General features: G+C 68.8%; 63 protein-coding genes, 1 pseudogene and 1 riboswitch (2 of these 65 only partly in view). Of the genes and pseudogenes, 26 read left to right on the top strand and 38 right to left on the bottom strand.

Translation table 11 applies throughout. The features are described from left to right. On the bottom strand, positions 1 to 6 hold the beginning of the coding sequence (locus tag O7597_RS31195; protein ID WP_281581588.1) for a hypothetical protein. 381 nt of this gene lie to the left of the window's left edge; only the first 6 of its 387 coding nucleotides appear in the window; the start codon lies at positions 4 to 6; its stop codon lies off the left edge, out of view. An 85-nt stretch (positions 7 to 91) separates the two neighbouring features. Beyond that, complete coding sequence (locus tag O7597_RS31190) at positions 92 to 802, bottom strand: hypothetical protein (RefSeq protein ID WP_281581587.1); 711 nt, start codon at positions 800 to 802, stop codon at positions 92 to 94. A 154-nt stretch (positions 803 to 956) separates the two neighbouring features. On the opposite strand from O7597_RS31190, the gene O7597_RS31185 reads away from it, so the two are divergent. Continuing rightward, the gene (locus O7597_RS31185) at positions 957 to 1631 is read left to right on the top strand and encodes a TetR/AcrR family transcriptional regulator (RefSeq protein ID WP_332317193.1); all 675 of its coding nucleotides are present in this window, start codon (positions 957 to 959) and stop codon (positions 1629 to 1631) included. Positions 1632 to 1827: 196 nt separating this feature from the next. Continuing rightward, complete coding sequence (locus O7597_RS31180; protein ID WP_269742271.1) at positions 1828 to 2271, top strand: SMI1/KNR4 family protein; 444 nt, start codon at positions 1828 to 1830, stop codon at positions 2269 to 2271. Positions 2272 to 2427: 156 nt separating this feature from the next. Here the strand turns inward: O7597_RS31180 and O7597_RS31175 are convergent. The 3 genes and pseudogenes from O7597_RS31175 to O7597_RS31165 all read right to left on the bottom strand — a co-directional run bounded on the left by O7597_RS31175 (position 2428) and on the right by O7597_RS31165 (position 6649). After that, positions 2428 to 3483: pseudogene (locus O7597_RS31175) on the bottom strand (hypothetical protein). A gap of 148 nt (positions 3484 to 3631) precedes the next feature. Beyond that, positions 3632 to 6271, bottom strand: a complete 2640-nt coding sequence (locus O7597_RS31170; protein ID WP_269742269.1) for an Hsp70 family protein — start codon at positions 6269 to 6271, stop codon at positions 3632 to 3634. After that, a complete protein-coding gene (locus O7597_RS31165) occupies positions 6272 to 6649 on the bottom strand; it encodes a hypothetical protein (protein ID WP_269742268.1) in 378 nt (125 codons plus the stop codon). 400 nt (positions 6650 to 7049) lie between these two features. On the opposite strand from O7597_RS31165, the gene O7597_RS31160 reads away from it, so the two are divergent. From O7597_RS31160 to O7597_RS31150, 3 genes are all read left to right on the top strand, one after another. Continuing rightward, complete coding sequence (locus O7597_RS31160; protein WP_269742267.1) at positions 7050 to 7487, top strand: VOC family protein; 438 nt, start codon at positions 7050 to 7052, stop codon at positions 7485 to 7487. A 145-nt stretch (positions 7488 to 7632) separates the two neighbouring features. Next, positions 7633 to 8121 (top strand): DUF1877 family protein, encoded by a 489-nt coding sequence (locus O7597_RS31155; protein ID WP_269742266.1) that lies wholly within the window; start codon positions 7633 to 7635, stop codon positions 8119 to 8121. Between the two features lie 216 nt (positions 8122 to 8337). Further along, positions 8338 to 9351 (top strand): hypothetical protein, encoded by a 1014-nt coding sequence (locus tag O7597_RS31150; protein WP_269742265.1) that lies wholly within the window; start codon positions 8338 to 8340, stop codon positions 9349 to 9351. A gap of 74 nt (positions 9352 to 9425) precedes the next feature. Here O7597_RS31150 and O7597_RS31145 read toward each other — a convergent pair whose 3' ends face one another. Further along, complete coding sequence (locus tag O7597_RS31145) at positions 9426 to 9935, bottom strand: hypothetical protein (protein WP_269742264.1); 510 nt, start codon at positions 9933 to 9935, stop codon at positions 9426 to 9428. A 160-nt stretch (positions 9936 to 10095) separates the two neighbouring features. On the opposite strand from O7597_RS31145, the gene O7597_RS31140 reads away from it, so the two are divergent. From O7597_RS31140 to O7597_RS31125, 4 genes are all read left to right on the top strand, one after another. Beyond that, complete coding sequence (locus tag O7597_RS31140) at positions 10096 to 10596, top strand: hypothetical protein (protein WP_281581585.1); 501 nt, start codon at positions 10096 to 10098, stop codon at positions 10594 to 10596. Positions 10597 to 10905: 309 nt separating this feature from the next. Further along, the gene (locus O7597_RS31135; RefSeq protein WP_269742262.1) at positions 10906 to 11541 is read left to right on the top strand and encodes a class I SAM-dependent methyltransferase; all 636 of its coding nucleotides are present in this window, start codon (positions 10906 to 10908) and stop codon (positions 11539 to 11541) included. Positions 11542 to 11665: 124 nt separating this feature from the next. Beyond that, positions 11666 to 13111, top strand: a complete 1446-nt coding sequence (locus O7597_RS31130; RefSeq protein ID WP_281581584.1) for an FAD-dependent oxidoreductase — start codon at positions 11666 to 11668, stop codon at positions 13109 to 13111. Next, positions 13108 to 13887: a 1-acyl-sn-glycerol-3-phosphate acyltransferase gene (locus O7597_RS31125; protein WP_281581583.1), complete on the top strand. Its 780-nt coding sequence runs from the start codon at positions 13108 to 13110 to the stop codon at positions 13885 to 13887. The genes O7597_RS31130 and O7597_RS31125 overlap by 4 nt, the downstream gene beginning before the upstream one ends. 126 nt (positions 13888 to 14013) lie before the next feature. On the opposite strand, the gene O7597_RS31120 is transcribed toward O7597_RS31125, so the two are convergent. Both O7597_RS31120 and O7597_RS31115 read right to left on the bottom strand, forming a co-directional pair. Beyond that, on the bottom strand, positions 14014 to 14925 hold the full coding sequence (locus tag O7597_RS31120; protein ID WP_269742259.1) for a cytochrome c biogenesis protein CcdA: 912 nt from the start codon (positions 14923 to 14925) through the stop codon (positions 14014 to 14016). A gap of 2 nt (positions 14926 to 14927) precedes the next feature. After that, a complete protein-coding gene (locus O7597_RS31115) occupies positions 14928 to 15518 on the bottom strand; it encodes a redoxin domain-containing protein (RefSeq protein WP_269742258.1) in 591 nt (196 codons plus the stop codon). Positions 15519 to 15795: 277 nt separating this feature from the next. On the opposite strand from O7597_RS31115, the gene O7597_RS31110 reads away from it, so the two are divergent. Both O7597_RS31110 and O7597_RS31105 read left to right on the top strand, forming a co-directional pair. Next, positions 15796 to 17097, top strand: coding sequence for a DUF1800 domain-containing protein (locus tag O7597_RS31110; RefSeq protein WP_269742257.1), 1302 nt, complete (start codon positions 15796 to 15798; stop codon positions 17095 to 17097). Between the two features lie 11 nt (positions 17098 to 17108). After that, complete coding sequence (locus O7597_RS31105) at positions 17109 to 18350, top strand: DUF1501 domain-containing protein (RefSeq protein ID WP_269742256.1); 1242 nt, start codon at positions 17109 to 17111, stop codon at positions 18348 to 18350. A gap of 65 nt (positions 18351 to 18415) precedes the next feature. On the opposite strand, the gene O7597_RS31100 is transcribed toward O7597_RS31105, so the two are convergent. The 3 genes from O7597_RS31100 to O7597_RS31090 all read right to left on the bottom strand — a co-directional run bounded on the left by O7597_RS31100 (position 18416) and on the right by O7597_RS31090 (position 21187). Then, positions 18416 to 19351 carry a phosphotransferase gene (locus O7597_RS31100; protein WP_281581582.1) on the bottom strand — a complete coding sequence of 312 codons (936 nt, stop codon included), beginning with the start codon at positions 19349 to 19351 and terminating at the stop codon, positions 18416 to 18418. 272 nt (positions 19352 to 19623) lie between these two features. Continuing rightward, positions 19624 to 20496, bottom strand: coding sequence for an oxygenase MpaB family protein (locus O7597_RS31095; RefSeq protein ID WP_281581581.1), 873 nt, complete (start codon positions 20494 to 20496; stop codon positions 19624 to 19626). Between the two features lie 52 nt (positions 20497 to 20548). After that, positions 20549 to 21187: a TetR/AcrR family transcriptional regulator gene (locus tag O7597_RS31090; RefSeq protein ID WP_281581580.1), complete on the bottom strand. Its 639-nt coding sequence runs from the start codon at positions 21185 to 21187 to the stop codon at positions 20549 to 20551. Between the two features lie 127 nt (positions 21188 to 21314). On the opposite strand from O7597_RS31090, the gene O7597_RS31085 reads away from it, so the two are divergent. After that, a complete protein-coding gene (locus tag O7597_RS31085) occupies positions 21315 to 22094 on the top strand; it encodes a glucose 1-dehydrogenase (protein WP_281581579.1) in 780 nt (259 codons plus the stop codon). Positions 22095 to 22231: 137 nt separating this feature from the next. Here the strand turns inward: O7597_RS31085 and O7597_RS31080 are convergent, their stop codons facing one another. Further along, positions 22232 to 22990, bottom strand: a complete 759-nt coding sequence (locus O7597_RS31080; protein ID WP_281581578.1) for an alpha/beta hydrolase — start codon at positions 22988 to 22990, stop codon at positions 22232 to 22234. 218 nt (positions 22991 to 23208) lie between these two features. Between O7597_RS31080 and O7597_RS31075 the strand changes: the two genes are divergently transcribed. The 5 genes from O7597_RS31075 to O7597_RS31055 are packed head-to-tail and all read left to right on the top strand — an operon-like array spanning position 23209 to position 27281. Beyond that, a complete protein-coding gene (locus tag O7597_RS31075) occupies positions 23209 to 23748 on the top strand; it encodes a sigma-70 family RNA polymerase sigma factor (RefSeq protein WP_269742249.1) in 540 nt (179 codons plus the stop codon). Then, positions 23745 to 24551, top strand: coding sequence for a zf-HC2 domain-containing protein (locus tag O7597_RS31070; protein ID WP_269742248.1), 807 nt, complete (start codon positions 23745 to 23747; stop codon positions 24549 to 24551). Before O7597_RS31075 ends, O7597_RS31070 begins: the two co-directional genes overlap by 4 nt. Positions 24552 to 24565: 14 nt before the next feature. Next, the gene (locus O7597_RS31065) at positions 24566 to 25372 is read left to right on the top strand and encodes an ABC transporter ATP-binding protein (RefSeq protein ID WP_281581577.1); all 807 of its coding nucleotides are present in this window, start codon (positions 24566 to 24568) and stop codon (positions 25370 to 25372) included. Next, positions 25369 to 26709 (top strand): hypothetical protein, encoded by a 1341-nt coding sequence (locus O7597_RS31060; protein WP_281581576.1) that lies wholly within the window; start codon positions 25369 to 25371, stop codon positions 26707 to 26709. Before O7597_RS31065 ends, O7597_RS31060 begins: the two co-directional genes overlap by 4 nt. Beyond that, positions 26706 to 27281: a hypothetical protein gene (locus tag O7597_RS31055; protein ID WP_269742245.1), complete on the top strand. Its 576-nt coding sequence runs from the start codon at positions 26706 to 26708 to the stop codon at positions 27279 to 27281. The genes O7597_RS31060 and O7597_RS31055 overlap by 4 nt, the downstream gene beginning before the upstream one ends. Positions 27282 to 27298: 17 nt before the next feature. On the opposite strand, the gene O7597_RS31050 is transcribed toward O7597_RS31055, so the two are convergent. Beyond that, positions 27299 to 27832 (bottom strand): GNAT family N-acetyltransferase, encoded by a 534-nt coding sequence (locus O7597_RS31050; RefSeq protein ID WP_281581575.1) that lies wholly within the window; start codon positions 27830 to 27832, stop codon positions 27299 to 27301. A gap of 163 nt (positions 27833 to 27995) precedes the next feature. On the opposite strand from O7597_RS31050, the gene lepB reads away from it, so the two are divergent. Then, positions 27996 to 28517 (top strand): signal peptidase I, encoded by a 522-nt coding sequence (gene lepB / locus O7597_RS31045; protein ID WP_281581574.1) that lies wholly within the window; start codon positions 27996 to 27998, stop codon positions 28515 to 28517. A gap of 174 nt (positions 28518 to 28691) precedes the next feature. Here lepB and O7597_RS31040 read toward each other — a convergent pair whose 3' ends face one another. After that, entirely contained in the window at positions 28692 to 29204 is a 513-nt protein-coding gene (locus O7597_RS31040) for an SRPBCC domain-containing protein (protein WP_281581573.1), read from the bottom strand. 142 nt (positions 29205 to 29346) lie between these two features. Between O7597_RS31040 and O7597_RS31035 the strand changes: the two genes are divergently transcribed. Continuing rightward, positions 29347 to 29772 (top strand): helix-turn-helix domain-containing protein, encoded by a 426-nt coding sequence (locus O7597_RS31035; protein WP_281581572.1) that lies wholly within the window; start codon positions 29347 to 29349, stop codon positions 29770 to 29772. 94 nt (positions 29773 to 29866) lie between these two features. Continuing rightward, the gene (locus tag O7597_RS31030; RefSeq protein ID WP_281581571.1) at positions 29867 to 31099 is read left to right on the top strand and encodes a nuclear transport factor 2 family protein; all 1233 of its coding nucleotides are present in this window, start codon (positions 29867 to 29869) and stop codon (positions 31097 to 31099) included. 97 nt (positions 31100 to 31196) lie between these two features. On the opposite strand, the gene O7597_RS31025 is transcribed toward O7597_RS31030, so the two are convergent. Then, entirely contained in the window at positions 31197 to 31931 is a 735-nt protein-coding gene (locus O7597_RS31025; protein WP_269742239.1) for a MerR family transcriptional regulator, read from the bottom strand. A 54-nt stretch (positions 31932 to 31985) separates the two neighbouring features. Between O7597_RS31025 and O7597_RS31020 the strand changes: the two genes are divergently transcribed. Next, positions 31986 to 33575 (top strand): DUF6194 family protein, encoded by a 1590-nt coding sequence (locus O7597_RS31020; RefSeq protein ID WP_269742238.1) that lies wholly within the window; start codon positions 31986 to 31988, stop codon positions 33573 to 33575. A 121-nt stretch (positions 33576 to 33696) separates the two neighbouring features. Here the strand turns inward: O7597_RS31020 and O7597_RS31015 are convergent, their stop codons facing one another. The 6 genes from O7597_RS31015 to O7597_RS30990 form a co-directional block, all read right to left on the bottom strand. Next, positions 33697 to 34200: a GNAT family N-acetyltransferase gene (locus O7597_RS31015; protein WP_281581570.1), complete on the bottom strand. Its 504-nt coding sequence runs from the start codon at positions 34198 to 34200 to the stop codon at positions 33697 to 33699. A gap of 97 nt (positions 34201 to 34297) precedes the next feature. Next, a complete protein-coding gene (locus O7597_RS31010; protein WP_281581569.1) occupies positions 34298 to 34978 on the bottom strand; it encodes an AEC family transporter in 681 nt (226 codons plus the stop codon). A 13-nt stretch (positions 34979 to 34991) separates the two neighbouring features. Beyond that, on the bottom strand, positions 34992 to 35828 hold the full coding sequence (locus O7597_RS31005) for a hypothetical protein (protein ID WP_269742235.1): 837 nt from the start codon (positions 35826 to 35828) through the stop codon (positions 34992 to 34994). A 419-nt stretch (positions 35829 to 36247) separates the two neighbouring features. Next, positions 36248 to 36988, bottom strand: a complete 741-nt coding sequence (locus tag O7597_RS31000) for a glyoxalase (RefSeq protein ID WP_269742234.1) — start codon at positions 36986 to 36988, stop codon at positions 36248 to 36250. A 208-nt stretch (positions 36989 to 37196) separates the two neighbouring features. Beyond that, positions 37197 to 37706, bottom strand: a complete 510-nt coding sequence (locus tag O7597_RS30995) for a hypothetical protein (RefSeq protein ID WP_281581568.1) — start codon at positions 37704 to 37706, stop codon at positions 37197 to 37199. A 108-nt stretch (positions 37707 to 37814) separates the two neighbouring features. Then, positions 37815 to 38174, bottom strand: a complete 360-nt coding sequence (locus O7597_RS30990; RefSeq protein WP_269742232.1) for a hypothetical protein — start codon at positions 38172 to 38174, stop codon at positions 37815 to 37817. A gap of 167 nt (positions 38175 to 38341) precedes the next feature. Here O7597_RS30990 and O7597_RS30985 point away from each other — a divergent pair, with 167 nt between their 5' ends. Beyond that, positions 38342 to 38869 carry an SRPBCC family protein gene (locus O7597_RS30985; RefSeq protein ID WP_269742231.1) on the top strand — a complete coding sequence of 176 codons (528 nt, stop codon included), beginning with the start codon at positions 38342 to 38344 and terminating at the stop codon, positions 38867 to 38869. A gap of 121 nt (positions 38870 to 38990) precedes the next feature. Here the strand turns inward: O7597_RS30985 and O7597_RS30980 are convergent, their stop codons facing one another. Further along, positions 38991 to 39941, bottom strand: a complete 951-nt coding sequence (locus O7597_RS30980) for a phosphotransferase (protein ID WP_281581567.1) — start codon at positions 39939 to 39941, stop codon at positions 38991 to 38993. A 354-nt stretch (positions 39942 to 40295) separates the two neighbouring features. On the opposite strand from O7597_RS30980, the gene O7597_RS30975 reads away from it, so the two are divergent. Next, positions 40296 to 41624 (top strand): IS4 family transposase, encoded by a 1329-nt coding sequence (locus O7597_RS30975; protein ID WP_269738909.1) that lies wholly within the window; start codon positions 40296 to 40298, stop codon positions 41622 to 41624. A 90-nt stretch (positions 41625 to 41714) separates the two neighbouring features. Here the strand turns inward: O7597_RS30975 and O7597_RS30970 are convergent, their stop codons facing one another. The 10 genes from O7597_RS30970 to O7597_RS30925 form a co-directional block, all read right to left on the bottom strand. Further along, complete coding sequence (locus O7597_RS30970; RefSeq protein ID WP_269742229.1) at positions 41715 to 42059, bottom strand: hypothetical protein; 345 nt, start codon at positions 42057 to 42059, stop codon at positions 41715 to 41717. Next, positions 42056 to 42913 (bottom strand): phosphotransferase, encoded by an 858-nt coding sequence (locus tag O7597_RS30965; RefSeq protein ID WP_281581566.1) that lies wholly within the window; start codon positions 42911 to 42913, stop codon positions 42056 to 42058. Before O7597_RS30965 ends, O7597_RS30970 begins: the two co-directional genes overlap by 4 nt. 128 nt (positions 42914 to 43041) lie before the next feature. After that, positions 43042 to 43653, bottom strand: a complete 612-nt coding sequence (locus O7597_RS30960) for a DUF6368 family protein (RefSeq protein ID WP_269742227.1) — start codon at positions 43651 to 43653, stop codon at positions 43042 to 43044. Between the two features lie 138 nt (positions 43654 to 43791). Beyond that, positions 43792 to 44475: a GNAT family protein gene (locus O7597_RS30955; RefSeq protein ID WP_269742779.1), complete on the bottom strand. Its 684-nt coding sequence runs from the start codon at positions 44473 to 44475 to the stop codon at positions 43792 to 43794. After that, positions 44434 to 44551, bottom strand: a riboswitch (SAM riboswitch). (Overlaps the previous gene by 42 nt.) A gap of 280 nt (positions 44552 to 44831) precedes the next feature. Then, positions 44832 to 45053 (bottom strand): hypothetical protein, encoded by a 222-nt coding sequence (locus tag O7597_RS30950; RefSeq protein ID WP_269742226.1) that lies wholly within the window; start codon positions 45051 to 45053, stop codon positions 44832 to 44834. Between the two features lie 170 nt (positions 45054 to 45223). Then, positions 45224 to 45865 (bottom strand): hypothetical protein, encoded by a 642-nt coding sequence (locus tag O7597_RS30945; protein ID WP_269742225.1) that lies wholly within the window; start codon positions 45863 to 45865, stop codon positions 45224 to 45226. 99 nt (positions 45866 to 45964) lie between these two features. Next, positions 45965 to 46825, bottom strand: a complete 861-nt coding sequence (locus O7597_RS30940) for a DUF5984 family protein (RefSeq protein WP_281581565.1) — start codon at positions 46823 to 46825, stop codon at positions 45965 to 45967. Then, positions 46825 to 47253 (bottom strand): hypothetical protein, encoded by a 429-nt coding sequence (locus O7597_RS30935; RefSeq protein ID WP_281581564.1) that lies wholly within the window; start codon positions 47251 to 47253, stop codon positions 46825 to 46827. The genes O7597_RS30940 and O7597_RS30935 overlap by 1 nt, the downstream gene beginning before the upstream one ends. Positions 47254 to 47414: 161 nt before the next feature. Further along, positions 47415 to 47978, bottom strand: coding sequence for a sugar O-acetyltransferase (locus tag O7597_RS30930; RefSeq protein WP_281581563.1), 564 nt, complete (start codon positions 47976 to 47978; stop codon positions 47415 to 47417). 197 nt (positions 47979 to 48175) lie between these two features. Next, complete coding sequence (locus O7597_RS30925) at positions 48176 to 48757, bottom strand: hypothetical protein (protein ID WP_269742220.1); 582 nt, start codon at positions 48755 to 48757, stop codon at positions 48176 to 48178. Positions 48758 to 48921: 164 nt separating this feature from the next. On the opposite strand from O7597_RS30925, the gene O7597_RS30920 reads away from it, so the two are divergent. Beyond that, positions 48922 to 49635 (top strand): alpha/beta hydrolase, encoded by a 714-nt coding sequence (locus tag O7597_RS30920; protein ID WP_281581562.1) that lies wholly within the window; start codon positions 48922 to 48924, stop codon positions 49633 to 49635. 114 nt (positions 49636 to 49749) lie between these two features. Continuing rightward, complete coding sequence (locus O7597_RS30915; RefSeq protein ID WP_269742217.1) at positions 49750 to 50325, top strand: DinB family protein; 576 nt, start codon at positions 49750 to 49752, stop codon at positions 50323 to 50325. A gap of 343 nt (positions 50326 to 50668) precedes the next feature. Here O7597_RS30915 and O7597_RS30910 read toward each other — a convergent pair whose 3' ends face one another. From O7597_RS30910 to O7597_RS30900, 3 genes are all read right to left on the bottom strand, one after another. Then, the gene (locus tag O7597_RS30910) at positions 50669 to 51028 is read right to left on the bottom strand and encodes a hypothetical protein (protein ID WP_281581561.1); all 360 of its coding nucleotides are present in this window, start codon (positions 51026 to 51028) and stop codon (positions 50669 to 50671) included. Positions 51029 to 51159: 131 nt separating this feature from the next. Next, positions 51160 to 51804 (bottom strand): alpha/beta hydrolase, encoded by a 645-nt coding sequence (locus tag O7597_RS30905; RefSeq protein ID WP_281581560.1) that lies wholly within the window; start codon positions 51802 to 51804, stop codon positions 51160 to 51162. Between the two features lie 86 nt (positions 51805 to 51890). Further along, the gene (locus tag O7597_RS30900; RefSeq protein ID WP_281581559.1) at positions 51891 to 52544 is read right to left on the bottom strand and encodes a hypothetical protein; all 654 of its coding nucleotides are present in this window, start codon (positions 52542 to 52544) and stop codon (positions 51891 to 51893) included. 147 nt (positions 52545 to 52691) lie between these two features. Here O7597_RS30900 and O7597_RS30895 point away from each other — a divergent pair, with 147 nt between their 5' ends. Continuing rightward, complete coding sequence (locus O7597_RS30895) at positions 52692 to 53327, top strand: hypothetical protein (RefSeq protein ID WP_281581558.1); 636 nt, start codon at positions 52692 to 52694, stop codon at positions 53325 to 53327. A 117-nt stretch (positions 53328 to 53444) separates the two neighbouring features. On the opposite strand, the gene O7597_RS30890 is transcribed toward O7597_RS30895, so the two are convergent. From O7597_RS30890 to O7597_RS30880, 3 genes are all read right to left on the bottom strand, one after another. Next, a complete protein-coding gene (locus O7597_RS30890) occupies positions 53445 to 53792 on the bottom strand; it encodes a hypothetical protein (RefSeq protein WP_269742212.1) in 348 nt (115 codons plus the stop codon). A 98-nt stretch (positions 53793 to 53890) separates the two neighbouring features. Then, positions 53891 to 55219 carry an IS4 family transposase gene (locus O7597_RS30885; RefSeq protein WP_269738909.1) on the bottom strand — a complete coding sequence of 443 codons (1329 nt, stop codon included), beginning with the start codon at positions 55217 to 55219 and terminating at the stop codon, positions 53891 to 53893. A 281-nt stretch (positions 55220 to 55500) separates the two neighbouring features. Further along, positions 55501 to 55600: the 3' portion of a DinB family protein gene (locus O7597_RS30880; RefSeq protein WP_281581557.1), read on the bottom strand. Its footprint extends 632 nt past the window's final position; 100 of the gene's 732 nt are visible here — the last part of the coding sequence; the start codon falls outside the window, past its right edge — the gene reads right to left on this strand; the stop codon is at positions 55501 to 55503.

Here is a 55600-nt window from a genome sequence, read left to right as displayed (position 1 = left end):
AGCCATCAGGTTCCTCCCCGGGTACGGATCCGTCCGCGTCAATTGCACCATCGGTGGTCAACGCGCCCGGCCGGCGCCGCTCTCATCTCGGTCACGAGCGGACGAGGCGCACGCCGGTCGCGAGCAGCCAGACGAGCCAGGCGACGAACCCTAGGAGCCCGACGAAGATCAGCGGCGAGCCGTCGGCGATCGCGAGGTTGCCCAGCCCCGCAGCGAGCAGCAGGCTCCCGCCCACCATGCCCAGCAGGCGCTGCCAAGCCGGAGTCAGCCCGCTCGCGTGCGCGGCGAGGGCCGAGCCGATGCAGGTGGTGCCGAGCATCGGCAGCGCCAGCGCGAACGCCGCTGCGTGAATCTGCCAGACGAGCCCGAACGCGGGCGTCGGCTCGGCGAGCGCGCTGGCGGCGAGCGCGCTGGCGGAGAGCGCGAGCCCGATCTGCAGGACGTTGACGAGCACGAAGATGGCCGACAGCGTTGCGCCAGCGGTCAAGGCGAGGCGCGACCAGTCGGTGCCCGCTCCGCCGCGCCGCTTTACGAGGCCGTGCAGGCCCGTCACGAACACGAGCAGCAGCGGCAGGTACACGGCTACCAGACCGGACACGATCGCGACCGCGTCGCGGTTGGCCGCGTAGTAGGCCAGCACTTCCTCGATCGGAGCGCCGTAGGGCAGCGCGCCCGTCACCGCAAACAACACGTTCTCTGTCACCACCAACACCGCGAACGCGATCGCCGCGGCACCGACGAGCCGGCCTCGAACGAACCAACTGCGGGCTGGTGTGGTGGCGGTGTTCTTCGGTGATCCCATCTCTTACTCCTTCGTTGCGGTCGGATGACCGGCGGGTTGTCGAGCGGGTTCGGGGATTGTTTCGCTGATTCGTACACCGTACTACGGTTTAGTACACCGTACGATGAAAGTACGCTTGACGATTGTCAAGCCGTTCGAGCGAGTGAGGAGACCCGTGTCCGGGAGGAAAAAACGCCAGGTCGCGCCCGACGCGGGGCTGAGCAAGCAACGAGTGGTCATCGAGGCCATCCGGATCGCCGACCGCGAGGGGGTCCACGCGCTGAGCATGCGCCGGCTGGCCGGCGCGCTCGGCGCGGGCGCGATGTCGCTCTACTACTACGTAGCGAACAAGGAGGAACTGCTGGACGCCATGATCGACATCGTGTTCGAGGAGATCGAGCTCCCGCCCGACGAGACCGACTGGCAGTCGGCGATGCGACGGCGGTCGGTGTCCGCCCGACAGGTTCTCGCCCGCCACCCGTGGGCGATCGGCCTGATGGAGTCGCGGACGTCGCCGGGGCCCGCGCACCTGCGCCACCGCGAAGCGGTCACCGCCTGCCTGCGAAGGGCCGGCTTCTCGGTTCTGATGGCGACGCACGCCAACTGGTTGCTCGACGTCTACGTCTACGGTTTCGCCCTACAGGAAAGCAGCCTGCCGTTCGACACCGCCGATGACTTCGCGGACATGGCCGAGGACGTCTACCTGCCCCAGCTTTCTCCTGACGAGTTCCCCTACCTCAACGAGTCCGCCGCAGCGCTCGTCGCTGCCGGCTACGACCCGGCAGAGGAGTTCATCTTCGGCCTCGACCTCATCCTGGCCGCCCTCGAGCCCCTAAGAGCCTCCACATAGCAACCCTCAACGACCGTCGCGGTGATGGCCGACGGCGTCGCGGCCTTGGTCCGTCGTGGCCCTGGGTCCCTGTCATGCAGCCGGTGCCCCCTTTTTGGCCTGCGCGGCGGTGACGGCGAGGTAGGCGTGGGTGCACAGAACGCGACTTCGGCCTCCGCTCATGCCGCCCGATGCTGCGCCGAGGAGATTCGGACTTGTGGGGACCGTACGGCGCGCCGATGATGGCGATGTGATCATCGACGGCTTGCCGGTCCCGTCGGTGCTCCTCAATGCGGTGCGGCAAGGTCGGTGGGTGGCCCCAGACCGCTCGTCCTCGACGTACCGCGACGTCTTCGGCGATGACGCGGTGGTCCCACAGTTCCTCCCCCTGAGTCGGATGACGGCCAACAGACGCTGGCTCGACGACATGCCTGAGGACTATCGCGGGTTCTATCTCGGCCAGCCGGACCGGCAGCGCCCGCCTGGCGACGTGGATCCTGACCAGTCTCTCCTGATCGGTGACCTCGGCCCCGACCAGCCGTTCGCGCTGGACTACAGACCTTCCTTGGCCGCCCCGTCAGTGATCTACCTCAGCACAACGGCGGACTGGATCGAGGTTGCGCCCAACATTGAGACGCTGATCGAACGCCTCGGGATCTAACCGCGCGAGGGGACTTCACGCACTCTTCCGGCCGCCGTCCGTGCGCGCCAGCCAGCGGGGAGACCTTCGCGCTCCTGTTCCGTGCAGAAGCGTCCCGAACTGGCCGATGAGAGTGAACCCGCCGGAAGAAGGGCGCTGTCACGGCGAGCCGGGCGGTCAGAAGACGTAGGACGTGTAGTTGTAGGGTCGGCTTCGTTCATAGATGGCGCGCAACTGTGGTTGCCTGACCTCGGGCAGTCGGGCCAGGACGCTGAGGAAGATGTGGCCGTCGGGCTCGAAGCGGTAGCCCGGGAGCAGTGCCGGCAGGGCCTCCGGCGGGACCGGGGCCGACCGCCCGACCGGCTTCGGGGTGTGGTGGAACGCGAGGTGCCGCCAGCTGTCTCAGGCCAGCGGGACCGGTTTCACCGGCGGGGCCACCGGCCAGGGTTCGCCGGTCTGCGGATGTTCCGGGATGAGGGCGAAGTCGCCGTCGGCGTCCGGAAGGCCGGGCCCGGCCAGGACCAGGATGCGCTCCGGCCTCGTACCTATCGGGCCGACGAGACGGCCGAGAGCGGGCCGGAAGACCTCGGCAACCTGGTGATCCGGGATCAGGATCGGGTCGCCGCCCGAGGCAGCCAGCAAGTGTGCCAGCGCCGAGGCTGCGGCGGCCGCCCACATCGGGTGCCAGCCGCCGCCCGGTTCGGACGGCGGAATACCGGGCCGCTGGTCGATCAGGTCCGCCCAGTCGAGCACCGGGTGCGGGCCGGGACCGTCCTCGATTACGCGGGTGGTCAGCGGGTCCAGCCAGATCGCCTGCCGCAGACCACAGTCGTCGATCCGGGTGGCCACCGGGGTGCCGCAGGTGACGCAGACCATGTTGGGCTCGCCGCCGTCGAGGCCACAGCACGCGGAGTCGCCGACCCGTGCCGGGTCGATGACGGCGTCGCGGACGTCTCCCGGGGTGAGCAACACTCGGTCGACCGGCCCGGCGGAGATGCTGAACCTGGGCGCGTACCAGCCGAGCGCCTCGGCCTCACCGGCTTCGAGTTCGGCCCACCGGCGCCACGGCGAGCCAGAGGGGAGCGGATTCACCGCGAACGTGCCGGGCTCCAGTGCCGGCGCAAGCGACCCCGGCCCGTTCCCGTACTTCTGGTCCGCGTGGACGGGCAGCGCCACCCTCGACAACGGAACTGTCAGAGTGGCGTCGCAGCTCCTGCAGCCGAAGACTGTCATGTATCCCCCGCGTGTCGACGACGCCAATCTAGATCATCGGCCCGGCCCGCCGGTCGCGCTGCGGTCCGTGCCGCGCGGACCTCCCGCGACATTCCTGTGTCGGCAGGCTGCGCCCCCAGGACCTCGACGGGGTACGCGCGGCAGTTCGTCAGACCGGGTCAGGATCCCATGGGGCTGGCATGAGGCGCCGGATGTCGGTCCATCGGCCGGAGCGTCGGAGGCTGCCGACCAGTTCGACGGCGTCGATCGCGGTCTGGCCAGCCTCCCGGCCGGTGTAGAAGTCGGCGGGGACGGGGGTGTTGCGGTATCTCCAGTCGGCTCTGATCCGGCGCAGTTCGCGCGCTTTGCGAGGGAGGTCTCGTAGCGGGCCGCGAAGTTCCTTGGCGGTGACGTGCGCGGTGCCGTTCGCGTCGATGTCGACGATCACTTCGACGAGCGGGGTGCCGGCAGGCGTGGCGGTGAGGCCGGACAGTTCGAGAAGGGCGATACTCGCGTTCTGCTCCGCGTCGGCATGATCGCCTTCGACGATGTGGAAGACCATGTCGGTCTGGCCGGGCCGGGTGGTCGCGACGACGGTCGAGGTGAGCGTGGGAATGGTGCGGTTGCGCTTCACGATCGTCGTGGTCCTGTCGGGCTGGGTCTGCACGCCGATTGTCATCGGGGTGACATCGAGGAGCAGGACGTCTTTGAGATGCCCGGTCAGGACGCCCGCCTCGAGGGCGGCGCCGGTGACGATGCCCTCGGGGATGAGGCCACGGTAGGCCTGCTTGCCGCGGGTGAGCCGGCGCATCAGGCCTGCGATTGCGGGCATCCTGGTGGCTCCGCCGACCAGCACGATGTGGTCGAGGTCCGGCAGGGCAATCCCGGCGTCCCTGACGGCCTGCTCGACCGGGCGGGCACAGCGTTCGAGGACATCCCGGGTGACGGCCTCGAACTCGTCCCTGGTAACCCTCTCGTCCACGTGCAGTGGGCCGTCTGCGCCGGTGGTGAGGTACGGGAGCCGGACGTCGGCCACGACGGCGGACGACAGCTCGACCTTCGCGGCCTCGGCTGCTTCGAGCAGCCGGTGCCGCGCGGTGGGGTCGCCGGAGACATCGACGCCGGATCGTTCGTGGATGCGGTGCGCCAGATGCGCGGCGAGGCGCCGGTCCCAGTCGTCGCCGCCGAGGTGGTTGTCGCCCGATGTGGCCTTGACGTCGCAGACGCCATCGGCGATCTCGACGAGAGACACGTCGAGGGTGCCGCCGCCGAGGTCAAAGATGAGCGCGGTGGCGTCGGCGGCGCGGTTGAGCCCGAAGGTCATCGCAGCGGCGGTCGGCTCGTTGATCATGCGGAGCACCCTGATCCCGGCGGCTTCGGCGGCCCTGACCAGTGCGGCCCGCTGAGGTCGCCGGAAGTACGCCGGAACCGTGAGGATCGCGCCGCGGAAGGGACCGCCGAGGTACGCCTCGGCGTCCTCGCGTAGTTGGGCGAGGATGTGCTGCGCTACCTGTTCCGCGGTGAGCCGGAGGTCGCCGCGAGTGATGCTCCATTCGGTGCCGAGCCTGACCTTCACCGAACGCACCGTGTGGTCCGGGTTGGCCAGTGCCTGTCGCTTGGCGGCCGCGCCGACCAGGATCTGGCCGTCCGCGCCGATGGCGACCAGGCTCGGCGTGGTCAGCGCCCCTTCGGGGTTCGGGATCAGGCGCACGTCGTCGCCCTCGAGAACGGCGATCGACGAGTTGGTGGTGCCGAAGTCGATCCCGACGGGCATGTCACCGGCCGCCCGACGCGGAGGCGTCGGCCGGGCGGTCGGCCGGGCCGTGGGCAGGTCACCGAGGCCTCGCGCGTGCCACAGTTCACGGGCGCGGCGAGCCACCTCGCGGTCCATGTCGACGACGAGACCAAGCAACGCGGTGCGCGCGGCCTCACGGCTCTGCTCCCGGACACTGCCGAGGAGCCGCTCGACCAGATGCAGGCTGCCGATCCGTTTCCACGACTGGGGATCGGTCACGGCACCACGCATCTCCGCGAGCAGGTCGGTGTCGGCGTGGCGTGCACTGCGGGCCAGATAGATGGCGCCTTGGGCGCTGTCCACGCTCAGCGTCGGAGTTTGCCCAGGCACGCGCTGGCGGACCTGCTCGTGGACATATTCGTACAGCTCATCGACGGAGACCAACCCGTCGCCGTCGAGGTCGGCCGAACCATCTCGCAGGCCACGCACGACAGCGGAGGTGAAGACCGACGGCTGCGACCGGGCCCGGCTCGACCGGACGTTCTGCTCGCCCTCATGCGCGTACTGCAGGGAGGTCGACGCCGTGAGCACCATCCGCCCGTTGCCCGCGAACGGTTCGGCGACGTCCACGGCGGGCGTCGACCCGGAGCGGCGCAGCGTATTGATGGTGAACGCACCGCTGTAGCAGCAGTCCAGCATGAGCACGATACGGCGGCTGCGACTCTGCGCCATCCGGTCGGCCACGAATTCGGCCGAGACAGCCGTGGAACCCGGAAAATCCCGCTCGGTATCGCGCACCACGAAGTAGAGCCGGTTCCGCAAATCCTTCCAGCCGTGCAGTGACAGATGCAGTAGGAGCAGGTCGTCGGACCGGGCGGCATCGAAGAACCCCTCCAGAGCGCGCATCACCGCACGCTGCTCAGCGTCCACCAGCTGATCGACAGCGAAATCGCCGATCGAAGGATCGGCCAGCACCTCGGCCAGCGCCGCCGCGTCCGCCGCCGCCGCCGGAAGATCCTCGAAATGCTCATCCTCGTATCGGCTGTTGGCGATGATGAGCGCCCGGTTGGTCATCTAACCGTCCGCGTGCCGGCGCAGGAAATCCTCGAGCGCCCGCTGCCGCATCGCATCCGACGCGCCGGTCAACTCCAGCTCATCCGAGCCGATCTTCAGCCGGATCGTGCCCGAACGCCGGCGTGCCAGCCAGTCCTGCACCAGGCCGATCAACATGGGCAACGTCGCCCCACTGCCACCCACCGCCACCAGTAAGGCACCCAGTTCCACACCACCGGCCGCCCGGGTGCCAGGCGGAGGCGACTCCTCCGACACTCGCTCGATCTGGTCGAGATGGAGATTGCGCAGCTCGGCGATCAGGTACTGGAGGTCCTGCTCGATGTACTCCCGATCGTCATCGTCGCCCTCAAGCACCAGCAGGATCGATGCGCCATCCACGGACACCACAGCCTTCCACACAGGACACATCGATCACACCAGACGGCGGCTCTCGGGAACCGCCAGATTACCGACACACCCAGACGACGCGCCGTGACCTCGACGGTGCTCCGCCCCCAGGGTTCCGGGATCCTGCTGCTGGGAGCCGGGGTCGTCGGCGAATCCGGTGGTACGTGGATCGGGACGAGTTGCACGCCCAGGACCCACTCGCCGTCGACCGCGACGCTGTGCCAGTCCTTGTCACGTCACGTCGGTGATACGCGGCGAGCCGTCAGCCTTCGGTCACGCTGAGTGTGGATACCCGGCGAAGATGTCGCAACGGATGTCGAGAACGACCTGGCGGCTCCGTCTCAGAAGCGAGCGCGGCCACTGCCGCCATACGACACCAGGGAGGTCCGGCATGATCCAGCGGATGGACAACGTCCTCATCGTTGTCGACGATCTTGATGCGGTTATTTCGTTCTTCGTCGAACTTGGCATGGAGCTGGAGGGCAAGGGGCCAATCGAGGGACGTTGGGTGGAGCGTGTCATCGGAGTCGATGGCGTCCGGCAGGATGTCGCGATGCTGCGCACGCCGGACGGCCACGGTCGGATCGAGCTGGCGAGATTCCACACGCCGCAGGCGATCAGCGCCGAGCCGAAGGACGCGCCGGCGAACACGCTGGGCATTCGTCGCATCATGTTCGCCGTGAACGACATCGAGAACGTCGTTACCCGCCTGCGCGTCCACGGCGCCGAACTTGTCGGCGAACTGGCGCAGTACGAGGACAGGTATCGGCTCTGCTACGTCCGAGGGCCCGAGGGCATCCTCGTCGGACTGGCCGAACAGCTCCGCTGAAACGACCGCGGTCCTCATTCTTCAGGTTCGAAGATCACATCCACGCTCATGCCGCAATCGGCGGGTCACCCTTGCTGGTCCTTCGTGCCGTGGTCCGAGGTGAACCTCCGCAACCAACTGGTGAAGATCGGCATAGGATCTCTGCGTGTTGGGAGTGCACTTCGCGATCACGCCGGAGCAGGAGCGGTCGCTGCTCGCGGCCGCCGATGACGGCGACGGCGACGCGGTGGACGAACTCATCGAGGAGATCGAGGAGTCGTGGGCCGAGGACGGCCTGAAGGTCGACACCGACAAGGCATGGGACACCATCCACCGGTGCCTGACCGACGGCACCCTCGAACCCGACGGTGGTGAGTATCCGTTGAGCCATGCGGTGCTCGGTGGGCGCCGGCTGCACGAGGAGTACGTCGTGGTCTACCTCACGGTGGACGAGGCCCGGGACGTGGCCGCCGCTCTGCAGTCCGTCGACCGACGCGAGCTGCGCCAGCGGTTCGACGCCATCGACGACCCCGACTATCGCGGTGCCCTCGACGACGCCGACTTCGACTACACCTGGGATAACCTCGTCGAGGTGCGGGCGTTCTACCAGCGGGCTGCGGCCGCGGGGCGTGCGGTGGTCTTCACCGCCACCTGAACTGGGCACTGATCTGCCGGCAAAGCGGGCGCTGAGGAGACCGACCCCTTGAGAGAGTCTTCCATAGCTGGTCGAGGGGAGAGCCGACTCTCGACGACCGGTCGTGACGATGGCGGTGAGCAACAGCAGGACGGTATGTCGCAGAGGTGGTCGACGCTTCGGGAGATCGAGGCAGCGCTGGTGCGATGTGAGCAGGGTCTGGGTTGGGAGAGGCCGGTGCTGCATGGCGTCGGCTTCATTCCTCGCGTCATCGAGCACGGCTTGGACGCGACGATCGCCTCCGTCGTTCCGCAGCGGGAGATCGGGTTCGTGCGGGTCAACGCGCGCGAGGACCTGCTATCGGCTGCAGTGCTGGCCACGGTCACGGGGTGGCGTGGTGGCAGCGGCTCGGTGCGGCTGGGGCAGGCGCAGCTTGCGGAGGCGATCGGGATGTTGGCGCCGACCGAGGCATGCCGGGAGGTCGAGCATCCGAACCTGCGGATCTGGCGTGAGATCCAGGGCTGGGAGTGGGACGACGATCCGCTGATCGTGGTCTTCGACGTCGACCCGGAAGCACCGAGCGACGATCCCCATGTGATCGCGCTGCGGGAGGTGGTCCTGTCGGGCCGGCAGTCGGTACCGCCCGGCGAGGTCCGAGTGTGGCCCCCACCAGGCGCTGACGGGCATCGTCTGCAGAAGGTCTGGGAGACCCGTTGGCCGCAGGTCGCACCCATCAGTCACCACCTCAAGCGGCTGGATGACCACTGGGTGAGATTTCATGGCCTGCCTGATTCAAAGCGCTACGCCGACAGCGAGTCCGAGTACGCCACCATCCTGCACCGGCACAACACCATTCTCGATGAAATTCGCGGCGATACCGCGGACCTGCTCGTGATCACGCTGGAAGTGGCGTTCACGCCAGTGCCCCGACGTCGAACGCCGATCCTGCATGATCTGCTACCGGACGGTGAATGCTGGTGGGTGCTGTCCTGGCCAGACCTCGATCCCGACCTTGCCTTCGCCCACACCTACGTCAACCGCGTCGCCTGGAAGCCCGGTCGCCTCGATCGACTGCTTCGTGAAGTCGCTGACGACCGGATCGCTTATGTGATCATCGCGCCGCCTGATCTGGCTTGGCTCTACGCGCCCTACGACGGTGGCGCGGACGTACTGCTGGCGAACATCGCGCGACGCGACGTCCTACGTGACCGTCATCGCCAATGGCTGTCAAACCACCCCGCCGGACTCTGATCCCAGCAGCCACTCGACCACCCATCGGACGTCCTGTCATGCCGCCCACACTGCTCGATCCGCCGATCGGTCCGTCACTGATCGGTCGCTATCGGTACGCCGCCGAGTTCGGCGAGCACACGCTGCCTCAAGATCTCGTACTGCTCACGGCATCGTCGAGGGGCGCCCGGTGGCCGCTGCTGCACCTGACCGCCGACGATGACTTCTTCCTGCCGGAACTGGTCCGCCGTCAGATCTACGTCCTGGCCGTCGGGTAGCCGATTCCAGTAGTGGTGACCAATCTTGGCGTCCTGCACGAAGACTTCGCCGAGGATCAGCTCTCCACCGAGCAGTTCCTGGACGACCAGCGCAGTCACTCCGCACTGACCCCGAGCGGGGTTGTCTGGCCGCCAATCCTGCAAGTCGTGCGGGTCGCAGGTGTCCGCTGCCCAGCTCGCCCGAAGTATGGGGCGCAGTACCTCCAGGTCGAGCATCCGAGGACCTCCCAGCTCGTCAAACACAAACGCAGGACGCGTCCCGAAGGGTGGGCCCTCGACCGGATCGAGAGTCAAGGGGAAGATCTCCGCCGGGTCGTTCGACAGCATGAAAGAGCACCCCGAGCGGGATCCTCTAGCCGCAGGGTAAGCGTCGGGCCACACGACGAGAGCACGATTGCGTACGGCGCACGTCGCGCGAAGGACCGCTGACGGTGGTACGGGTGGGCATCGATCGGTACGTTCGCTGGCTGCAGCGGATGGATCCGTAGTGGAGCGGAGCCTGATGATCACGGGATACGACACGGTCCTCATCACGGCCGCGCCGGTCGACGCTGGCATTCGAGTGATGCTGGACGATCTGCGTGGCAGATGGCCGAACATGTTGGTCGCTTTGGGCGGGGACCACGTCGGACCCTTTCTGCCGTGGCGGACGACGCGGGCGCAGGTACCGGCTGGCGCAGGTGAGGTGTACGTCGCGCGCGATGCGGAGATGGAACGGCGCTGGGACGATCTCGGGTACTCGCTCATGGAGCAGGCCGAGGGACCGTTCGCAGTGCTCTACCAGTCCGCCAGCCAGCCGGCGGTCGAGATTCAACTGAATGAAGATCCCTACGAACGAAGAGGATTCGGCTTCGAGCCCTACCCGGCGACGTTGGTCACCGCCGGGTTGTCGCTGGTCACTCTCGTTACGCCGGACGGGGACAGCACCTTCAGCCAAGGTCTGCTCCACGCGCTCAGACAGGCGCTGGTCAGCCAGGCACGCGGCTGATCCTTCCGCTGCTACCTGAGCCGGCAGCGGGTGAGCATGTTCGACAGCCTCGTCGGATCCAACCTGCAGTGACCGGTACGGCAGCGCCTTCAGTCGCAGCGATCGCTGGGGTCGCGTGGCGGCACGACTTCTCCCAATGGGACGCACCGCCGCGACAACTGCTCGCAGACGCGGGTCTCTTGGCAAAATGACCCGCATGACGTCAGGTCTCGCCCACCGTCGCGCGCCTGCCGCTGATGTCGGGAGCGCGCGGCTGGGCACTGGGTCGGCCATCGTCGTCTCCGCACGCCCGGGACCGGTGAGGGCGCGGTGACCGGGCAGCGGCGTCGTTACCGTCACGTGGCCCGCCTGTACGACCTGATCTCGCTGGAGTGGCCTGTCTATCGAGCGGGTCGGGCGGCGGGCGTCGCAGCGGCCGATCTGCGGCCTGGGGGCCGGGTGCTGGACATCGGCTGCGGGACGGGACTGACCATCCCCCTCGCCCGGGCCGCGGTGGGATCCGGCGGTACGGTGGTCGGCGTCGACGCCAGCAGGCAGATGCTGGGACAGGCGCGGTCGCGGGTCGAGCGTGGTGGTTGGCGAAACGTCGACCTTGTTCTCGCGGACGCGGCGCGCCTGCCAGCGGCGCTGCGGTCCGGTGCGGCGTTCGACGCGGTGTTGTTCATGTACGCGCTCAGCGTCATCGGCGACTGGCGACCGGCGTTCCAGCAGGCGGTCGGCCTGCTGCGGCCCGGCGGTCGGATGACAGTGGTCGACCTGGCCCTGCCGGCGGGTCGCTGGCGGATCCTGTCGCCGGCCGCGCGGCTGGCCTGCCGGGTTGGCGGGTCAGACCCCCACCGGCACCCGTGGACGCTGCTGGACAGCGGCTTCACCGACGTCACGCACGAGGTGATGCGCGGTGGGCACGTGCACGTGGTCTCCGGCACGCGAGCCGCCCACCCTTGACCTCGCCGGGCTTACCGGTCGGTGACGAGTTCCCGTACGGGCGTGCTGGCCGGTGCGCCGCCGGGTAGCGTCGCGGCGTGATCGACAATTGGCCGCGACCCACCTGGCCGACGGTGAGGTGCTCATGACCGACCTGGATCTGTTGGTGCTCGGCGGCGGTACCGCCGGCCTGGTCTCCGCCGTGATCGCCGGCGGGCTCGGGGCCCGGGTCGCGCTGATCGAACGGGACCGTACCGGCGGTGAGTGCCTGTGGACCGGGTGTGTGCCGAGCAAGGCGTTGATCGAGGCGGCCGACCTGGCGCACCGGATGCGCCGCGCCGACCGGGTCGGCCTGACCCCGGTGGAACCGGACATCGACCTGACGGGCGTGATGGCGCATGTGCGAGCGGCCCAGGAGGCGATCGCACCGCATGACGCACCGGAACGGGTCCGCGCGGCCGGAGCCGAGGTCATCACGGACGAGGCCGTCTTCGTCGGTCCTCGGCGGGTGCGGCTGGCCTCTGACGGCCGGGAGGTGACGGCGCGGTGTGTGCTGGTGGCGACCGGATCGCAGCCGCAGCTGCCGCCGGTGCCGGGGCTGGCGGCGGCCGGCCCGCTGACCAGTGACACCGTCTGGGACCTGCAGGTTCTGCCGCCGCGGCTGCTGGTGCTCGGCGGCGGGCCGGTCGGCTGCGAACTTGGTCAGGCGTTCGCCCGTCTCGGCAGTGCGGTGACGCTGGTGGAGCGGGCGCCGCGGCTACTGCCCCGCGAAGATCCAGAGGTCGGGCAGCTGATCGCCGACCGGTTACGCGACGAGGGCGTCGACGTGCGCACCGGCACACAGGTGACCGAGGTGGCCGCCGCCGACCCGTGGCGGGTGCGATTGACCGGGGACCGGCCGGGGGCGGTCGGTTTCGACCGGATCCTCGTCGCGGGCGGGCGACGGCCGCGCACCGCCGAGCTGGGCCTGGGAGCTGCCGGCGTGGCGGTCACCGACCAGGGTGCGGTCCGGGTGGACAGCCGGATGCGGACCACCGCCCCGGGTGTGTACGCCGCCGGCGACGTCACGGGCGTGCTGCCCTTCACCCACGTCGCCGCCCACCAGGCGGGCACGGCCACGCTCAACGCGCTGTTCTGGCTGCCGAGCCACGTTCGCTACCTGCCGATGCCGTACGTGATCTTCACGGACCCCGAGGTCGCCCGGGTCGGCCTGCGCGCCGCGCAGGCCCGCCACCGGTGGGGCGACCGCGCCATCATCACCCGCCTCGACCTGACCGAGGTGGACCGGGCGGTGGCCGCCGGACGCACCGACGGGTGGGCGCAGCTGGTCGCCGATCCGCGGGGGCGGCTGGTCGGCGCCACCGTGGTGGCGCCCGCCGCGGGTGAGGTCATCGGTGAACTGGCCGCGATGGTCGCCCGCCGCGGCCGGCTCACCGACCTGTACCGCACGGTGCACCCCTACCCGACGTACGCGCTTGCCGCCGTCGACGCCGTGGGCGAGCACCTGCAGGCGCGGCTGCTGACCCCGGCCACCCGCCGGCTGGCCCGGCCACTGCTGGCCGCGCTGCGTACCGCCGCCCGTACCAGATGAAGCCGCAGCGTGACCCGCAGGCGATCGCCCGCGCGGCCGGCCGGGTCCGGCGCATCCTGGTGCCCTATCACCGCGCGCGGGTCATCGGCATCGAACACATCCCGTCTGGTCCGGCGCTCTACGTCGCCAACCACAACGGCGGTTTCTACACCGGCGACACCTACCTGTTCGCCGCGGCCGTGCACCACGCGCGGGGACTGGCCGACACGCCGTGGGTGCTCACCCACGACCTCGGGCTGACCCTGCTCGGGCGCTGGCTCCGACCGCTCGGCGCCGTTCCCGCCGATTTCGCCACCGCCGTGGCGTTGCTCACGAAGGGCGACAAGGTCCTCGTCTATCCGGGCGGCGATGCCGACGGCGCCCGCCGCTGGATCGACCGACACCAGGTGATCTTCGATGGTCGCGTCGGCCATGCGCGCCTCGCGGTCGCCTGCGGCGTGCCGGTTGTCCCGGTCGCCGCAGCCGGCGCGCACAACACCGCCGTGGTCCTGTACGACGGTGCCGCCGTGGCCCGGCTGCTGCGCACCCGACGGTGGCTGCGTCTCGCACGGTGGCCGCTGCTGCTCAGCCTGCCATGGGGGCTGACCTTTCTCCCCGCGGTGCCCTACCTGCCACTGCCGGCCCGGATCACCGTCAGGATCGGTCCGCCCATCCACTTCGAACGGCACGGCCCGGAGGCCGCCGCCGACGACGAGTACGTCGCCCGGTGCGCCGCTCGGGTGCACGACACTGTGCAGGCGCTCCTCGGCGGCTCGACCGGCGACGCTCGTCGATGACGGTGATGGCCGTCGCCTGCGAGTGTGGCGTGTCCGGCGCGGCGTTCGTGTCCGGTGCCGCCACCGGCGGGGTACGGACGACGGCGCGACTTCCTCGCCACCTGCGGGGACGCGGCAGACCCGTACTCAGGCCCGGTCGTCCGACGCACGGTCAGGCCCCGCCGGGCGGGCGACGACCCGGCGGGCAGGTAGCCGGTGCCGCAGGGTGATCCCTGCGGCCAGGGCGAGCAGGGCCAGCACCGCCACCGCGACCGTCCACGGACCCAGTTCCGCCAGCCAGGTGCTGACCGCTGTCTGGACGGTGCCGGCCGCCTCGATGATCGGATCGTCCACGGCACCGCGACCGGAGAAAGCCCGCACCTCGTACCAGCCGTACCAGGCCACGTACCCGCCGGTGACCACCAGCAGCAGCCCAGCGAGCCGCCCGAGCAGCGAGGAAGCCCGGCGGGCGCGGCGCACCAGCGACTCACGGGCCAGCGCGACGGCCAGCGCGGCTGCCCCCACCGCAAGCCCCATACCGAAGGCGTACGCCACGAACAGGGCGACGCCGGACAGGGCGGATCCGGCGCGGAAAGTGGTGACCACGACGGCGAGGAACGGGCCGATGGTGCAACCGAGCGAAGCGATCGCGTACGCCGCACCGAACAGCACCATCGAGCCGAAGCGCCGGCGGACCTCCGGCCCGGTGGCCAGTTTCGGCGTGAAGGTGGGCAACTGGCGCCCCGCCAGCAGCCAGCCACCGGCAGCCACCAGGGCGAGCCCGATGAGGATCGACACCCAGGGCAGGTGACGGGCGACCGCGTCCGCCGCAGGGGCGGCGAGCAGCCCGAACGCGCCGAACACCGCGACGAACCCGAGCGTCATGGCACCGGTCAACACGACCGCCCGACCGACGGACGCAAGCGCGTCCCGTTCGGCTGCTGGCTCGTCACCCAGCACCAGCATCGACAGGTACGCCGGTAGCAGTGCGAAGCCACAGGGGTTGACCGCGGCCAACAGCCCGGCACCGACGGCGAGGCCGTACGGGGTGTCTGTCATGGTCAGCTCAGCTCGCTGACCCGCTTGCGCAGGTCCTGCTGCGACAGAGGTCCCGAGTGCACGACAGTGCCGGCGGAGTCGAGCAGCACGTACTGCTCCTGACTGGTCACCTCGAAGCGGCGCCATACCTGACCATCGTCGTCGGCCAGGTTGGGAAAGCGCTCGATGCCGGTCTGCTTCGCGAAGCTTCTCATCGCCTCGTCGCCGCTGCCGAGCCCGGCCACGCCGATCACGTTGACCCGACCCGAATTGTCCCGCTGCACCGCGGCGACCTCGTCGGCCACCGCGCGGCACCGGCTACACCAGGCTGCCCAGAACCACAACACCGCCGGTTTGCCGACGAGGCTGCTACCCGCGAAGTTCTCACCGTCGATCGTCCGGGCAGTGAACGAGAGCGTTTGCGGGACCGTCGCTTCCGTCCCGCTGCTCGCCGTCGGCGCGGCGGGACCGGACAGCGTCGGCTGAGCCGCCGCGCTCGGTGCGGCAGTCGTGCTCTTCGAGTCGGCGGGCCGCTCCGTGCCACCGCAGGCGGTCAGGGCGAGGACGGCTGCGGTGAGGGCGGCGACGGCGGGGACGGTACGGATGCCGGGCATGATCGGATGCTAACCCGACCACCGGCTGGGGTGGCCTTACAAGCTCCTTACGGGCGGCGTTGGCGCGGAACTGCTCGTCGTCGCGGCGATGCCTGCTGCGCCCCACGAGAGGGGCCGCAGGCGAAGGTGGGTGCCTGCTGCGAAGCGGGAATGGTGGCGGTGGCCCGTGCGACGGCCGCGACGGTGCGAGCAGGGCATCGGCCGGCCGACCGCATGTTCGTCCAGCTCTGACCGAGTTCTTACCGTCGTCGTACATTGGTGTCGTAGCGTCTGCCGGGTGACTGATCGGGAGGCGGTGGCGCACCTGTTGCGTCGGGCGACGTTCGGCCCGACGGCCGAGGAGGTGGACGCGGCCGAACGGGACGGGTTCGCCCGTACCCTCGATCGGTTGCTCGCGCCGGAGGGCCCGGATCGTGGCGCGGCGGCCACCCCGGTGCCGGTCCTCGGGCCGGACCCGGCGGCCCAACTCGATCGCGGGGCGCCCCGGGAGCAGCGGCAGCGGGCCAATCGGCAGCGCCGGGAGCAGGTGACCCGGCTGCTCGACTGGTGGCTGGGACGGATGGTCGCCGCCGAACACCAGTTGACCGAGAAGCTGCTGTTCTTCTGGCACGGGCATTGGGCGACCAGTGTGCAGAAGGTTCGCTCCGCCGGGTTGATGCTGCGGCAGTTGGAAACCCTGCGCCGGCTCGGGCGCGGACCGCTGCCGCCGCTGGTGGACGCGATGGTGGGCGATCCGGCCCTGATCCTGTGGCTCGACGGGCAGCGCAACACCCGCAAGGCTCCGAACGAGAACCTCGCCCGGGAGCTGATGGAGCTGTTCACTCTCGGCGTCGGCGGCGGTTACACCGAGACGGACGTGCGGGAGGGCGCCCGGGCACTTACCGGCTGGGCGGTCGATCGCCGAACCGCGGTGGTGCGGTTCGAGCCGCGCCGGCACGACACCGGACCGAAGACGATTCTCGGCGTCACCGCCCCCTTCGACGCCCGGTCCTACGCCCGGTTGCTGACCGACCAGCCGGAGACGCAGCGGTTCGTGGCCGGCCGGCTCTGGTTCCGGTTCGCCGGTGCGCACCTGCCGGCCCCGGACGGTCTCGCCGATGTGGACACACTGGCGACACTGCGTCGCATCTTCACCGCGCCGGACTTCGCACAGACCCGGGAGACCCTCGTCAAGCAGCCCGTCGAGTGGGCGGTGGGCGCGATGCGGCAGCTCGGGATCCGCCCGGCGGACCTGTCGGAGCAGCGCCGCCGGCAGCTGGTGGGCGGCCTGAACGCGCTGGAGCAGGTGCCGCTGCGCCCGCCCAGCGTCGGCGGCTGGCCGGCCGGAACCGCCTGGCTGACCACGTCGTCGGCGCAGGCCCGGATCCGTGCCGCTGAGCACCTTGCCCGTGCCGCGGCACCGGCGGTGCTGTCCCGGCTCGCGGCAGCGCCGCGCGACGACCGGCCGGAGGTGCTGGCCCGGCTGCTCGTGGTCGACCGGTGGAGCGAGCGCACCCGGCGGGCCCTGGCCCCGATGGCCGGTGAACCACGGCGACTGATCGTCGCCGGACTGGTCAGCCCCGAGTACACGGTCAGCTGAAGGAGGACGGCGTGGACATCCTGACCCGGCGGCGGTTCCTGGTGGCCAGCGGCGTAGCCGGCGCGGTAGCCCTGGCGGCCGGAGCCACCACCCACCGGCTGGAGGACCTGTTCGCCACCGCCGGCGACCGGGATCCGGATTCCCGCACGCTGGTGCTGGTCACCCTGTACGGCGGCAACGACGGCCTGAACACCGTCGTCCCGTACGCGGACCCGGCCTACCACGACGCCCGCCCCGAGCTGGCGTACGCGGCGGAGGAGGTCAGACACCTCGACGGCGAGGTGGGGTTGAATCCGGCGCTGGCCGGGTTGCACACGCGCTACGGCGAAGGTCGGCTCGCGGTGGTGCGTGGCGTTGGCTACCCGAAGCCCGACCGCAGCCACTTCCGGTCGATGGACATCTGGCACACCGCCGATCCCGAGCGGCCCGGTGCCACCGGGTGGGTGGGCCGCTGGCTGGATCACACCAGTGGGGACCCGCGGCTTGCCGTCTCCTTCGAGCCGACGCTGCCTCCGCTGCTGGCCGGCGAACGGTCGGCGGGTGCCTCGGTGCTGGTGAGCGGGCGTGCGGTCGCTCGTGGTCTGCCGGATTCAGCGCTGGCTGCGCTGGCGGTGAACCAGGCGGGGGAGTCGGCGGCCCGGGCGCGCGCGGCGGCCTGCTTCGCCGACCTGCGCGCCGTCGACCAGATGATCCGCGATGTGCGCGACGCGACAGTGGACGAGGAGAGCGACCAGGACACGGAGACGGTACCGGCGACCGCGACCGGAGGCGCCCGAACCCCACTGGACGCGCAGCTGGACCTGGTCGCCCAGTGCATCGAGGCCGGTGTCACCACTCGCGTGTTCTCGGTGTCGCTCGGCGGTTTCGACACCCACGCCGACGAGAGGCAACTGCAGGAGGTGCTGCTCGGGCAGCTCGACCGGGCGCTGACCCGATTCACCGACCGGATGGCGCGAACCGACGCGGGCCGGAAGGTGGTCACCGCCGTCTACTCCGAGTTCGGCCGCAGGGTCCGGGCCAACGGCTCCGACGGCACCGACCACGGCACGGCCTCGAACCTGCTTCTCCTCGGCACCGGGGTGCGCGGCGGCCTGTACGGAGAACCGCCCAGCCTGACCGACCTCGACCGCGGTGACCTGAAGTTCACCATCGACTTCCGGGACGTCTACGCCACCTTGCTCGAGTCGGTGCTGGACACCGACCCGGCCGTGGTCCTGCACGGCTGGCGCGGGCGGATGACCGGCATCCTGTGACGCGCTCGGCCGACCCGCGCGCCATCAGGGTCGACCGGCTCCTCGTACCGGTCCGGTTTTCCGTGCTATCGCGTGTGGGTGTGGCGGTGCTGTAGCCATCGGGTTGCGGCGGTTGCGAGGCGGAGTTTCTCCTCGGCGATGGCTTGCAGCCCGGTGGGCATCGGTGTGAGTGCGCCCGCCATCAGGAAACCGGTGTGCGCGGTGAGGATCGCGTCGAAGGAGTCTGGTGGGCAGTTCAGCGCCGGCAAGGCTGTGTGAAGGTGCGGTTCGGGATCGACGCCGTCGGCTGCCATGCCGGTCAGCAGCGCGATGATGTCGATGACGGGGGCACCGAGCCGGGCGTGCGGCCAGTCGACGAACATCACCCGGTCGCCGCTGAGCAGGACGTTGTGTGGGTACAGGTCGCAGTGCACGAGTGAGTCGCCCTGTGCCGCGTGCAGCCCTCGCTGCTCGATTGCCGTCAGCCGATCGAGGTGACGCGACGCCCAGGTCGAGACCGTGTGCAGCCGGGCGACGCTGGACGGATCGAGGGCGAGGTGAGCCCAGCCGCCGAGTCGCGGATGGTCGCGCGGTAGCACGATCGGAGACGGTGTGGTCGCCTGCGCGAAGGCGACTGCCTGCGTGACGACCCGCCGGATCTGCCGTGTCGTCCAGGGTCGCTCCGGTGCGACACCGTCCACCTGCTCGAAGACCAGCAGCACCCACCGGCCGTCGTCGTGCGTGGTCAGTAGTCGAGGCACGGGCAGGCCCTGCGGCAGCCGCCCAGCCACTTCGGCCTCGGCGCGGTAATGCGACGCCTCGGTCGGCCAGAGATGCGCGTCCACCGCCTTGACGAAGGCCCGGTGGCCACCGCGCAGGGTGATCCGCGAGGCGAAGCCGGGCGAGAAGCCGCCGGCACAGCTCTCGGTGTCCACCACGGCGCCACCCAGCAGACCCTCGATACATCGTCGAACCGACGCCGGTAGTTCGGCCCAGCGGGGCCGTCTCCTACTCGCGAACACGGCCGTACTCCTCACTGTCCGGTGAGGTCGGGTAGCTTGCCGTCGACCTGAGGTTGGCGGGGGATCGCCACCGGCGTCCATCGTGGGTCACCATGGCGACGTAGTGCTCAACCAGGAGCGCGCCAGATGCTGATCAGGGTACGCGCTGCGACTTTGCTGTGGTGGGCATCTCGGGACGGGGACTCTCCTGCACGACCTCGGGTTGGCACACAGCGCGGATCACCGGCGCCGCGAGGCGATGGGCGAAAGCATCGAGCACCGCCGCCGCCCGCTCACGCGCCGGGACGGCCAGGCACATGGGCATTCTGCGGACCAAGTTGGCTGATCTCGTACCCGTCGGGATAGCTCTTGGCCTTGATCCCGTCGGCGAACAACGGCGTGGTCCGAGTCGCTCCGAACCATCGCTGGAGCCGCGAGCGCGTCTTCAACGCCACGTGGAGGCCGGCCCGGACCGGCCACGCCGGCGCGGCGACCCGCGTCGCTCGGCGGAGTGGTACGTCATACATGGCGCTGACCAGGGCGTTGCCCAGCCGGGCGAAGGGCTTGGGGATCCGGGTGAGCATCAGCATGCGGGTGGCTCGCTCGATGGCGGCCGCGTCGTCGTTGGGCTTCAGGTGCGCCGCGTCGTGGGCGTCGAACCAGGCCTCGAACGCCTCGTAGGAGTCGGGGATGTGGAGTATGCCCATCCGGCGGCCGAGCTCGCGGTAGAAACGGTACGTGGCCTGCCGTTCGTGCCAGCATGGGCGACGCCAGCCGTACCGCTGCAACCACCGGGTGGGGATCACCACCAGGCAGCCGAGGACGTAGAGATAGTCGTCGTTGCTGATGTCGTACGGGCGGTGGATGTGGTTGACCCGCCGCAGCGCCTCCCGCCCCCGCGGCTGGTCGAAGCCATTGAGCACCATCTCATACATGAGGAGCCCGGTGTCGTCGATGCGCTTCTGTGTGCGTTCGGTCAGCTCGCCCGTGGCGACGTGCAGGGCGGCGATCGACGGGATCGAGAAGGACCTGTTGAAGGCGAGGTTGAGCCCGAGCTTCATGTCCCACGGGAATTCGTACCGCAGCATCGTCTGGTAGATGGCCAGGTAGTCATGCTCGGGGTCGAGGGCGCGGATACGAGCGAGGTTGGTGTACCGAGCTCTCATCGGCGGGTGTCTCCAGGAGTGGACTGCGAGGCGGGCAGGGACGGTGCCGAACTCACGGGCCCGAACGGCCCGCATCGGTGCCATACCGGGCGACCATGGTGCGGACGGCTTCGTCCACGACCGCGGTCGTGCGGTCAGGGGTCACCGTCCACTCCGGGAGCACCAGACTCGGCCAGAGCAGGTAGTTGGAGATCATCCCGAGGAACTGCGTAGCGGCCATCTCCGGATCAGCGATGTCCGCGGCTCCCGCGTCGTGCTCGGTCGAGAGGTAGATCCGGACGGACTCGAAGTACGGCAGTTTGCCGCGTGAGAAATGCGCCTTGGCCAGTTCGGGAAAGCGTGGCAGCTCGGCGATGACGATGCGGAACAGGTCCGTCATCTCCGGCTGGCTCAACAGCGTCGCGTAGCGCCGGCCGAGCACCGTCAGGCCGGCCGTCAGGTCACCGGCGGGTGGTACGTCGGCGACGTCGTTCTCGGCCCACGAGTCGATGACGATGGCATCGAACAATGCCGCCTTGGTCGGAAACTGCTTGAACAGCGTCGCTTTCGACACGCCGGCGCTCTCGGCGACACGCGCTAGTGATGCCCGGTCGTAGCCCAACTCGAGGAAAAGCTCAGTAGCGGCCTGCACGATGAGTGCCCGCTTCTCCTGTGCCACGCGCTGGTGATAGGCCGACGGCGCTGGGGTCATCCGCCCATCATAGCGAGGTGAGTGGGTTGACTCACCACTCGACGGGGCGTACCTTCGGAAGGCGAGTCGACCGACTCACCACGCGGCCCTACGGGTTGTCGTCTCTCGCTCGTACTCGGAGGATCAGATGCCCCGCTTCGACAATCAGACCGTGCTCGTCACCGGTGGCACCGGTGGGCAGGGAGCCAGCCACGTTCGCGCCTTGCACGCCGAAGGCGCCAACGTCGTCATCGGCGACATCGATGCCCAACGCGGCGCCGGCCTGGCTGCCGAACTGGGAGGCGCGGCGCGTTTCGTCCACCTCGACGTCTCCCGGGAGGAGTCGTGGGCCGCCGCCATCGCGGAGACCGAAAAGGCATTCGGTGCGCTCACTGTGCTGGTCAACAACGCCGGGGTGCAGAACCCGCCGGCCCTCATCGAGTCCACCCAGCGGGCGACGTGGGCTCGCATCCTCGACATCAACCTCACCGGCACCTTCCTCGGCATCAAGACAGCCGCACCGGCGCTGCGGCGCGCGGGGGGAGGAGCAATCGTCAACATCGCCTCCACCATGGGCATCGGCGGCACCGCCTGCTACGCGCCCTACGTGGCCAGCAAGTGGGCGGTCCGAGGGCTCACTCAGACCGCTGCCCTGGAGCTGGGCCGCGACAACATCCGCGTCAACGCCATCCACCCCGGCGTCGTCGCCACCCCCTTCATCACCGAGCCGGCCGCCGGCAGCGACACCCCGATCGCCGACTTCTACTCGCCCGAGCCGTTCGCCATCCCGCGACTCGGGCAGCCCGCCGACATCACCGCGCTGCTGCTGTTCCTCATCTCGCCCCACGCGGCCTTCATCACCGGCGCCGAATATGTCATCGACGGCGGGCTGCTCCTCGGCCCCGCACTGCCGAAGGAAGCCGCATGAACCCCGCACACCGTGAGCACCGCACGCCTGACCCGCGACCACCGTCACCGATGCCATGGAACGGGCCGCGGTGAGCGCAGGGATCGAACAGCCAACGAGCCGCAACACCGGGACCGGCGATGCAGCGCCGGGATCGGTTACCGCTGCCCCCTGAGCCGCTCGGTGATCCAGGTCGCCGCCTTCTCGACCGCCTGCCGGGACTCGTCGGTGTGGTCGAGCATGTCGAAGCCGTGCTGCCCGTTCGGCACGTCGAGCACGTCGACCGGTACACCGTTGTCACCCGCCGCCCTCAGAAACACCGCGACCGGCTCGGACAACATGTGGCGCTCCAGGCCCACCCGGGTGAGCAGAAGCGGCGGTACGGGCCGTCCCGCCTCGGCGATCGCCGCAGCGGGTGCGAACCGTGGATCGATGCCCCACTCCGGCAACGGCGCCAGCAGCGGGTATGTCAGGGCGACCGCGCGCAGCCACTCCGGCCGCTGGCGGAGCCAGTCGGTGCTCAGCAGGCCTCCGCCGGAGAAGAACCAGAGCGCGATCCGCTCCGGGTCGACGCGCGGGTCCGCCCGTACCCGATCCACCGCATCGGCGACGTCCTGGGCCGCCGTGGGGTAGTCCGCGAAGGGTCCGTCCGGGCCGACAACCACCTGGAGCCGATGCTCGGCGGTCACCGCGATCGAGCCGAGGGAGGCGAGGAGAGAGCCGTAGCCGCGGAAGACCGGCCAGTCACGTGGGGTCGGGCTTGTGCCGGGCGGCATCGGGCCGCCATGAACGAGGATCACCGCGGGGCGTGGCGTGTCGCCATCCGGCCGGTACCAGTCGAGGTTCGCCTCCCGCTCCGCGTCATGGTCTGGTGGGGTCAGCACGAAAGGGCGGAGGAAACTCGGTGTCTCTTCCATGATCGCATTCTGTCACGGAAGGTTCGATCTCGCGGACCAGCAACCGTCCATCCTGACTGGTTGATCGCCGCGGACCGCTCTCCGCCAGGAGTTCGATATGTTCGAGAAGTAGGGTGAATGGATAAAACGCCACTTTTGCGTACTATTCGCCACCTCGACAACCGAGATCGGCGGCCACGCATGGTGACGAGAACCTGATCTTGGTGGTTGGCGTCTGTATGGACGTGAGGGAAGACGAAGGGGAGTTGCTGCGGCGGATCGCGCGTGGCGACGGCGCGGCGTTCGACGAACTGTACCGCCGGACGTCTCCGTGGTTGCTCGTTCGTCTCCGCCGTCGCTGCGCGGACGACGACCTGATCGCTGAGGTCGTCCAGGAGACGTATCTCGCGGTGTGGCGGGCCGCCGACTCCTACGCGGGGATGAGGGCCGGTAGCGCGGTCGGCTGGCTGTGGTCGATCGCCGCGCGGCGGCTCGTCGACGGGTTTCGGCGACGCGCGAGGGATTCGCAGGCGGTGCCGCTGCCGTTGGCGCTGCAGGACTCACCGGCGGCCGAGGATGTGGTGCTGGCCGGCGCGATCGGCGACGACATGGGTGATGCGCTGCGCCGGCTGGCACCGGAGTTGCGCCAGGTGCTGCACGCCCTGGTGTTGGACGGACTCTCGGTCCGGGAGACCGCGCTCATGCTCGGCCTTCCGGAGGGGACCGTGAAGACTCGCGCCCGCCGTGCGCGACTGGCACTGCGGGAGGCGTTGTCGTGAACGCACACATCCCGGTCCGGGCACTGGGCCGTTACGCCGCCGGTGATCCGGGCATCGCACCGGACGTCCTGTGGGCGATGGAGACGCACCTGGAGCAGTGTGCCGACTGCCGGAGTCGGCTGGTGGACGCCACCGACGGTGACGCGATGGCGTTGTTGGCCGCCGTCTGGGTGAAGGTGGAGGCTGCGGTGTCCGCCACCGAGCCGGCGCCGGTCCGGCACCGGTGGATGCCTGCACGATCCGCCCGGTGGGTGACGCCGGTGCTCGTTCCCTGGCTCGTGACGACGGTGCTGGTGGTGCTGGTCGCGCTCGGGTTCGACCTGGCGGTCGCCGGCCGGGGTGCGGCACCGCCGTCGCTGGTGGTGCTCCTGGCACCGGTCGCGCCGCTGCTCGGGGTCGCCACCGCCTGGACCGGGCGGCTCGATCCGGCCCACGAACTGGTCGTCGCGACCGCCCGGGCCGGCCTCGGGATGGTGCTGCGACGAACCCTGGTCGTGCTCGTGGTGGTGATTCCGGTACTGGCGGTGGCCGGTTGGCTGGTCGGCGCATCCCCGGCGCGGTGGTTGATGCCCTGCCTGGCGTTCACGGTGGGTGCGCTGGCGCTCGGCAAGGTGGTCGGCCTGCCGAGGGCGGCGTGGGGCCTGGCGTTGCTCTGGGCCACGGTGGTCGTCGGACCGAGCATCGTCACCGCCCGGTTGCCGGTGCTGCTGACCGAGGCCGCCCTGCCGGGCTGGGCGGCGCTGACCGTGGTGGTGGCTCTCGTCCTCCTGCCTCGTCGCAGTGGTTACGCGGAGCTCCGATGAGAAGAAGGTACGGAATGAGGAAAGGGATAAGTGCCGCCCTCCTGGCACCGACGACGTACGCGTGGGCGATCCGGGCGGTGGAGCTTCGGGTACGAGCGGGCAGGCGCCTTGCCGTCGATGGCCTCGACCTGTCGATGGGCAATGGCGTGCACGGGCTGCTCGGGCCCAACGGTGCCGGCAAGACGACGCTGATGCGGGCGCTCGCGACCGTGTCGCGCCCGGCCGGCGGCGTGCTCGAACTACTCGGTCACCCCGTGCACGCACGACCCGACCTGCGGACGTTGCGCCGGTCGATCGGCTACCTTCCGCAGGAATTCGGGTTCTACGGCCGGTTCACGGTGCGGGAGTTCGTCGAATACCTCGCCTGGCTGAAGGAGGTGCCGGCGCACGACATCCCGGACGCGGTCCAGCGTGCGTTGGAACGCGTGAGCCTGGCCGAGCGTGGCGACTCACGCATGAAGTCGCTGTCCGGTGGGATGGTACGGCGAGCCGGCATCGCGCAGGCGATCGTCAACGATCCGGAGATCCTGCTGCTGGACGAGCCCACGGTCGGTCTCGATCCCGAGCAGCGGTTGGCCTTCCGCTCGTTGCTGCGCGAACTGGGCGAGCACACCTGTGTCGTCGTCTCCACCCACCTGGTGGAGGACGTGGTCGCGGCCTGCACGAACGTGGTGCTGATGGATGCGGGTCGGCTGGTGTTCCACGGTGCTCCGGCGGATCTGGTGGAACTGGGCCGCGAGGGGGCGGGCGACAGTTCGGCCGAACGCGGGTACACCGAGCTGTTGCGCCGGCATCGCGCGGCGGGGGAGCGCACCGGATGACCGGCCGGATCCTGCGCATCGAGACCCATCGGTCGGTGGCGCCGTGGATGGCGCTGGGCGCCGCGCTGGTCGGCACCGCGCTGCTCTATGTCGCCCTGGGCGGTTGGGGAGGCCGCTGGATGCTGCTGGCGCTCTGGCAGCGGGAGTACCTGTTCATCCTCTGGCCCATGGCGCTCGGCCTGGGCGCATGGCAGGCCGGCCGCGACCGCCGCTGCCGCACCGAGGAACTGGTCGCGGCGACCGCCCGTCCGCGGTGGCAGCGGGTGCTACCGGCGGCCACGGCGATGGCGCTCGCCGGGGCCACCGGCTACGTCCTGATGTACGTCGGCGGCGCGGCCCAGGTCGCGGCGTACGCGAGCTACCTACCGGGGCAGTCCATCGTGATAGCCGGGGTCGGTGTGCTGTGGATGGTGTCCGGCGTCTGGCTGGGCATGACCGTCGGGGCGCTCGCCCCGTTCCGCCTGACCCCACCCGCCACCGCCGTCGTCGGTGCCACCGTGGCGCTCGTCGCCATCACCGACCGGGGGTACGCCCACGTGCCGAAGATCGTCCACCTGCTGACTCCGTCACCGTTCGGGTTCTGGGGCGACTTCGTGACGGTGCTGGGCAGAGTCAGCGTCGCCCACACCGTGTGGCTGGTCGGCCTGGCGGTGAGCGCGCTCGCCGGCTTCCTCTGCGCCACCCGCACCGCCCGGATGGCGGCGGCCCTGCCCGCCGTGGTGGCGGCCGTGGTGGCCCTGGCGATACTCCCGGACGGCCGGCAGCGGCTGCCGGTGCCCGACGCGGCGGCCGCCGCGCTGGTCTGCGCCGCCGGACCGGGGCCGCAGGTGTGTGTCACCCGGGTCCACGCCAGCGCGCTGGCGGAGCTGCGGGATCCGGCGCGGCAGGCGCTCGCGACGATGTCGGCGAAGCTTCCGCAGGCACCGACCTCGGTCCACGAAACACCCGAATCCTGGTACGAGAACCGGCCGACACCACAACCGGGGGACGTGCTGCTCGTGGAACTCGAACTCGCGCCCTGGGGTGGTGCGAAGGCAACCCCCGACGAGTTGCGGTGGCGTCTCCTGGACGGAGCGGGCACCCGGCCGTGTGCGTACCCCGTCGGAAACCCCGACGCGGCCCGGGCGAACCGCGTCGCGCGGCTGGCCGCGGCCGCCTGGCTGGCCGACAGCGCGCCACCGGACGGTCCGGACCGCGACGCGGCGCGTCAGGCGTGGCAGACCCTTCGCGGGTTCCCGGCGGCCGAGCAGCGGGACCGCGTCGCCGCGCTGCGGAGAGCGGCGCTGGCCTGCACCGAGGTGAACCTGCTCGACCTTCTGGTCGGTGACCACCCATGAGGTGGCTCACGTTGTACCTGCGGTGCCGGAGTGTCCCGGCCGCCGTCGGGGCGGCGGCGGCCGGCGTACTCGTGTTGTGGGGGCTGGGCCAGACGGCCGAGGAACCGCGACTCAGGCTCGCGGTCGCGTTGTTGTCGACACTCGTCGCCACCGTCGCGTTCGGGCCCGGGCTCGCCGGCGCCGATCCCGCGTTGGAGCGGACGGCATCCCTCCCGTGGCCGCCGCGCCGTGCCGCGCACATCCTGGCGGTGATGGCCACCGCGACGCTCGTCGCCGCGGCGCCGGCGCTGACCGGCGCACCGCTGGCGACGGCGGCGCTGACGATCCGCAACGCCGCCGGGCTCGGTGGACTACTCGCCGTCGGAGCGGTCTGGGGTGCGCAGTGGGCCTGGCTTCTCCCGGTCGGGTGGACGCTCGTGGTGATCCTGTCCGGGCCGGCGAGCGGGCACCTGTACCAGGAGATCCTGACCTGGATGCTGCAGCCGGCCGCCACCACCTCGGCCGCTGCCTGCGCCGCGACCATCGCCGTCGTCGGCGTGGTCACCCACGCCCTTCTCGGAGCTCGCCGCTGAGCACCCGTGCCGGCGGATCACCGAGTCGCCCGGGCCTGAGCCGGAGCACGGCGGTCACTGGTCCGACCCGCGTCGCGGACCATGCGAATCTCCGCGACCTGGGCGGTCCCGTCAGCAACGAAGCCGTGCTTGCGGTAGAACGCCTGCGCGCGAGGGTTCGGATCGGTCACCCACAGCGCCGCCGACTCGGCGGGGTCGACAACGGCCTGCAACAACGCCCGCCCAGCGCCCCTACCATGATCGGTGGCAAGCACATAGAGCACATACAGTTGCCTCGCCCAGGTCGCCGCGGCGTCCGGCGGCGGCCCCGACATGGCGATCCCGACCACTTCGCCCTCCCGCTCGGCCACAGCCGCCCGGTTCTCGCGATAGCGCTTGTCGGTCAGCGCAGCAGTCCAGAACCGTTCCCGAACAGCCGGGAAGCCCGGATCATCCAGTACCGAGTCCGACATGAGGCCTCGATACGTCTCCTGCCAGCACCGAACATGCACGTACGCCATCCGGGCGACGTCATCGACCCGGGCCGGGCGAACAGTCAGCGAGGAACGCACCGCCGCATCGTAGGGCCGCGCCCGCACGCTCGCCGACCGGATTCGCGGCGAGCGAAGCCGGAGGTGACCAAGCGCCACACACCACGTGGCCCGATGTTCGATCAAAGGTAGCTCCGAGCCCAGCGGACCGCACGGCACCGCCAATTCTGGCAGCATCCGTCGGATGCGCAGACTGATGGTACTTCTTCTCGTGATGGCTGTTGCCGGCTGCGGCGACGGTGACGCGACCCAGACGGGAGCCACCGAAGAGTTCACCCAGGGCGGCGTCAGTATGGAGCCGACGGTCATGGCCGGCCAGGCTGTCACCGCACGGACAGTGACCGGTACCTATCAGGCGCGGCGTGGCGATGTCGTCCTGTTCCGTTCCCCCGGCGGCCGCTGGGGTGACCGGGACGTGCCGCTACTCAAACGCGTCGTCGCGATCGGCGGCGAAACCATCGCCTGCTGCGACACCTCGGGCAGGGTGACGGTCGACGGTGAACCGCTGGCCGAGCCGTATGTGGCCGAGGACGCGTCGCTCGACGAGCCGCCGAAGCCGGACCTCTGCGGGCCGCGCCGGTTCGCCCCCGTCACCGTGCCGCCCGACTCCGTCTTCGTTCTGGGCGACAGCCGCGCCCGGTCGACCGACTCCCGGTGTGCCGGGCCGGTGCCGGTGTCGTCGGTCTTCGCCGTGATGGTCGACTGACCAGGGCGCACCTGGCACCGAGAGAGCGGCGACGCGCTGGTCGGGCGCTGGGACCTGGCCAGGTCTTGATCCTCGTCCGTCGCATTCCGAACGGGACCTGCAAGGCGGCCACAGACGTTCGTGGGCTGCGACGGCGGCGTGGGGAGGACGTTTCAAAGACGTGGTGCTGCGCGATCAATCCCGCAATCCAGTACGCACGTCCACCGGGGGGCGACGCGGAGGTCGGGGCTGCAGGGCCGCGTCGAGGCCGTTCAGCCGCAGTACGGTCGCGCCGCGTAGGTGCGCCAGGTCGGTACCACCGTCCCCCGTGTACCTGACGAAGGCGGCCTGTTCGGTCCAGTGCAGGCGGGTTCCGTGCGTCTCGGCGTCGAGTTGGACGGTGACCAGCGAGGTCCAGCGCAGTTGGTCGTCGATGATGGCCTCGTAGCCGTAGACGATCCGGCGGTCGCCCGTGATGTCGATGTATCGCGACCGGTACTCCAGCCGTTCGGGCGCGGTGTCCAGCCCGGTGTAGGTGCTGCGGGCCGTCTCGCCTCCGCCCACTCGGAAGTCGTGCTCGTACGAGGCTGCGTGGCCGGGGAGCCGGAACCACCGCCGTCTGATCGTGGTGTCGGCGAAGGCGGTGAAGACCTCGCCCGGCGGCACGTCGAGGTGCCGCGAGATCGTGAACGTGTCGTGTCGGACCATGCCGTTCCTCCCGCTGTCACGGCCACAGCGAGGGTGGCCGCACACCCAGTTACGATCAGTGAGAACGTGCGTCCACCGGTTTTAGTCCGGCTTCCCGATACGCACTTTGAAGTCAGTTACTGACGGATGGGGAACGACAGCCATGCCAAGCTCCCTTGGCGCCGAACTCGCACAGCGCGGGGTCGCGCCGGACTGTGTGCGGACGATCGAACTCGTCCGTGACGTACTGGCGCGGGTCGGCGACAAGTGGACGCTGCTGACCATCACGGTCCTGGCGGCCGGCCCGTTGCGCTTCACCGCGCTGCACGAGCAGGTCGCGGGCATCTCCCAACGGATGCTCAGCCAGACGCTGCGCGGGCTCACCCGCGATGGGCTGGTGACCCGGACCGCATACCCGCACGTACCCCCGAGGGTGGAATATGCCCTGACGCCACTCGGCCGTTCCCTGAGCGAGGCCGTGGACGGACTGGTGTGCTGGATCCGCGACCATCAGCGCGACATCGCCCGAAACCGCGACGAGTTCGACCAGGCGCCTGCCGCGAACACAGCCACCCGGCCCTACCCATAGCCGGGCCACGGTCCGCGCGATATGCGTGGCCCGCATGGCTGCCCTGCTGAATCTGCGCTTGTCGCATCCATCGCGGTGCCCCAGAGTACGTAGGATGACCGCACCACAAACGATCGCCGTTCTCGGCCTGGGCCGCCTGGGCTCCGCGATAGCGACACGACTCGCCGACCTCGATTGGCGCGTCGTCGGTTGGACACGGTCCGGGCGCGCGGGGGCCACTGTCGAGGTCACCGGCGACCCGAACGAAGCCGTGGCGGAGGCCGGCACCGTTCTGTTGGCCCTGTTCGACGGCGAAGCCTGTCAGCGGGTCGTCGAGCGGGTCCGCGGCTCGCTGCGAACGGGCACGATCGTCGTGAACACCAGCACGGTCGCGCCCGCGGAGGCGTCACGGTTGGCCCGGTGGCTCGGTCCGTCCTACGTCCACGCGCCCGTGCTCGGCTCCGTACCGGCTGCCGCCGCTGGCACCCTGCAGATCCTCGCCGCCGCCGACCAGGGCACCCTCGACCGGGTCCGCCCGGTGCTGGAAGCGCTCGGCACCGTGCGGCACGTCGACGACGTCCCCACCGCCGCCGCACTCAAGCTGGTCGCCAACAGTGGTCTCGCGGGCGCCGTCCTGGCGCTGCGTGACACGCTGCGGCAAGCCGACGCGTTGGGCCTGCCACGCGCCCAGGTGCTCGACGTCCTCGAACTCGGCCAGCTCGGCGGACTCGTTGCGCGCAAGCGGAGCTTCCTCACAAGCCAGTCGGCCGCTGCCACGGCCAGGGCCGAATTCACGATCGGCGCGCTGGCCAAGGACATGGCACTGCTGGCTGCCGCGTCAGACACGCCCCTGCGTAGCGCAGCGGACCTGGCCGGCGCCGTCGCCGACCCTGAGGCGGACATCGCGGTTGCCGCCACCGCTCCCGCCGTGACTGATGCTGTGCGCGAACCGCTACACGCCTACATTCGCGGACACGCCACCGGAAATCCCGCCCACTTCCGCGACGCGTTCCTGCCCACCGCCCACATCGAGGGGATCCGCGACGGCGAATTCGTATCGTGGCGCCTTGACGAGTACTGCGCGCTCTTCCGCGGCCGGCCGGCCCCGGACGAACCCAGCCGCTCTCGCCGCATCGACGCCATCGACGTCCACGGCACCGTCGCGACCGCGTCGATGACGCTCTGGCACGGTGAGGACGTCTTCACCGACATCTTTCTACTGGCCTACGTCGATGGCCGGTGGCGCATCGCGAACAAGGCCTATCACCGGAGCGCCCGACGGACGATGAGCGCTCACGAGGGCCACTCGCCCATCCCCGTCGACGCGGTGCAGCAGTGTAGGGCGTAGCTGGTGTGCGTCGCCCCATCGGCGGTCGGCGCAGGTGAGCTTGTCGTCGAAACAGACCGACGGACGCCACGGCGCCCACCGCGCCGACGAGGCAGCTTCAGTGCGGTGGATCTGTGTCGGCGTCGAGGTATTCGGCGAGCCGGGCAGCGCCGGTGAGCATGGCGCGGCCGCGGCGGGTGAGGTGTGCCCGCCACTGGCGCAGCGACACGGCGAGCGGTTCGGTGCCACCGGCGTCGCGTACCCGACTCAGCACGGCGGAGATGTGATCGAGCCGATGCCCGCCGCGGCGCAGCAGGTGAGCGAGTTCGGCGTCGCGGACGTCGTCTGGTGAGTAGACGCGGTAGCGGGTCGCCGGGTCGCGCGTCGGCTGCAGGATTCCGGCCCGCTCCCACTTGCGCAGGGTCGCGGGTCGTACGTCGAGTCGGTGGGCCAGCACGCTGATCGGCACGGCTTTCCAGCTCTGCGGTGGTGACTGCGTACCGGTGAGGGTCGCGACCGCCGTCTCGACCGCGTCCAGGGTCTGTCGGTCGCGCTGCAGCAGGGCATGGCTGTGGTCGATCGTGCGCAACGCGCTGTCGGTCTCGCCCCGGTTGACGGCGCGCATGATGTCGCCGGCGGTCGCGTAGCCGTGGCCTGCGATCAGCGCGAGATAGGCGCTCAGTGCCCTGGCGTGTCGGTCGGTGAACTGGCGGTAGCCGGCGGGGCTGCGCTGGGCGGGCGGCAGTACGCCGTCTCGTTCGTAGTTGCGCACGGCCTGCGTGGACAGGCCGTGCCGGCGGGCGAGGTCGACTGGTCGGCGTACCCCCGGGTTGGAGGGTTCTGTGGCTGTCACCGTGCTCCATCGGTCGTGAGTCTCAACCGGTGGTTCAACGATACGGTCGATGCAATGACGTCTCCTCTTGACCTGCTCGCCGTACCGCCGACGCTGCTCGCGCTCGGTGAGCCGACGCATGGTGAGTCCGCCTTCCTTCAGATCCGCAACGAGGTCTTCATGTCGCTGGCCGCGTGCGGCTACCGGTCGATCGCGTTGGAGAGCGACCGTGCCGCGGGGCTGATCGCCGACGAGTTCGTCCAGGGCGGTGACTCCGTCACACTCGACCGTGCGCTCGCCGAAGGGTTCAGCCACGGGTTCGGCGGCGCCCCGGCCAACCGCGACCTGCTGCTGAGGATGCGCGAGTGGAACGCGGGACGGCCGGCTCTCGAGCGCCTGACGTTCCACGGCTTCGACGCCCCGCTGGAGATGGAGGGCGCCCCGAGTCCACGGCGCCACCTCATCCGGCTTTGTGACTTCCTCGACCTCGACCGATCAGCGGAGATCGACGACCTGGTCGGGGACGAGGCGCGGTGGAACGATACGGCCGCGATCTGGGAGCCGGGCAGGTCGATCGGGCGCTCCGTCGACGCCCAGCGCCTGCGGGTGATCGCCGACGACCTGCTGACCGAGTTGTACCTGCAGGCACCCCGGCGGACCGAGGGCTGGCCGGCGGCGCTCGTGTACGCCACATCCGCGGTCGCATTGCTGCGCTACCACGCCGCAGCCGCCGCACCACTTCCGCGAGAGCAGCGCTTCGCCCGCCTGGCCGGAGTCCGGGACGCGCTGATGGCCGAAAACCTGCTCGCCATCCGCTCCGCCGAGGCGCACCGCGGACCCACGTTGGCCTTCGCGCACAACACGCATCTCCAGCGCCAGCCGAGCACGATGACGACGGCCGGAACGGACCTGTCGTGGGCCGGCGCCGGGGCGATCGTCGCATCGCTGCTCGGCGACCGATACGCGGTGATCGTCGGCAGCCTCGGCGCGAGCCCGGCGCTCGGCATCGGGGCGCCCCTTCCGGCGACCTACGAAGGCAGACTCCAGCAGGAAAGCACCCTTCCCCGGTACGTCCGGGCAGCCGAGGTAGAACCGGCCGAGCAGAGAACGCACGACCACCGCTACTTCCCGCTGGACCGGGCCACCATCGAACACGCCGACGCGGTGCTGCACATCCCGACCGGCGTCGACGCGGCCGTGCTCGCCGGCCGGATTGTCGCGCTGCCCGGCGTCGAGCAGATCGTGGCGAGCGAGGAGAACGGATCACCCGAGGCTGCCTGGGGCGAGCGGTTCTTCTACGCCGGAGCGGACCGCCGCCGACCGTTCGCCACCATCGTCGAGCACGACGTGCCCGGCTTCGACGAAGCCTCCCAACTCGACCGCCCCGGCGTCTTTCGCCTCAACCTCGACCTGGGCCGAGCCGAGTTCGAGAGGCTGTTCGGCTTCCCACCCAAGGACTTCGAAGAGCACCGGCACGAGTTCGACTTCGCCCGGCTTGACACCCTCGTGCCGCACCCCGGCTACGCGCTTCACGGCTTCGGCAGCATCGTCATGCCCGGCCCGCAGCTGCTGCCCGAGATCGACCGGCTCCTCACCATCGCCCACGCCCGAGCAGTCGACCGCCACGAACGTGCCGCGCGCCGAGCGGTTGACCAGCAGGGCTGAGGCTTGCGACTGGCTTGGCACATCCCGGCCGGTCTCGACGTCATCACCATCATCGGGACGGCCAAGAGACGTGCCGCCCACCGGGCACCACCCGATCGTCCGTCGGCGGTCGCCTCGGCGGCTACGGTGGTGCCGACCAGACAAAGCGGATGTCGGGCGCCTTCTCCTCGTTGCCGGACCCGTCGGTCGTTTCCGCCACGCTGAAACCGTGCCGAAGGTAGAACCGCTGCGCCCCGGTGTTGGTCGCGAACGTCCACAGCTGTAGACCCGCCGGCCGGCGGGACTTCGCGAACTCGATGAGCTGGGAGCCCAAACCCCTGCCGATACAGGCCGGGTCGACATAGAGCTGGTCGACCCAGCCCTCATCCAGCACCAGCACCGCCAGCGGTCGGTTGCCGGCGTCCTCCATCAGCCATACTTCTCGCTCGGGAATGACGACGGCGCGGATCCACTCGCGAACCTCGTCATCCGAGTGGACTGCGGCAGGGATGGCGCCGATCGCGGCCCGGCGGGACCGGATGAGAAGGTCGGCGACCGCTCGGGCATCCTCGGGGGCAGCGCGCCGAGGTGCCGGCGAATCCATAGCCCTGGTATGCGGAAGGCCCACGGACCGGATCATCCGCATCGGGGGGACAACGGACAACGGATTAACTCAGCTGCCGCCGATCCGAGGTGCTGGACGGCCGCGCGTCCTTGATTGCCGGACCGGCCAGTTGACGGACCTACCCGAGGAGCGCCGCCACCGCGGCCAGGGTGGCCAGCGACAGCGTCGTGGTCACCAGCACCGCCCGGTTGGCCATCGCCTCACCGACGCCGTACTCCTGGGCGAAGATGAATGTGTTCTGCGCTGTCGGTAGGCCCGCGCACACCACCACGGCGAGCAACTGTGGTGCGGACAGGTGCAGGGCCAGCCCGGCCGCGTACGCGATGGCGGGCTGAGCGACGAGCTTCAGCCCGGTGACCATCGCCAACTCAACCGACCCGGCCGGCTCCGCCCGCGACGGCGCTGTGCGGTGCAGCGACGCACCGAGCGCGACCAGGGCGGCCGGTACCGCGGCCCCTGGCAGCAGGGCGAGCGACGCGCCGACGGCCGACGGCGGACGCAGGCCGGCAGCCGAGCACGCGACACCGAGCAGCGATGCCAGGATCACCGGGTTGCGTACCGGCAAGGAGGCGATACGGCGGACCCGCACTCGCCCGGCCGGGTCGCTGTGCCGGTCCAGGGCGACCAGGATCACCGGCGTCACCACCAGCACCTGCAGCAACACCACCTCAGCCAGGAACGACACGTTGCCAAGAACCTGCGTGGCGATCGGGATGCCGAGGTTCGCCGAGTTCACGTACCCGGGGGCCATACCCCGGATCGGCCGTTCGCCGGGCTCGCGATCGAAGAGCCAGCTCACGCCGACACCAATCTCACCCGGGCCTCACCGGCGGGCCGGCGACACGCCGTCCTTCGCCACGCGCGCGACGGGTCCAGTGGGCGAGCAGGTTCAACCCCAGGGCGTACGCGGCGGCGCTCACCAGCAGGGCCGTGCTGGCGCCGCGTCCCCAGTCGCCCACTGTCACGGGCGGTACGGCCCAGACATCCGTCGACAGTCCGGCCAGTGCGATCGCCGTGCCGGCCGCGATCGGTGGGACGGTCCACAGCAGCGCGTACGGCGCCGCGAACCGGTCGTCCTGCAGCAGTCCCGTCATGGTGGTGACGAACCAGCCGAGCAGGAGCAGGAGCACGAGCGGCCAGCGCGTCGCGGGTCGCCGCAGACGCTCCCCGAGCAGCGCGCCGAGGCCGACGCCAGCAGCGGCGTAGAACGGGTAGGCGGCCGCCTCGGACAGGAGGACCCGCACCAGGATCGGGTCGTCGAGTGCCGGGGTCGTGAAGGAGACGCCCTCGCGGCCCCGGGCGAGCGGGTACGCGGCCGCGACGGCCACCCCGGCCAGGAGCACCGAGAGCGGGACCGCCACCGCCACCGCCAGCGCCCTCGCCTGTGCGTTCCGGCCGGCGAGGGCGATGCCGGCCAGCAACGCCAACACCTGCCCGCAGAGGAGGCCGGAGGTGTAGCGGAAGATGCGCGTGCTGTGCATCAGCTCGTGCTGCTGCGCCTCACCCTGCCCGTCATAGTTGACGAAGAGGCCGTAGAACGCGTCGTTGAACGGCATGGCCACGAGCACGAGCAGCGCCATCGCCGGCACCGACCAGACCGCCGGGTGCGTCAGGCCACGCCGTAGCGCCGGCAGACGAGGGCCTGCCATCCCCGGATGCATCTGCCAACCCTGCCCTCCCCGCCCACGGTCGAGCAAGACGATTCGCCACCGGACCGACTCGCGGTGTGCGGTGGTGGCGGCCGATCGCGGACGGCGGGCTCACCGGTGGCGTCGGTGGTGCGTCCAGCGCACAGTGCAGCAGGCCCGCACATGCTGGTCCCCGAAGGTCGTAGTTGGTGCGGCGTCCTGATCCCGCGAGGTGCGCCGCGGTTCTGCGCTGCCTTGCCGGGAGACGTTCGCTCATGCCGATGACAGTGCGTCATTGAGCCCCTGATGCGGCCGACACCGGCGGACCGGCGAAATTCACCGCGTACGTTGTATAGGCCAACAGACGAACGCGACGGGTCGTGCTGCTATGACGGTGTGGAGTCCTCCTCATCGGCGTCACAGGGTGGCCGGTGCGTCAGTCAGGCCGTGGCGGGCATCCATCGCTCGAGCAGCGTGGGGTCGGCAACGATGGACTCAACCTGACGACGCTCCTCCATGGTCAGGCTGAGTTGCCGAAGCCTGCCGCCCCACTCCGGCACCCGTTCCGACTCCTCCAGTGCCGTCGACAGCTCGATGAGCACGGCCAGCGCCATTGCCTGCTGCACGGCCGGTGCGCTGTCGCCGTGGCGGCGCAGGCCCGAGTTCAGGGCTCGGAAGGCATGCCGGTCGTCGTTCTTGAACTCGCGCAGGATCCGCGCGTTGTCCAGAACCCGGGCGAGCCCTTGCAGCTGCTTGGAGCCGCCGTACTCCAACTCCGTCGGCTCGTCCCGCTGGATGAAAATGATCGAGTTTCCCGACGGATCCGTGACGGTGAACCGTGAGGCCCCGGGCCGGTACCGCGTTATCCGAGGTAGCCCTTTGGCAAGCACCTTTCCGTACGTGCGGCGCATCGCCTCGGTGAACGCTGCATGGTACGGCGCGACCGTATCGACCATTACCAGGCATCCGCCGGTGTTCTCCGACGGGTCCAGGTTGCTGGACGCGCGCCCGTAGTGCAGCTCGAAACCGCGCCACCGGAACGCCAGGTACAGGTAGGGCTTCGTCTGTTCGTAGGTCACGGCGAAGCCCAGGGCGCGCCAGAAGGCCAGGGTTTCCTCCGGTGCCACACAGGGCAGCATCGGCACGGTGGTCTCGTTGGGCTGGACACCTTCGTCAAGCATCGTCAGCACCTCATTTGTTCAACAGGGCAGGCGACGCAGCAGTCTGCCAAACCCGCGACCATCACGCACATGCGAGAACTCGACGATCGTTGCGGACTTGACAGAGCTGCATCGTCGCGCACGCTCATGCCGCGCAGCGATCGTCACCGAAGGTGACGCCACCCCCAAGCCTGGGATGGTCGAGCGCGCCGAGAATAGTGCACTTTCCTCACGCCGGCTGATCGTTGGCTCGGGCGCGTAGCCGGCTATGTAGTGCCGCCTCGATCTCTGCGGGCAGCTGGAACCATCCGGCCGCGGTGAGCAGCCGGTGGCGTGGATTGTGCTGGTAAGAGCCAGCCACCGGCTTGCCGTTACTGACGTCAACCACACCGACGACGTCGTCCGGCGCAACTCGTCCCCCGGGATCGGGCTTGCGTTCGTCTAGTAGATAGACGTAGCCGCTGCCCTGGATCTCCGCCTGCCGTCGAAGTGAGCCGCACTGGTCAATGCTCTCGAAGATGACCCTCGACAACAGCCGAAGGAACGGGCCGTTCTCCTGTACGTCAGCGGGTGCCAGGAAGTCCTCCTGGTCCGCGCCCTCACGAACGACCGCCATGACCGCCTCCGGGTGCAGCCCGTGCTGAAACACCCAGTCAGGTTCGAGTAACGACACGACATCTCGTTCGCCGTCACCAAAGTCCACCAGGTACCGAAACACCTGACGATCGTTTCGCGCCACGACCGACAGATTACACATTTACCCCACCCGCCAGGCATAGCTGTTCACTCATCTGCCGTTCGGGGGTGAGATGGGCGCAGGCTTGCGGGAAACAGGGGCGACGCTCGGTCAGGTGCCGGGATCAGTGTCGCCCTGTTTCTCCTCGCCGGTGTCGAAGAACCTCGTCAGGTAGGCCGGCGGATTCAGATCGCTGGCCCGCAGCAGCGAGAAGACCTCCGCCCCATGCCCGGGCTCATCAAACAGCCGATACGCCTGGGAGAGTCCCACAAAGTCCATGTCGGACTGCTCCGCCGCATACCCGAGGGCCTCGTCCTCGGCCAACGCGATCGCCTCGTCGAAACCCTCGACGCGCCACAGCGTCAACCGTTCCTCGTACACCTGGCTCGCCGAGTCGCCACCCACGCGGAAGACGCAGCGAACGCAGAACCAGCCAACCTCGCCCTGCTTCTCTTCGTTCGGACTGGCCATCCGTACATCGTCTCGCTTCGGCTCGCCGCCAGCGAGCCTAAACACCAAGGCCACACTCTTCCGCAGAACGCTCCCCGCGGAGACCAGATTGGTGCCCGGCCGCTGTGGCGTGAGGACGTAGCTATGGCCTGGCGGCCTGCGGGATCGCCCAGGGTTAGGCTCGCTACGTGCCGGCGCTCATCGAGGTCGTGTCCGTCATCAACGCAGCCCCAGGTGTGGTGTACGACCTGACCCTCGACGTCGACGTGCACACCGCATCCCTGCCCGCCAGCCGTGAGACGGCCACGACCAGCACCGGACGACGTCAACTCGCCCTCGGCGACGAAGTCACCTTCCACGCCCGCCATCTCGGACTGCCCTGGCGCATGACCAGCCGAATCACCGCCTACAAACGGCCGCACCACTTCGTTGACGAACAGACCCGAGGCCCCTTCCGAGCCCTGCGCCACGAGCACCACTTCCAGAACCTCGACGACCTACGCACACAGATGACCGACCGCATGACCATCACCGCGCCCCTGGGACCGCTGGGCGCAGCGGTCACCTGGGCACTCATCGCGCCGTACCTACGCCGGCTGCTGATACAACGGGCAGCCCACATCACCTACCTGGCACAAGCCCACCAGCCGCAACTTCCCGACGAAACCGGGAAATCCAATCGCCCCGAACCGGGCAGCCGTCACCGCAGCACTTGAGGCCGACTATCTCCATGAGGGTCAGCACCCCAGGCGGCTTCCAGCAACGCACGGATCTGCCGCGACAAGGCGTGCCTGCGTGGTGAGGCTGGCCGTCCAGGATCCCGGTTCGGCCGGGGTGCTACGGCCCGGGCTGCCCGGGTGGGGTAGTGCCGGAGACCGCGTGTAGGAGTGCGCCGAGCACCTCGCGGGTGTGCGGTTCGTCGAGTATCTCGCCGATCCACGCCGCGGCGCTGGCCCGGTCCGGGTGACGAACATTCGGCTCCAGCCAGTCCGTGGCGGCGATCTCGGCGATGTGGCCCAGTTGCGCGATGAGCATCGAGAAATCGCCGGGGCGGGCGACCGTCGCCGGACCGCTTCCCGCCGCGTACGCCGACATCAGCGCGCGTGCCCGGCCTGGATCTGACCGGCCGAACTCGAACAACACACAGGCGAGTTCCTGACCCGGGTCGGCCGGTCCGCTGTTCTCCCAGTCGATCACGCACACCCCGCCCTGGGCCGTCGGCAGGATGTTGTCGGCCCACAGGTCGCGGTGACACGTCCGCAACGACACCGGCTGCTCCAGCCACGACTCCAACGCGACCAGTTCATCGCGCAGCGCCGCCAGCCGGCCGGCGAACGGCGCCCCGGCCTGGCGCAGCCGCTCGACCAGCCTGTCCCAGGCGGGCGCGCCCACCGGTGCCGTGTACCACGGGTCCACGTGACCACCGGCAGGGACCACCACCCGGTGGATCGCGGCCACCGCGGCGCCCACCAGGGCCGGGTCCACACCCGGATCGGGTGCTTCGAGATCGACCCACTCGTACACCCGCACCTGCCGGCCATCCACCCGGGCCAGGACACGCCCATCGGTGGCGCGTCGCACCGCCGGTGCCGGTACGCCAGCGGCCCACGCCGCCTCCTGGAACCGGGCCGACATCCGCACTCGGTCCTCGCCAGACTCGTGGAACGGCACCTTCACCGCCCACCGGCCGTCCACCGTCTCAAGCCGCCACACCTCACCCTGCCGGCCCCGAGCGACCGGCCCGTCGGACAACTCCCGGGCCCGGCCGAGCCCGAACCGGTCAGCCAACTCCGCAGCATCCACAACGCCCACTACAACACAACCGGCACGACCTCGCGACGACGCACGCACGCGGCATGCGCTTCGAGCACCGCCGGAGAAAGCCACCCGAAATAGCACGGGAGTGCTCGCGAGTCCAAAGCAGGGGACCAGGGCCACAAGGACCAAGGCCGCGACGCCATCGAACATCGCCCGACCGACGCTAACCCCAATGCCGCTCAGTTAGGGAGACGGGGCGTCTGTCAAGAGCGTGTCGATAGACGAGGGCGGCGGGGTCTCGGTATAGAGGTTTGTCACTCCAAGACAGCCTCTGGACCGGGAGCCCCGCCGTTGGAACAGTGTGCCATTGCTCGGACCGCCACGGTGGCAGCCGGCCGGTTCGCGCCAGGTCATCTGGGTGAGTTGACGCAGCAGGTGCCCTTCGAGATGGTCGATGCCGTCCTGGCGCAGACGCGGGCGGTGCAGGCGCGGGTGCGGGATCTGCCGTCGCGGGTGGTGGTGTATCTGCTGCTCGCGGCGGGGTTGTTCACCGAGTTGGGTTATCGGCAGGTGTGGGCTCGGCTGGTTGCTGGTCTGGACGGGTTGCCGGTGGCGATGCCGACTTCCTCAGCCCTGTCTCAGGCTCGCCGTCGGGTTGGGGACAAACCTTTGGCAGCGTTGTTCCGGCTGGTGGCAGGTCCGCCTGCCGGGGCTGGGCGATGGCGAGGTCTGCTGGTGTGTGCAATCGACGGCACCAGCATGTTCGTGCCCGACAGCACGGCGAACCTCGCGGTCTATCCTCGTCAGGCCGGAACTCACGGCGGCTCGGGCTATCCGATGCTGCGGCTGGTCGCGGTCGTCGTGTGCGGCACGCGGACCCTCATCGATGCGGTGTTCACTCCCATCAGCACCGGCGAGTTGAGCTGCGCCGCTCGTCTGCTGGGCTGTCTGCACCCGGGCATGCTGCTGCTGGCCGATCGGGGCTTCGCTGCCCGCACGATGATCGAGCAGTTCGCCGGCACCGGCGCTGACCTACTCATCCGTGACAAGGACGACCGGCGGCTACCCGTCATCCGCCGCCATCACGACGGTTCCTGGCTGTCGGTCATCGGCACGATGAGCGTCCGGGTCGTCGACGCCGAGATCGTCGTGAGCATGAACGGCAAACGCCACATCGGCCGGTACCGGCTGATCACCACCCTCACCGACCAGCGCCGTTTCCCGGCCATGGACCTGGTCACCCTCTACCACCACCGCTGGGAGATCGAAACGGCATACCTGGAGTTGAAGTCCACCCTGCTGGGCGGACGGGTCCTGCGAGCCCGAACCCCGAACGGGATCAGTCAAGAGGTCCACGCCCTGCTCACCACCTACCAAGCGGTCCGGCTGGCGATGGCTGACGCCACCGCCAGCCGGCCCACGACCAACCCCGACCGGGCCAGCTTCACCATCGCCGTCCACGCCGCCCGAGACCAGATCACCCACGCCGCCGGTGTCATCGCCGACACCGTCATCGACCTCGTCGGAGCCATCGGCCGCGCCGTCCTGGCCGACCTGCTCCCCCCACGCCGCACCCGAATCAGCCCCCGCGTGGTCAAACGCGCGATCTCCAAACACCGCGCCAAAGGCACCATCGACCGCACCACCTACCACGCCACATTCAAGATCAACATCCTCGACGCGGCAGCATTGACAACCAACCCACCGCCCTAACTGAGCGGCGTTGACGCTAACCCAGGCCAACATCGCCACGCACACTTCGCGGGCGTGGGTCTCCCCCCTTCATGCACGGATCTGCCGCGGTCAGGGTGCTCGTTGGGCGTCATCGCTGAGGTTAAGGAACTCTCGAAGACGCTGGCAGAGGCTGCCGGTTGCCAGTTGATGATCCTCATCGGTGACCAGGCGGCTTTCGTCTGCCTGGTCGCCGAAGGTCTCGGCCAGTACCAGCGCCCAGAAAGTCAGCGGGCTGTGAAGATGGCGTTCGGACATCCACTGCTGAAAGCCCGCGAGTTCACCGCACCCGCGCGCAAGGTCGAATCCGGTTACAACCGCGAATGCACGGTCGTACCTTGGACGCCCGACGTACATCCCGAGACGGTGCTCGATCATCGAGAGGACTTCAGCCCACGACAGTGCTTCGTCATTCACCGAGCCGTCGCCTTCCCGAGTTCGCTCAGCCACTGGATGCCGAGCCTGTGGCCGTCGGGGAATTGGTCGTCGCGATCCCAACGCCACGTAGTGATCATCGCCAGCATGAGGGTCCGGCAATCTCGGAGCAGATGATGATCGACGCCCGGGTAGAGGTCTGCGACCTCGTCGGGTGCGTGGGCCAGGTCGAACTCGATGGGCCCCCGGCAGCACGTCTCGAAGTCGATGAAGAGCAGGCCAATCGGGGTCGACAGCAGGTTGCCCGGGTGAGGTTCGCCGTGCAAGAGTTGTTCGGGCCGGCCGCTATCGCTGACCGCTCGGCGCAGGCGGTCCAAGGTGCCGGCGAGAAAGACCCGGTCCGCGTCGGTCAGGTTCGGCGTCCGGTCGTGGTCGGCCACGAGCGTTTGGGCCTCGGAAACCCGGTCCGTGAAGTGCGGGGTGAGCAAATCGACCCGGCGCATTCCGGCGTGCAGACGTTCGAGCGCGCTGGCGTAATCCGCAGGTGGGTTCGCTTGAGTCACCGGCTCGTAGTAGGTCCACAGGGTGACCACGTAGTCGTCCCAGACGAAGACCCCGGGTGCTGCCAGCGCGGCCACCGGGCTCCCGACCTCGAACAGTCGCTGAGCAATATCTACTTCAAGCTGGGCGCTCTGATGCGCCGCCGGTGCCACCTGCGCCAGCACGTCGCAGGGCTGCAGACGCAGAGTGAGCTTGTTCGAGTTGTGCAGGACAGCGACGTCATCGGCGATCAGACCGAGCGACGAGGCGATCGACATGGCTGCCAGTGTCGCCCGGTGGGCCGCATCCGCCTGCATCGGAGCACCGTAACTCAGCGCATTCAGCGCAGCAGCCACAATTCTGCCTCCCCTGCGCCAGCCAACGAGAGCGGCGGCGACGGCGACTACACCCGGATCTGCCGCAGACCGCGCGCCCGGTCAGCCTCCGCTCGTGGCCGATGTGCGGACGGTTCGGCAAGAGTTGATCACTTCACCATCCGGAAGAGCGGATGGTGAAGCCATGAGTCGAGGAGGTCGGCATCGACGACATGGCGCACGGCAACCTCGTCCCACGCGGTCCGGTAGGGAATCTCGTGCCACCGTCCGTGAAGGGTGGCGAGAGTTGCCCTGGAACGGTCCTCCCATCGTCGGCGGCCAGTGCCGGACTCCAGGGCCGATAGAGCGGAGACCTCCGGCGGTGGGGGTACCGGAAGCATGCTGTCGAGATCTATGAGGCCGCCGTATCGGCGGGCTATCGCCACCGCGAACTGGGCGAGCAACCGGTGGTCATCCTTGCCGTTGACTGCTGCGGCCAGGACGATCTGGGTGATCGGAAGGAAGCCCGCCGCCCGTGTCAAGCAGGCATCCTCATCAGCGTCGTCGCATTCGTAAGGATCGGGTTCGATGAGCATCGGCCCGGTCGTCGGCGACGGCTCCGCCATGTCTAGGCTGCGCGGTTCCCGCAGCACCCACCAGTTATCTCCGGCTGGGCTGAGCGACTCCGACAGCCACACCCGGAACTCCCTGACGTCTTCGTCAGCAGTCCACCCGCCTGGCAGCAGAACCGCGGCGGAAGGTCCAGCCACGATGACAAGCATGCACCACGGCTGAGGACACCGGGTATCCGCACCTGCCGCCGAATCGGCCGTCACATCGCATAGCGGAGGTCGGCGGCACTGGCATCCGGTCGTACCGTTGAGCGCCTACCGTCTCCCATCACGCCTCTGGTTGTCGGATCAGCGATTCTTGACCCGTCCGACCTGCGCCTGCAGTGCGGTCCGGCAGGCCGGCCATTCCGAATTGATGATCGAGTACATGGCGGAGTCTCGCAGCAGGCCCGCCTCGCCCGGTGCCCAAGACCGCGACCAGCACCGTAGGACACCTTCGAGCCGGGCCCCCGTACGCTCGATCGCTTTGCGGGAGACCGTGTTGCGGGCATCGGTCTTGAGATCGACGCGGACCACCTTCCACACCTCGAACGCGTTCGCGAAAAGCAGGAGCTTCGCCTCCGTGTTCATCCCAGTGCGCTGCGCCGACGCTGCCAGCCAGGTGAAACCCACCTCCACCGCGTAGGGCGCATCGCGGTCGGGCAAGAACCGGGGATCCCAGTAGGCCGTTACGCCGACGGCGCGTCCACTGACCTTTGCCACCTGCGCGTACGGCACCAGCCTTCCCTCACTCGCCCGGCTCAACTGTGCGTCGATGTAATCGCTGACCTCGGCGGCGGTGGGCACCCAGGTGAAGCGGTAGGAAGTTCGGTCCTCCTCGGCCGCTGCAGCCAAATCGGCGGCGTGCCGGTAATCCAATGGCTCCAGCCGAACGAGATCGCCGTCGAGAACGCGGGCGGTACGCGTCATGGGAAATGGCATGGTCTCTCCGTCCGCGGCTTGCCCGATGCGATCCGCAGCGAGCCAGGTCATCACCCGGGGCACCCCACCCACGGAGACGGAGGGTTGCCGGCCAGCAAGCCGGGGCTTCGCGCTGGCACTCATGACCTGGAACGACCCTAACAAGCGGCACAACCACACCGCGGCCCCGAAACAACGCGCGACGCCACCGCCTTCGCCGTCACCGGGCCGCTACTTGGTCGGCCAACGGTTCCCCAGATCGAACCCCCGCCGCAGTGCCTCGCAAGATTCGATGCACGCTCATGCCGCGGACAGGGCGGTGGCATCAACAAGCGCTTGTGACGCACCGCGAGGATCACAAGTCTGCCGGGCTTCCCGCGCTGCGAGTGGGGCATGGACCGGCAGAGGTTCCCCGTCTCTATACCTGATTACCGAGACAAGAAGAGGCCACGAGCGAGAGCATTAGTGACCTGTCTTGGTGTCATCTCCGGGAAACGTTCGGTGATGACGTCGATCACCTGCTCTTTCGTCACCTTCCCGTTCCGAAGCAGGTCGGCCTGTTCGTAGACGAAATCCTCGACAGCTTTTCGATCGGTACGGGGTGCCTGGCAGCGCTCGAAAATGCGCCAAAGTCCCGTGAGCAGGCTCATCACCCGATAATCGCATCGAAGGACCGGCGCCCAACCAGTGCCACGGACCGACCGACTCACTCTTCTGCCGCAGACCGCGCGCCCGGTCAGCGTCCGCTCGTAGCCGATGAGCGGATGTGATCAGCCCGGCATGCACGCTCATAGCCGCTGCCGGTACGCGATCGGGCGTGCTACAGGTTCCCGGACTCTGGCCAGTTGGACCAGTGCGTGTTGGGTGGCGTGTCTGGAGCGTACCGGCTCACGTCTCCTGTCGTCAGTACGTCGGCGAGCTGGCGGAAGGTGATTGACTGGCTGGGAGGTGTGTCCTGGAGAAGGTCGGGGTGGTGCCACTGATCCAGCCGCATGATCTCTGGGATGTCGGCCGGGATTCGCCGCCGCAGCTCGACTTCGTCGGCCAGGAGCAGATCCCGGTGGTCCGGCACGAGCCGGCGAAGCACGTCGACCAGATCCTCGCCCCGGTCGGCGGCTACTGCGATCCGTCGGCCTCGTACCACAATCGATGCTCCCTGATAGGTCTCGGGCTGGTCAACGTCCTCGATCTCGTCCCAGTTGTCGACCCGGCTGAGGAAGTCCTCGTTGACGTAACCCGGTTCGCCCTCGGTCAGACAGTTGCCGAAGACGTGAAGGACGTCGATGAGGTTGCCAGCCCTGGGCGAGTATCCCAACGTTTCAACGATGAGCGCCCATCGCTGCGCGTCGCGGTAGGCGTGAAGCCGGGCATCGACCGCGTAGTAGTAGCCGTGGCCCAGGTCCGGAAACGTGAAGCCCGCGGCTGCGGTGTCGAACTGGTCGAGGATCTCGGCAGAGCGCATGATCGTGGAGTGTAGCCACGGGTTCTCCACCATGATCGGTACACGCACATGCCGCGAGCCGGGCGCTACGCAGCGTCCCGCCGAGTCAGCCCGGGTTCCTTACGGACGTGGCCGATGAGCGGATGCTGTCCCGGTCAGGTGCTCGCAGGATTGCTTAGCCCGTCGGGCGTCGGCCCGTTGAACGTCACCAAGCAGCAGGCGGGCACCGTGGCGAACAACGCTCCAGTCGGTCTTTGGGGAGCGGTCAAGGTTCTTGACAAACCAGTGCCGGCGGTCTTCGTGTTCCCGCCGCAGATGGATGAGGTCAAGGTCCACGCCAGGTAGTCCACGGCGGTGTTCCAGCTCCTCGATCCGCTGTCCCATGGTGTCCATCAGCTCGCGGTTGAGGGTGTGCACGGCCTCAAGGTACGCGGTGGTCGGGACGCTGAGCCGGACTGTGGGGTCGGCGGTGAAACCGATCTCGCCATCGTCCTCGTGCCGCCAATCCATGGTGATCTCGTCGCGATCGTCGCGCATGGTACGCCAGAACCGGATCTTGGGAGGATTGCGCAGGTAACCAAAGTCGAGGTTGTGCTCGCCGTGCCAGATCGCGGCCGTGACGACTGGATGGTCGGGCACGTCCGCGTTCCCGTCGTCAGTCCGTTCCTCATCCGGTTCGGCCACGAACTCGAGCGGGTCACACGTCCACTGCGCGGCGTCGGAGGCGATGAACGGCTGTAGATCGTCGGGTATCGGCTCCAGCACTTCGGGAGTAAGGACAATGACGTCTTCCCAGAGCCGGGCCAGGTAGTAGTCGATGTAGGGATGCGGGTGAACCTGCCGGGTACGGCGCAGCAGCTCCTGCCTGCCTGCTTCGAGCCAGTACCAGCCCTCGGTGAGCCCGAACCAGTGGAGCCTCGGCTGGTCACTGCCCCACGGCGACACCCCGTCCAGTGGGTACAGCTCGAACCGGAACCTCATCATCGAGGCAGTATCCCTTGACGTCCGGCGGTCGATGGAGAGCCCGGATCTGTCGCGATAACGTGTGCCTGATCAAACGGACGCCAGCCGCTCAGAAGCCAGGGCTCGCCAGTGGTGTACGGCTCTGGCTCGCCTGATACGGCCAGAGCAAGCCCGGAATCGGTGGTCAGGTGCAGCCCGCCGTCTTCGTCGATCCACGCGGTGTCGATCGTTGTGTTGTTGAGTGCCGAGGCTGTGGTCAGCCAACGAATGTCGTTCTCTACGCCGCCGCTGGTGGAGGTGGTTGCCTCGATGGTCCAGGAAGCGTCGATGTACAGGCGCGTCTCCTGGGCGGGTGCGGATCGGTTGTCGCAGAGCCCGACGAACGGCCATGTCTGCCGAACTCCGATCTCCACCACGAACGAGCCCACGATCTGTTCTACATCCATGAGCACATGATTCTGCACCTGGTCACCGGCACACTGATCTGCCGCCTCCCGAGCGCGCCGCCTGCCAGGGTTTCATCGCTGCCTGCACTGGCCGGTGGACCGGATGACGCCAGCTATCGCCTTTCCGTCAAGTAGCCGATGTGCGTGGGTGAGCCGCAGGTTCAGGTTGCGGTAGACGCTGGCTTGAGACGCTTTCGCTCGACAACGCTTGTTGCCGTTACCACACTCAGCGGCGGCACGTCCTTCGCGACAACGGCGCCCGCGCCGACGACCGAGCCCCGACCGATTGTCACTCCAGGGGTGACCGTGACCGCGGCACCGATCCACACATCATCCTCGATGACGATGGGCGCGTGCGTGATGAAGTCGTACCGCTCGTGGAGCTCGACGGGATGTCCGGCCGTGCTCAGAGTCACTCGGGGACCAATCAGGACGCGGTCGCCGATGGTGATACCCCCGTAGTCGAGAAAGAAGCATCCCTGGTTAATGAACACGCGCTCTCCGAACGATGCTCCAAGCCCGTAGTCGCAGTAGAACGGAGGCAGGACGGACAGCGAGTCAGGGATCGGTTTACCGAAGATCTCGGTCAGTACCGTCCTGCGCGCGTCGAGGTCGTCAAACGGCAGCACGTTGAGGCGCGAGGTCAGGTTCATGACGAGCTGTACGCGCTGCGCGAAGGCTCGGGACTCGGGCGTCCGTGTTCGTAGCCGTTCCTCGTTGCGCACGAGACGATCCTGGCACGGCGAGTCAGAGACTGCGTGACGACCCAGGCAGGGAATACATCACTCCGTGATCGTGGCTCCTCATCAAACGTCCGGATCTGCCGCGGACCGGTCGTCGCTCTGCGTCACGGGATCCTCAGACTGGGTCCGATTGGGCCGATGAGCGAGCATGGCCGAGCTGTGCGTCGACCGAGACCGCATCACGCGTGCCGGGCTGCGCAAGTCCGGCATATCAGTTTTCCGAGCGACGGGAACTGGGACAACACCCAGAGATCATCCGTTGGTAGCACCATCTCGGCACCTGGTGGCAGACACGGCGGCGCTGTTAGACCCGCCTGGACCGCGTGCGCCACCATCCGATTTCCATCCGGCAGGTTGAAGGTGAGGTTGCTGTAGTCATCCCGACCTGCGCCATCGTCGACCGTGCCGACGCGAATGGGATGGATGACCTCGTACCAAGTCACGAGATCAGGCTGGTCAATTGCCATCGCCGCCGACTTGGGCTCGACTTGAGAGGTGTTCAGCCACAGCCGAACATCACGAGCGTGCTGTACCTCATCCTCTGGTCGGTACAGCTCAACCACCAGCCAGGCGATACCCGGTGCCGCCTCTCGCACGGCATCTGCCTCCGCTCCGTCAGGGCAACACACGACCAACACCTGCCCTGACTCCGATGCAGCCGCATCGACCGGTACATACCGCTGATCGAGCTCCCGCAGTGCTTCGGCCACGGCGTCAACTCCATAGCCGTAAAGGATCACGCCTCGCTGCTCGTTACTCACCCCACCAGTCTCCGGCAACAGGCGGGCCCGAAAGAGCGGATCAATGGGACCACTCCGCCATGCACGGATCTGCCGCGATCCGGGCTTACGGGGCAGGCCGCTTGTTCGCTACCGTCCTGCGGCTGGGGTGGCGGCCGCCAGGCGCCGTCGTGGATGGTGGGCGGGTGAAGCCCGCGCTCGTATTGCTGCACAGCTTGTTGTTGGGTCCTGTGACCTGGGCTCCCGTAGCGGCCAGGCTGAGGGCCCTGGACGCGGCTGCGGTGGTGCCGTCGTTGGTCCACGTGGCCGCAGTCGGCGAGCCGCCGTTCTGGCCGGGGGTCGCCGCCGCTGTCAGCGACAGCGTCTCCCAGCTGCCGGACGGCCAGCCGATCGTGCTGGTTGCCCACAGCAATGCCGGTCTTGTGGTTCCGGCTGTCGTACCGGCGGCCGGGCGTCCGGTCGTTGGCTGCTTGTTCGTCGATGCCAGCCTGCCCTCGCGTTCCGGGCCGACGCCTGCCGCGTCACCCGAGCGGCTGGCCTATCTGCGTTCGGTGGCGACGGAAGGTCGGTTGCCGCAGTGGACGACATGGTGGGAGGAGGAAGCCGTCGCGTCGCTGTTGCCCGATCCTCGGACCAGGTCGATGGTCTCGGCAGAGCAGCCCCGGCTGCCGTTGAGCTACTACGAGCAGCAGTTCCCGGTGCCCGCAGGCTGGGATGATCGACCATGCGGGTACCTGTTGTTCGGGCCGCCGTACGACCGCATGGCGCAGGAGTCACGGACACGGGGTTGGAGCGTCGCGGAGGTTCCCGGCGGCCACCTCCATCAACTCGTTGACCCGGACGCGGTCACCGCTCGCATCCTCACCATCACCGCGAGGTGGGGCTCGGCAGCCGATTGAACCGGTGCCCGCGCATGCCGCCGAGCGGGCGCGCTACCTGCCGTCTCGCTGCGCGGCCGGGCTTCGTTCCTGCCGACGACGGGCTGCTCGCCACGGGCGTGGCAGGATCGCTGTATGGTCGCCGCGCCCAAAGACGTGCTGAAGGACTACCTCCAAGGGGCGCGGGATGCGCTGCTTTGGAAGCTGGAGGGCGTCTCCGAGCGGGACCAGCGGTTGCCTCTTACGCCGGCCGGCACGAACCTGCTGGGCCTTGTCAAGCACGCCTTGAACACTGAGGCGATTTACTTCGGCCCTACGTTCGGCCGTGAATGGCCCACACCGGATGAACTCGTGTCCCCTGATGACCCCGACCCGCTGGCCGGCTGGTACGCCACCGAAACCGAGACTGCAGCGGGGATCATCGACCTCTACCGTCGCGTGCAGGCATTCGCCGACGAGACCATCGCCACCCTGCCGCTGGATACGATCGGGCACGTTGCTCACTGGGGCGGCAAGGCGGTCACGCTCCACGAGATCATGGTGCACAAGACCGTCGACCTGCAGCGCCACGCCGGCCACGCCGACATCATCCGCGAGCAACTGGACGGCTCCGTTGGCCTACTGCCGCGCCACAGCAACATCCCCGACGCCACCGACTGGCCGGCCCACACCCGGCGGCTGACAGCGATCGCCGACCGATTCAACAGATGAGGAAAGGATGTACCCACAGACGAGGGGTGAAGTGCAACGCAATCCGCGTTCTGTGCGCCCACGCCTACCTCGCCGTCATCGCCGCACAGGCCAAAAGGGGGCAGCGGATCCGATGACGGCCTCATTCCTCTCACCCTCGGCGAGGTCCGCCGTCTCCTGGCACACCTGATCACCACCACCCGACCCTTCGACCACATCCATCGATGGTCACGATGGCGACGACGACACCAATACCGCGCCAGAACAGCCCACTACCAGCGAAGACTCCAACTTCATCAGGTGCGGCTGGAGTACTAGCCGCCGTCCGCGCTGCGGAGACACGGCTTTTGCCGAGTTGAGCGCATCAGTCGCGCCGCCTGTCTGCGTTGTCACCCATCAGACCGACGGGCACCATCAAAAGCGCCGCGATCGCCATGCAGAGCAAGAAGGGGACCATCGGCAAACCGGCTCCTACAGAGGGCCGCCAGACGAGCATGATGCCCGCCAATGCGCACAGCCCCAAGACCATCAGACCCGTCGTGGTCAGGCGGGGGGCCTGCACGCCCCTGGCCACCTGCCCGCGACCCCATCGGCCGCCGATGGCTCCGCCCAGCATCAGAAAGCCGCCGGCTGTTATGCCGAGCCACAAGCCGGCGCCCTCACCGGCACTGAACAGGATCAGAAGGCCGACGCCCGCCGCCACGCAGGCCAGAAAGAACAGCAACCTACGCACTATCGCCCTCTCCTCGTGATGGAACGAGGTTGTGTCGATCAATCCGAGCAAGGTTCGCCGTACAGCGCAACTCGAGCCTTCACCACAGTGTCGATGCAGTGACCGCACCGGGCGCAGCGTCTTCAGCGCGGCAGGTATGCGGTCAGCTGGTCGGCGAGTTGCTTCGGATGGCTGAGCGCCACCGCGTGACCACCGTCGATTTCATCCGGTACGGCATCGAGGCGGTCGGCCGCAACGCGGCGCTGGAACTCGGGCGGGAAGAACCGGTCTTCGCGGGCGATGAGCACCCTCGTCGGCACGTCCGGCCACGCATCCAGGGGCCACGGCTCGTTCCATTCTGCGCTGACCTGGTCGCGGTCATGCGCAGAAGCCTCCGCGACGATCTCGGCCGGCACGCCGTTGTAGAACTGTTCCTCCTCACTGAGCCCCTCCGCGCTGCGGTGACCGGTGTTGCCCCACCAGTCGCCGGGACTCTCACCCGGTTTCGGGATCATGGGAGTGAGCAGGACAATGAGCCGCACAGGCAGCTTGTCAGCGACCAGCGGCGCCGTGAACGCACCATACGAGTGTCCGACGACCACGAGGTCGCTGCGATCGCCGACGGCATTGACGACCGTGTCACAGAACTCGGCGAAGCCTGCCGCCCTGTCCTCGATCGGCAACGCCGGCACCACCACGTCGTGGCCCCGTCCGGCCAGCTCAGGGGCCAGCAGATGCCAGTCCCAGGAACTGCCGCCACCGCCGTGGATCAGAACGAAGGTCGCCATGCGCCAAAGCCTCGCACAGGGGTACGACAGTCAGTAGCGCCGCCCGATACGCCATACGGCCAACCACCGGCGACCTCACGGCAGAATCACGCACCGGGCCGGAAGCATCGTCCCGCGACTGCCGAAATCTTGGTCAGGTCCGGGCGGTGCGCCTGATTCAACGTAGCGGCCAGCACGTTGGCCCGGCCTGGATCGTGGAGCGCGAACAGCGTGATCTCCGAGGTGGCGTCGCCGGCGACGGCCAGAGCAAGGTCGGTGAAATGCCGGAAGCTGGTCACGTTGAACAGACCGGCGAAGCCAGCGTGTTCTCGTTGCCACGGGTCCAGCATCGGCCGTAGCGGCACGCAGGCGCGAGCCGGGACAAACCCGATATCCGCGGTGAGCCAGTCGGCCTGCTCGACGTCGACCTCGTACTCCCAGCGGACCAACTGCACCGCCTCACGGCTCATGCCCCACAGCTGAGCTGCCTCGTCGCGGTAGTAGGCGGGAACGGCGAACCGGCTCCGGCCCGCGGCCAGCGCCCAGGCCAGCGCCCGCCACACCGCCAGGGCCTCACCGTCGTCGTTGTTGATCGCGTACCGACACCACGGATTCAGATCCACATCGTCTGAATAATCCTGCTCCCACAGCCCCGGCCACATCGGGCCAGGCATATCCGCCTCGTCGGCACGGACCACGTAGCAGTGCAGCCCATCGCGGCGCCCGTGTGCGAACCTCAGGAACAGCTCCGGATCTGTCACCACATCAGGATGCCGGACAGCCAACCGTCGTTACCGCACCAGCCCGGTGCCTAGCGTGGGCGACAACCTCGTCTGGCATCCGCCGATCACGCCTGCCGGCGAGGCGTTCGGGGAGACGGGAGGCTGCTTGCCCGTACGATCTCGGCCGTGCATACCACCCCGCTGCCTCCGATCGACATGGACGCGGTCTTCCCGCAGTTGCGTGGGTTCGCGCGGACGACCATTCGGCTGCATCCACGTAAGGGCTCGCCGTCGGTTGAGCAGAGCTCCGTGGGCGGGCCGCTGCTGTGGCCGGCGGACGAGCCCTGGCCGACCTGTGACGGTGACGGTCTGGACGATCACCCCGCCGAGGCTGAGGTGCCACTCGTGCCGGTCCTGCAACTACTTGCCGACGATGTGCCCGAGCTGCCGTTCCCGGAGGGCTCGGACGTGCTGCAGGTGCTGTGGTGCCCGTTCGACCATGATCCGTGGAGTGCTCCACTGCCACGCTTGCACTGGCGGCGACGATCAGCGATCGGACCCCGACTGACGGCGATGCCCCCGCCCCACGAGGACACCGAAGCGTGGCACCTGCTCACCATCGCCAGCTGGGAGTTCAGCCGCGGCGACGAGCGGCGGTGGATCGCGCTGGCCCGCAATGATCGGCTGGGGCTTCGACAGTCCGGACGACCATCCGTGGCGGTCACTTCAGAACCCGGCAGGATTGATGCTCGGCGACGCCGGCGGCGTCTACATCTTCGTCTGCACATCATGCCCACAGCGTCCCCACGCCCACCGATTTGACTGCTCCTGACCCGGACAGGAGCCACCGACCGCCGCCGAACCGGCATCCGGATCTGCCGCCATGCGTGCGATGACACCCATCCTGAGCCCATCCCTAGCGGGCACGCCCTGACCACTTCAGTCCGAGTCCTCGCATCGGAGGCCGACGCTTGTGATCTCCCCGCTGCGGACCAGTTCTCGGATCGCTGTGGTCATGGCTCGTAGGCCTGGCTCTGGAACGATCAGCTGGTCAGCGGCCCAGAAGTAGCTGCCGTTCGCAACCTCCCCGGTCTCCACCCATTTCGCAAGCAGGCGGCGGAACTCCTCGACGGTGAAGGTGGTCAACGCCCACCTGGAGCCGTCAGGAAGATCGACGACGACATCGACATTGGCTACACACCGCACGGTGTCCTCGTGAGGATCGATAAAGAACCGTGCCACGAAGGTTGCTTCCGCGATGGTCACGCACGGGTCGGTGATCCCCACGAGGCCCATCCTGCCGTACGTGTGCGGAAGCACTTCAGGGCCTTGCACGCATCCGCTTCTGGCTGCTGAGAACGCGCGCTAGGCCCAACGCCGCTCAGTTAGGGCGGTGGGTTGGTTGTCAATGCTGCCGCGTCGAGGATGTTGATCTTGAATGTGGCGTGGTAGGTGGTGCGGTCGATGGTGCCTTTGGCGCGGTGTTTGGAGATCGCGCGTTTGACCACGCGGGGGCTGATTCGGGTGCGGCGTGGGGGGAGCAGGTCGGCCAGGACGGCGCGGCCGATGGCTCCGACGAGGTCGATGACGGTGTCGGCGATGACACCGGCGGCGTGGGTGATCTGGTCTCGGGCGGCGTGGACGGCGATGGTGAAGCTGGCCCGGTCGGGGTTGGTCGTGGGCCGGCTGGCGGTGGCGTCAGCCATCGCCAGCCGGACCGCTTGGTAGGTGGTGAGCAGGGCGTGGACCTCTTGACTGATCCCGTTCGGGGTTCGGGCTCGCAGGACCCGTCCGCCCAGCAGGGTGGACTTCAACTCCAGGTATGCCGTTTCGATCTCCCAGCGGTGGTGGTAGAGGGTGACCAGGTCCATGGCCGGGAAACGGCGCTGGTCGGTGAGGGTGGTGATCAGCCGGTACCGGCCGATGTGGCGTTTGCCGTTCATGCTCACGACGATCTCGGCGTCGACGACCCGGACGCTCATCGTGCCGATGACCGACAGCCAGGAACCGTCGTGATGGCGGCGGATGACGGGTAGCCGCCGGTCGTCCTTGTCACGGATGAGTAGGTCAGCGCCGGTGCCGGCGAACTGCTCGATCATCGTGCGGGCAGCGAAGCCCCGATCGGCCAGCAGCAGCATGCCCGGGTGCAGACAGCCCAGCAGACGAGCGGCGCAGCTCAACTCGCCGGTGCTGATGGGAGTGAACACCGCATCGATGAGGGTCCGCGTGCCGCACACGACGACCGCGACCAGCCGCAGCATCGGATAGCCCGAGCCGCCGTGAGTTCCGGCCTGACGAGGATAGACCGCGAGGTTCGCCGTGCTGTCGGGCACGAACATGCTGGTGCCGTCGATTGCACACACCAGCAGACCTCGCCATCGCCCAGCCCCGGCAGGCGGACCTGCCACCAGCCGGAACAACGCTGCCAAAGGTTTGTCCCCAACCCGACGGCGAGCCTGAGACAGGGCTGAGGAAGTCGGCATCGCCACCGGCAACCCGTCCAGACCAGCAACCAGCCGAGCCCACACCTGCCGATAACCCAACTCGGTGAACAACCCCGCCGCGAGCAGCAGATACACCACCACCCGCGACGGCAGATCCCGCACCCGCGCCTGCACCGCCCGCGTCTGCGCCAGGACGGCATCGACCATCTCGAAGGGCACCTGCTGCGTCAACTCACCCAGATGACCTGGCGCGAACCGGCCGGCTGCCACCGTGGCGGTCCGAGCAATGGCACACTGTTCCAACGGCGGGGCTCCCGGTCCAGAGGCTGTCTTGGAGTGACAAACCTCTATACCGAGACCCCGCCGCCCTCGTCTATCGACACGCTCTTGACAGACGCCCCGTCTCCCTAACTGAGCGGCATTGGCGCTAGGCCTCGTCTCTACCCCACCGGGCTCTCCCTCCGATACCCGCTGTGGTCACCCTTGGGGGCGTAGCGGTCTTGGCCGCAGCGACACCGCATCTCCCGGGAGGTAAGCGGCAAGCTCAGGGTTCAATCATCAACCCGGTGAAGACCCTGGTGCGACAGTTTGTCCAGGTCACGCTTGCAGAACCGGTGGTGTTCCCATTCCTCGTTGAGCACGGTGCCGAGG

Source organism: Verrucosispora sp. WMMC514, assembly GCF_027497295.1.
GTDB classification, from domain to species: domain Bacteria; phylum Actinomycetota; class Actinomycetes; order Mycobacteriales; family Micromonosporaceae; genus Micromonospora; species Micromonospora palythoicola.
Note: the sequence above shows the minus strand (reverse complement) of the source record. Positions and strands in the feature narration are given on the sequence as shown.

What these genes read in the sequence shown, in the direction of transcription:
- O7597_RS31190 (WP_281581587.1), bottom strand. Translation starts at nt 802, where the DNA reads ATGGGATCACCGAAGAACACCGCCACCACACCAGCCCGCAGTTGGTTC.
- O7597_RS31170 (WP_269742269.1), bottom strand. Translation starts at nt 6,271, where the DNA reads ATGACCAACCGGGCGCTCATCATCGCCAACAGCCGATACGAGGATGAG.
- O7597_RS31160 (WP_269742267.1), top strand. Translation starts at nt 7,050, where the DNA reads ATGATCCAGCGGATGGACAACGTCCTCATCGTTGTCGACGATCTTGAT.
- O7597_RS31145 (WP_269742264.1), bottom strand. Translation starts at nt 9,935, where the DNA reads ATGCTGTCGAACGACCCGGCGGAGATCTTCCCCTTGACTCTCGATCCG.
- O7597_RS31130 (WP_281581584.1), top strand. Translation starts at nt 11,666, where the DNA reads ATGACCGACCTGGATCTGTTGGTGCTCGGCGGCGGTACCGCCGGCCTG.
- O7597_RS31125 (WP_281581583.1), top strand. Translation starts at nt 13,108, where the DNA reads ATGAAGCCGCAGCGTGACCCGCAGGCGATCGCCCGCGCGGCCGGCCGG.
- O7597_RS31120 (WP_269742259.1), bottom strand. Translation starts at nt 14,925, where the DNA reads ATGACAGACACCCCGTACGGCCTCGCCGTCGGTGCCGGGCTGTTGGCC.
- O7597_RS31115 (WP_269742258.1), bottom strand. Translation starts at nt 15,518, where the DNA reads ATGCCCGGCATCCGTACCGTCCCCGCCGTCGCCGCCCTCACCGCAGCC.
- O7597_RS31095 (WP_281581581.1), bottom strand. Translation starts at nt 20,496, where the DNA reads ATGAGAGCTCGGTACACCAACCTCGCTCGTATCCGCGCCCTCGACCCC.
- O7597_RS31090 (WP_281581580.1), bottom strand. Translation starts at nt 21,187, where the DNA reads ATGACCCCAGCGCCGTCGGCCTATCACCAGCGCGTGGCACAGGAGAAG.
- O7597_RS31085 (WP_281581579.1), top strand. Translation starts at nt 21,315, where the DNA reads ATGCCCCGCTTCGACAATCAGACCGTGCTCGTCACCGGTGGCACCGGT.
- O7597_RS31080 (WP_281581578.1), bottom strand. Translation starts at nt 22,990, where the DNA reads ATGGAAGAGACACCGAGTTTCCTCCGCCCTTTCGTGCTGACCCCACCA.
- O7597_RS31075 (WP_269742249.1), top strand. Translation starts at nt 23,209, where the DNA reads ATGGACGTGAGGGAAGACGAAGGGGAGTTGCTGCGGCGGATCGCGCGT.
- O7597_RS31065 (WP_281581577.1), top strand. Translation starts at nt 24,566, where the DNA reads ATGAGGAAAGGGATAAGTGCCGCCCTCCTGGCACCGACGACGTACGCG.
- O7597_RS31060 (WP_281581576.1), top strand. Translation starts at nt 25,369, where the DNA reads ATGACCGGCCGGATCCTGCGCATCGAGACCCATCGGTCGGTGGCGCCG.
- O7597_RS31055 (WP_269742245.1), top strand. Translation starts at nt 26,706, where the DNA reads ATGAGGTGGCTCACGTTGTACCTGCGGTGCCGGAGTGTCCCGGCCGCC.
- lepB (WP_281581574.1), top strand. Translation starts at nt 27,996, where the DNA reads ATGCGCAGACTGATGGTACTTCTTCTCGTGATGGCTGTTGCCGGCTGC.
- O7597_RS31040 (WP_281581573.1), bottom strand. Translation starts at nt 29,204, where the DNA reads ATGGTCCGACACGACACGTTCACGATCTCGCGGCACCTCGACGTGCCG.
- O7597_RS31035 (WP_281581572.1), top strand. Translation starts at nt 29,347, where the DNA reads ATGCCAAGCTCCCTTGGCGCCGAACTCGCACAGCGCGGGGTCGCGCCG.
- O7597_RS31030 (WP_281581571.1), top strand. Translation starts at nt 29,867, where the DNA reads ATGACCGCACCACAAACGATCGCCGTTCTCGGCCTGGGCCGCCTGGGC.
- O7597_RS31020 (WP_269742238.1), top strand. Translation starts at nt 31,986, where the DNA reads ATGACGTCTCCTCTTGACCTGCTCGCCGTACCGCCGACGCTGCTCGCG.
- O7597_RS31015 (WP_281581570.1), bottom strand. Translation starts at nt 34,200, where the DNA reads ATGCGGATGATCCGGTCCGTGGGCCTTCCGCATACCAGGGCTATGGAT.
- O7597_RS31005 (WP_269742235.1), bottom strand. Translation starts at nt 35,828, where the DNA reads ATGGCAGGCCCTCGTCTGCCGGCGCTACGGCGTGGCCTGACGCACCCG.
- O7597_RS31000 (WP_269742234.1), bottom strand. Translation starts at nt 36,988, where the DNA reads ATGCTTGACGAAGGTGTCCAGCCCAACGAGACCACCGTGCCGATGCTG.
- O7597_RS30990 (WP_269742232.1), bottom strand. Translation starts at nt 38,174, where the DNA reads ATGGCCAGTCCGAACGAAGAGAAGCAGGGCGAGGTTGGCTGGTTCTGC.
- O7597_RS30960 (WP_269742227.1), bottom strand. Translation starts at nt 43,653, where the DNA reads ATGCTTGTCATCGTGGCTGGACCTTCCGCCGCGGTTCTGCTGCCAGGC.
- O7597_RS30955 (WP_269742779.1), bottom strand. Translation starts at nt 44,475, where the DNA reads ATGACCTGGCTCGCTGCGGATCGCATCGGGCAAGCCGCGGACGGAGAG.
- O7597_RS30950 (WP_269742226.1), bottom strand. Translation starts at nt 45,053, where the DNA reads ATGAGCCTGCTCACGGGACTTTGGCGCATTTTCGAGCGCTGCCAGGCA.
- O7597_RS30945 (WP_269742225.1), bottom strand. Translation starts at nt 45,865, where the DNA reads ATGCGCTCTGCCGAGATCCTCGACCAGTTCGACACCGCAGCCGCGGGC.
- O7597_RS30940 (WP_281581565.1), bottom strand. Translation starts at nt 46,825, where the DNA reads ATGAGGTTCCGGTTCGAGCTGTACCCACTGGACGGGGTGTCGCCGTGG.
- O7597_RS30935 (WP_281581564.1), bottom strand. Translation starts at nt 47,253, where the DNA reads ATGGATGTAGAACAGATCGTGGGCTCGTTCGTGGTGGAGATCGGAGTT.
- O7597_RS30915 (WP_269742217.1), top strand. Translation starts at nt 49,750, where the DNA reads ATGGTCGCCGCGCCCAAAGACGTGCTGAAGGACTACCTCCAAGGGGCG.
- O7597_RS30905 (WP_281581560.1), bottom strand. Translation starts at nt 51,804, where the DNA reads ATGGCGACCTTCGTTCTGATCCACGGCGGTGGCGGCAGTTCCTGGGAC.